This is a genomic window from Dactylosporangium aurantiacum, from assembly GCF_000716715.1.
In the GTDB taxonomy this organism is placed as follows: Bacteria; Actinomycetota; Actinomycetes; order Mycobacteriales; family Micromonosporaceae; genus Dactylosporangium; species Dactylosporangium aurantiacum.
In genome coordinates, this window is record NZ_JNYJ01000048.1 from 1 (window position 1) to 57,671 (window position 57,671).

Annotated in this window: 44 protein-coding genes and 1 pseudogene (1 of these 45 running past the window's edge); 28 read left to right on the top strand and 17 right to left on the bottom strand. The window is 73.2% G+C overall.

Features of this window, described 5'->3' with window-relative positions:
• Positions 1-2,266 (top strand): flagellin (locus OP18_RS40480; RefSeq protein WP_081971532.1); only part of this gene is annotated, 2,266 nt, incomplete at its 5' end.
• 53 nt (positions 2,267-2,319) lie between these two features.
• Here OP18_RS40480 and OP18_RS40485 read toward each other — a convergent pair.
• A complete protein-coding gene (locus tag OP18_RS40485; RefSeq protein WP_033364539.1) occupies positions 2,320-4,989 on the bottom strand; it encodes an AAA family ATPase in 2,670 nt (889 codons plus the stop codon).
• A 68-nt stretch (positions 4,990-5,057) separates the two neighbouring features.
• On the opposite strand from OP18_RS40485, the gene OP18_RS40490 reads away from it, so the two are divergent.
• The 7 genes from OP18_RS40490 (at position 5,058) to OP18_RS40520 (ending at position 18,723) form a co-directional block, all read left to right on the top strand.
• Positions 5,058-5,783: an ABC transporter ATP-binding protein gene (locus tag OP18_RS40490; protein WP_033364540.1), complete on the top strand. Its 726-nt coding sequence runs from the start codon at positions 5,058-5,060 to the stop codon at positions 5,781-5,783.
• Positions 5,780-8,107: an FtsX-like permease family protein gene (locus OP18_RS40495; RefSeq protein WP_156090134.1), complete on the top strand. Its 2,328-nt coding sequence runs from the start codon at positions 5,780-5,782 to the stop codon at positions 8,105-8,107. The genes OP18_RS40490 and OP18_RS40495 overlap by 4 nt, the downstream gene beginning before the upstream one ends.
• 340 nt (positions 8,108-8,447) lie before the next feature.
• A complete protein-coding gene (locus OP18_RS40500; RefSeq protein ID WP_033364508.1) occupies positions 8,448-10,391 on the top strand; it encodes a cell wall-binding repeat-containing protein in 1,944 nt (647 codons plus the stop codon).
• Positions 10,392-10,681: 290 nt separating this feature from the next.
• A complete protein-coding gene (locus OP18_RS40505; protein ID WP_162189893.1) occupies positions 10,682-12,619 on the top strand; it encodes a cell wall-binding repeat-containing protein in 1,938 nt (645 codons plus the stop codon).
• A gap of 71 nt (positions 12,620-12,690) precedes the next feature.
• Entirely contained in the window at positions 12,691-14,631 is a 1,941-nt protein-coding gene (locus OP18_RS40510; RefSeq protein WP_033364510.1) for a cell wall-binding repeat-containing protein, read from the top strand.
• A 268-nt stretch (positions 14,632-14,899) separates the two neighbouring features.
• Positions 14,900-16,753: a cell wall-binding repeat-containing protein gene (locus OP18_RS40515; RefSeq protein WP_033364511.1), complete on the top strand. Its 1,854-nt coding sequence runs from the start codon at positions 14,900-14,902 to the stop codon at positions 16,751-16,753.
• A 59-nt stretch (positions 16,754-16,812) separates the two neighbouring features.
• A complete protein-coding gene (locus OP18_RS40520; protein ID WP_033364512.1) occupies positions 16,813-18,723 on the top strand; it encodes a cell wall-binding repeat-containing protein in 1,911 nt (636 codons plus the stop codon).
• Here the strand turns inward: OP18_RS40520 and OP18_RS40525 are convergent.
• Together OP18_RS40525 and OP18_RS40530 are read right to left on the bottom strand one after the other, a co-directional pair.
• Positions 18,710-21,343: a TIM-barrel domain-containing protein gene (locus OP18_RS40525; RefSeq protein WP_156090135.1), complete on the bottom strand. Its 2,634-nt coding sequence runs from the start codon at positions 21,341-21,343 to the stop codon at positions 18,710-18,712. The two genes, OP18_RS40520 and OP18_RS40525, sit on opposite strands and share 14 nt — an antisense overlap.
• 65 nt (positions 21,344-21,408) lie before the next feature.
• On the bottom strand, positions 21,409-22,419 hold the full coding sequence (locus OP18_RS40530) for a glycosyltransferase family 2 protein (protein WP_081971536.1): 1,011 nt from the start codon (positions 22,417-22,419) through the stop codon (positions 21,409-21,411).
• 162 nt (positions 22,420-22,581) lie between these two features.
• On the opposite strand from OP18_RS40530, the gene OP18_RS40535 reads away from it, so the two are divergent.
• The 4 genes from OP18_RS40535 (at position 22,582) to OP18_RS58055 (ending at position 28,533) form a co-directional block, all read left to right on the top strand.
• A complete protein-coding gene (locus OP18_RS40535) occupies positions 22,582-24,840 on the top strand; it encodes a hypothetical protein (RefSeq protein WP_052388068.1) in 2,259 nt (752 codons plus the stop codon).
• A gap of 64 nt (positions 24,841-24,904) precedes the next feature.
• Entirely contained in the window at positions 24,905-25,366 is a 462-nt protein-coding gene (locus OP18_RS56050; RefSeq protein ID WP_052388069.1) for a GtrA family protein, read from the top strand.
• Positions 25,367-25,547: 181 nt separating this feature from the next.
• Entirely contained in the window at positions 25,548-27,077 is a 1,530-nt protein-coding gene (locus OP18_RS40545; RefSeq protein ID WP_211273831.1) for an NAD(P)/FAD-dependent oxidoreductase, read from the top strand.
• On the top strand, positions 27,064-28,533 hold the full coding sequence (locus tag OP18_RS58055; protein ID WP_052388070.1) for a hypothetical protein: 1,470 nt from the start codon (positions 27,064-27,066) through the stop codon (positions 28,531-28,533). Before OP18_RS40545 ends, OP18_RS58055 begins: the two co-directional genes overlap by 14 nt.
• An 8-nt stretch (positions 28,534-28,541) precedes the next feature.
• On the opposite strand, the pseudogene OP18_RS58060 reads toward OP18_RS58055, so the two are convergent.
• The 6 genes and pseudogenes from OP18_RS58060 to OP18_RS58065 form a co-directional block, all read right to left on the bottom strand.
• Positions 28,542-28,682: pseudogene (locus tag OP18_RS58060) on the bottom strand (IS481 family transposase); the annotation flags it as partial.
• Positions 28,683-28,809: 127 nt separating this feature from the next.
• A complete protein-coding gene (locus OP18_RS40555; protein WP_033364513.1) occupies positions 28,810-29,088 on the bottom strand; it encodes a GlsB/YeaQ/YmgE family stress response membrane protein in 279 nt (92 codons plus the stop codon).
• Between the two features lie 90 nt (positions 29,089-29,178).
• A complete protein-coding gene (locus OP18_RS40560; protein WP_033364514.1) occupies positions 29,179-30,408 on the bottom strand; it encodes an MFS transporter in 1,230 nt (409 codons plus the stop codon).
• 39 nt (positions 30,409-30,447) lie between these two features.
• Positions 30,448-31,086, bottom strand: a complete 639-nt coding sequence (locus tag OP18_RS40565) for a TetR/AcrR family transcriptional regulator (protein WP_245635696.1) — start codon at positions 31,084-31,086, stop codon at positions 30,448-30,450.
• A 55-nt stretch (positions 31,087-31,141) separates the two neighbouring features.
• Positions 31,142-31,714: a sugar O-acetyltransferase gene (locus OP18_RS40570; RefSeq protein WP_033364515.1), complete on the bottom strand. Its 573-nt coding sequence runs from the start codon at positions 31,712-31,714 to the stop codon at positions 31,142-31,144.
• A gap of 36 nt (positions 31,715-31,750) precedes the next feature.
• Positions 31,751-31,921, bottom strand: coding sequence for a hypothetical protein (locus OP18_RS58065; RefSeq protein WP_156090136.1), 171 nt, complete (start codon positions 31,919-31,921; stop codon positions 31,751-31,753).
• Between the two features lie 182 nt (positions 31,922-32,103).
• Between OP18_RS58065 and OP18_RS40575 the strand changes: the two genes are divergently transcribed.
• Positions 32,104-32,556, top strand: coding sequence for a MarR family winged helix-turn-helix transcriptional regulator (locus OP18_RS40575; RefSeq protein WP_033364516.1), 453 nt, complete (start codon positions 32,104-32,106; stop codon positions 32,554-32,556).
• 140 nt (positions 32,557-32,696) lie between these two features.
• Here OP18_RS40575 and OP18_RS40580 read toward each other — a convergent pair whose 3' ends face one another.
• From OP18_RS40580 to OP18_RS40600, 5 genes are read right to left on the bottom strand one after another with little or no spacing between them, the layout of a single operon-like run.
• Complete coding sequence (locus OP18_RS40580; protein ID WP_033364517.1) at positions 32,697-33,428, bottom strand: hypothetical protein; 732 nt, start codon at positions 33,426-33,428, stop codon at positions 32,697-32,699.
• A gap of 2 nt (positions 33,429-33,430) precedes the next feature.
• Complete coding sequence (locus tag OP18_RS40585) at positions 33,431-34,258, bottom strand: RNA polymerase sigma factor (protein ID WP_245635697.1); 828 nt, start codon at positions 34,256-34,258, stop codon at positions 33,431-33,433.
• On the bottom strand, positions 34,255-36,315 hold the full coding sequence (locus OP18_RS40590; protein WP_081971539.1) for a bifunctional polysaccharide deacetylase/glycosyltransferase family 2 protein: 2,061 nt from the start codon (positions 36,313-36,315) through the stop codon (positions 34,255-34,257). Before OP18_RS40590 ends, OP18_RS40585 begins: the two co-directional genes overlap by 4 nt.
• 59 nt (positions 36,316-36,374) lie before the next feature.
• On the bottom strand, positions 36,375-36,758 hold the full coding sequence (locus OP18_RS40595) for a hypothetical protein (RefSeq protein WP_156090137.1): 384 nt from the start codon (positions 36,756-36,758) through the stop codon (positions 36,375-36,377).
• A gap of 37 nt (positions 36,759-36,795) precedes the next feature.
• On the bottom strand, positions 36,796-38,166 hold the full coding sequence (locus OP18_RS40600) for an extracellular solute-binding protein (protein WP_033364520.1): 1,371 nt from the start codon (positions 38,164-38,166) through the stop codon (positions 36,796-36,798).
• Between the two features lie 120 nt (positions 38,167-38,286).
• On the opposite strand from OP18_RS40600, the gene OP18_RS53785 reads away from it, so the two are divergent.
• From OP18_RS53785 to OP18_RS40615, 3 genes are all read left to right on the top strand, one after another.
• Positions 38,287-39,459, top strand: coding sequence for a GGDEF domain-containing protein (locus OP18_RS53785; protein ID WP_052388071.1), 1,173 nt, complete (start codon positions 38,287-38,289; stop codon positions 39,457-39,459).
• A gap of 103 nt (positions 39,460-39,562) precedes the next feature.
• The gene (locus OP18_RS40610) at positions 39,563-40,582 is read left to right on the top strand and encodes a M4 family metallopeptidase (RefSeq protein ID WP_033364521.1); all 1,020 of its coding nucleotides are present in this window, start codon (positions 39,563-39,565) and stop codon (positions 40,580-40,582) included.
• A 58-nt stretch (positions 40,583-40,640) separates the two neighbouring features.
• Positions 40,641-41,501 (top strand): LLM class F420-dependent oxidoreductase, encoded by an 861-nt coding sequence (locus tag OP18_RS40615; RefSeq protein ID WP_033364522.1) that lies wholly within the window; start codon positions 40,641-40,643, stop codon positions 41,499-41,501.
• A gap of 11 nt (positions 41,502-41,512) precedes the next feature.
• Here OP18_RS40615 and OP18_RS40620 read toward each other — a convergent pair whose 3' ends face one another.
• Positions 41,513-42,247: an aminoglycoside phosphotransferase family protein gene (locus OP18_RS40620; protein WP_033364523.1), complete on the bottom strand. Its 735-nt coding sequence runs from the start codon at positions 42,245-42,247 to the stop codon at positions 41,513-41,515.
• A gap of 129 nt (positions 42,248-42,376) precedes the next feature.
• Here OP18_RS40620 and OP18_RS40625 point away from each other — a divergent pair, with 129 nt between their 5' ends.
• Entirely contained in the window at positions 42,377-43,321 is a 945-nt protein-coding gene (locus OP18_RS40625) for an NAD-dependent epimerase/dehydratase family protein (RefSeq protein ID WP_033364524.1), read from the top strand.
• Here OP18_RS40625 and OP18_RS40630 read toward each other — a convergent pair.
• Positions 43,281-45,122, bottom strand: a complete 1,842-nt coding sequence (locus OP18_RS40630) for a nucleoside-diphosphate sugar epimerase/dehydratase (RefSeq protein ID WP_052388072.1) — start codon at positions 45,120-45,122, stop codon at positions 43,281-43,283. The genes OP18_RS40625 and OP18_RS40630 overlap by 41 nt on opposite strands.
• A 158-nt stretch (positions 45,123-45,280) precedes the next feature.
• Here OP18_RS40630 and OP18_RS40635 point away from each other — a divergent pair, with 158 nt between their 5' ends.
• A complete protein-coding gene (locus tag OP18_RS40635) occupies positions 45,281-46,702 on the top strand; it encodes a tyrosine-protein kinase domain-containing protein (RefSeq protein WP_063745726.1) in 1,422 nt (473 codons plus the stop codon).
• Here OP18_RS40635 and OP18_RS40640 read toward each other — a convergent pair.
• On the bottom strand, positions 46,662-47,171 hold the full coding sequence (locus OP18_RS40640; RefSeq protein WP_033364525.1) for an arsenate reductase/protein-tyrosine-phosphatase family protein: 510 nt from the start codon (positions 47,169-47,171) through the stop codon (positions 46,662-46,664). The genes OP18_RS40635 and OP18_RS40640 overlap by 41 nt on opposite strands.
• Positions 47,172-47,183: 12 nt before the next feature.
• Between OP18_RS40640 and OP18_RS58070 the strand changes: the two genes are divergently transcribed.
• From OP18_RS58070 to OP18_RS40690, 10 genes are all read left to right on the top strand, one after another.
• On the top strand, positions 47,184-48,293 hold the full coding sequence (locus OP18_RS58070) for a DegT/DnrJ/EryC1/StrS family aminotransferase (protein ID WP_033364526.1): 1,110 nt from the start codon (positions 47,184-47,186) through the stop codon (positions 48,291-48,293).
• Positions 48,290-48,895 carry a sugar transferase gene (locus OP18_RS58075; RefSeq protein WP_033364527.1) on the top strand — a complete coding sequence of 202 codons (606 nt, stop codon included), beginning with the start codon at positions 48,290-48,292 and terminating at the stop codon, positions 48,893-48,895. The genes OP18_RS58070 and OP18_RS58075 overlap by 4 nt, the downstream gene beginning before the upstream one ends.
• The gene (locus OP18_RS40655; RefSeq protein ID WP_033364528.1) at positions 48,892-49,515 is read left to right on the top strand and encodes an acetyltransferase; all 624 of its coding nucleotides are present in this window, start codon (positions 48,892-48,894) and stop codon (positions 49,513-49,515) included. The genes OP18_RS58075 and OP18_RS40655 overlap by 4 nt, the downstream gene beginning before the upstream one ends.
• Entirely contained in the window at positions 49,512-50,672 is a 1,161-nt protein-coding gene (locus OP18_RS40660) for a glycosyltransferase (RefSeq protein ID WP_033364529.1), read from the top strand. Before OP18_RS40655 ends, OP18_RS40660 begins: the two co-directional genes overlap by 4 nt.
• Positions 50,669-52,012 carry a lipopolysaccharide biosynthesis protein gene (locus OP18_RS40665; RefSeq protein WP_033364530.1) on the top strand — a complete coding sequence of 448 codons (1,344 nt, stop codon included), beginning with the start codon at positions 50,669-50,671 and terminating at the stop codon, positions 52,010-52,012. The genes OP18_RS40660 and OP18_RS40665 overlap by 4 nt, the downstream gene beginning before the upstream one ends.
• A complete protein-coding gene (gene wzy / locus OP18_RS40670; protein ID WP_033364531.1) occupies positions 52,002-53,225 on the top strand; it encodes an O-antigen polysaccharide polymerase Wzy in 1,224 nt (407 codons plus the stop codon). Before OP18_RS40665 ends, wzy begins: the two co-directional genes overlap by 11 nt.
• Positions 53,210-54,430, top strand: a complete 1,221-nt coding sequence (locus tag OP18_RS40675; protein WP_033364532.1) for a glycosyltransferase — start codon at positions 53,210-53,212, stop codon at positions 54,428-54,430. The genes wzy and OP18_RS40675 overlap by 16 nt, the downstream gene beginning before the upstream one ends.
• Entirely contained in the window at positions 54,411-56,228 is a 1,818-nt protein-coding gene (locus tag OP18_RS40680) for a DUF4012 domain-containing protein (RefSeq protein ID WP_052388074.1), read from the top strand. The genes OP18_RS40675 and OP18_RS40680 overlap by 20 nt, the downstream gene beginning before the upstream one ends.
• A gap of 196 nt (positions 56,229-56,424) precedes the next feature.
• The gene (locus tag OP18_RS40685) at positions 56,425-57,030 is read left to right on the top strand and encodes a hypothetical protein (protein WP_033364533.1); all 606 of its coding nucleotides are present in this window, start codon (positions 56,425-56,427) and stop codon (positions 57,028-57,030) included.
• Positions 57,031-57,119: 89 nt separating this feature from the next.
• Positions 57,120-57,671 carry the beginning of a nucleotide sugar dehydrogenase gene (locus tag OP18_RS40690; RefSeq protein ID WP_313900944.1) on the top strand. The gene runs 711 nt beyond the window's last position, so the window shows 552 of its 1,263 coding nt (coding positions 1-552); its start codon is at positions 57,120-57,122; the stop codon falls past the right edge of the window.

The following is a 57,671-nucleotide window of genomic DNA, read 5'->3' on the forward strand; positions in this document are numbered from 1 at the left end:
CGCCGTGCGCAACGCGCAGGACGGCATCTCGGTCGTGCAGACCGCTGAAGGCGCGCTCACCGAGACGCACTCCATCCTGCAGCGCATGCGCGACCTGTCGGTCCAGGCCTCGTCGACCGGTTCGCAGGACACCGACGCGCGTACTGCCGCGCAGACCGAGTTCACCCAGCTGAACGCCGAGCTGGACCGGATCGCCACCACGACTGCGTTCGGCGGGCAGAAGCTGCTCGACCCGTCGGGCGCCTACACCGGCACCTTCCAGGTCGGCGCCAACACCGCGTCGGCGGACCAGATCGCGGTCAACCTCGGCACCGCCGCCTTCGGTGGCGTCACCGCCGTGACCGGCTTCGACGCGTCCGGCCTCGGCGTCGCCTCCCTCGACCTGGTGACCGGCGCCTCGGCGGCGATCACCGCGATCGACTCCGCGATCAAGGGCGTCAGCACCGCTCGGGCGACCCTCGGTGCGTACCAGAACCGCTTCGAGCACACGATCAACAACCTGAACACCGCGGTGGAGAACCTGTCCGCGTCCGAGTCGCGCATCCGGGACACGGACATGGCGCAGGAGATGGTCTCCTTCACCCGCTCGCAGATCCTGACCAGGAGTCTCTCGGTGCGTTTCAGGACGAAAGTGCTCGGTGCGCTCGCCGCGCTGGCGGTGGCGGTGCCGGTCGGCATCTCCGCCATGCCGTCGGCGTCGGCGCTCGGGCCCAACCTGCTGCCCTTCACGGTCAAGAACACCACGGGCCGCGCTGACGCGGTCTACCTCTACGTCCTCGGCGTCAACCTGACCACGGGCCGGCTCGGCTACGTCAACGCCGGCGGCACGTTCACCAACTGGGCCGCCGGGTCGAACCCGCCCTCCCCGGCACCCGACGTCGCGATCGCCGGACCCGCCAACGGCGCGAGCACCACCATCCAGCTGCCGAAGAACCTGTCCGGCCGGGTGTACATGTCGCTGGGGCAGAAGCTCAAGTTCTTCCTCACCCCCGACGGGCTCGTGCAGCCGGCGCCGTGGTCGGCCAGCGACCCCAACCACGACATCCTGTTCGACTGGAGCGAGTTCACGTACAACGACGCCGGGCTGTGGCTCAACAGCTCGCAGGTCGACATGTTCGCCGTCCCGCACGAGGTCAGCGTGACCGGCGGCAACGGCGTGACGACCCGCACCGGCGCGCCGGTGGCCAACGGCCGGCAGAACGTCATCAACCAGGTCAAGGCCCAGCCCGGCTGGGGCAACACCGTGGTCACCCGCGCCGACGGCACCGTGCTGCGCGTGCTGGCGCCGGGCAAGGCCGCCGACGCCGGGCTGTTCAGCGCGACGTACCTCGACCCGTACATCACCAACGCCTGGAACGCGTACACGTCCAAGACGCTGACCGTGGTCCCGTTCACCGACCAGCCGGGCGTCAAGTACTTCGGCCGCACCAACGGCACCGTCATGACCTTCACCAACGGCTCCGGCCAGCAGGTCGCGTCGTTCAACAAGCCCAGCACCAGCAACGTGTGGGGCTGCGACGGCGCCCTCGGCGCCCCCAACGACCAGGTCGTCGGCCCGATCGCCCGCACCCTCTGCGCGGCGCTGCACCGCGGCACGCTCGGCACCATCGACACCCAGCCCGGCGGCGGCGCGGCCGACTTCTACAAGAGCTCGCTGACCAACCACTACTCGCGGATCATCCACGCGAACATGGCCGACGGGAAGGCGTACGGGTTCGCCTTCGACGACGTGCAGAACCAGGAGTCGCTGGTGCACTCCGGCGACCCGCGCTCGGCCGGCATCACGCTCAGCCCGTTCGTCGGCGGCACGACCCCGCCGACCACCACGCCGACCACCACCGCACCGACCACGAAGCCGCCGACGACCCAGCCGCCGGCCGGCAACGTCAGCGCGATCGCCAGCGACTGGCACGGCAAGTGCATCGACGTGCCGAACTGGAACTTCAACGACGGCCAGCGCCTCATCGTGTGGAACTGCACCGGCGGCACCAACCAGCGCTGGACCTGGGTCGACGGCACCCTGCGCACCGAGAACAACAAGTGCATGGACGTGGCGTGGGGCTCCACCGCCAACGGCGCCGCCATCCAGATCGCCAACTGCAGCGGCAACCCCGCCCAGCAGTTCGTCCTGTCCGCCGCCGGCGACCTGGTCAACCCCCAGGCCAACAAGTGCGTCGACATCGCCGGCTGGAACCCGAACAACGACGCCGTCCTGCACCTGTGGGAGTGCACGGGCGGCGCCAACCAGAAGTGGCACCGCGTCTGACGCGCTGCCGCTGCGCAGGGCCGGACTCCCGCCAGGGTCCGGCCCTGCGCACTTCAGCCGGACAGGTCGAGGCGGGCCAGTTGGGTGCGGCTGGTCACGTTGAGTTTCGGGAACGCCCGGTACAGGTGGTAGCTCACCGTCTTCGGTGACAGGAACAGCTGGGCGCCGATCTCTCGGTTGGTCAGGCCCGCGGCGACCAGCCGGACGATCTGCAGCTCCTGCGGTGACAGCACCGACACCGAGCTCGGCGCGGGCTCGACGAAACCGCCGGCGGCGCGCAGCTCCGCGTTGGCCCGGTCGAGCCAGGGGCGGGCGCCGAGCCGGTCGAACAGCTCCGCGGCGGCGCGGAGCTGGGTGCGGGCCTCGCCCTTGCGGCGCTCCCGGCGCAGCCGCTCGCCGTAGGCCAGCCGGGTGCGGGCCGCCTCCCACGGGCTGCCGCCCGCGGCGTGCCCGGCGAGCGCCGCCTCGAAGTGCCGCCGCGCGATGGGCCACGACGGCTCCAGCAGGGCGTGGCAGCGGTGCGCGACCGCGTCGGCCCAGTCGAGGCGGGCCGCGCCGGCCCAGGCGGCGAAGCGGGCGCAGGCGTCCTCGGCCCGCTCGTAGGCGCCGATCCGGGTCGCCGCCTCCACCTGGTCGGGGGCGCTGTACACGGCCTGGATCTGGTGCCGGGCCGGGCCGGCGAGCGCCGCGTCCAGCCGGTCCGACGCCTCCGCCGGCCGGCCCAGGCCCAGGTCGAGCAGGGCCAGCGCCCATTGCGCCCAGGCGAGCCCGTTGGCGATGTGGTTGCGGGTGTACCGGTCGTGGCAGCGCCCGGCCAGCTCCGCACACCCGGCGGCGTCGCCCCGCGCGGCGAGGATCCAGCCGAGGATGCCCTCCAGGTAGCCGGCCCGGTTCGGCTGTCCGGTGTCCTCGGCCAGCCGCAGCCCTTCGGTGGCGGTGGCCGCCGCGTCGGCGAAGCGGCCCAGGTAGAGCTGCGCCGCGGCCAGGGTCACGTGGGCCAGCGGCAGCCAGCCGATCGAGCCCTCCGCGCGCGCCTCGTCGGCGACGTCCTGGGCGATCGCCCGCCCGGCCTCGAAGTCGCCGACGAGCCCCGCCACGAACGCGGCGTTCAGCCGCAGGTTCGGCGGGCCGGTCCGGGTGCGGGTCAGCGCGCGCATCGCGGGTACACCTGCCGCCGGACCGTCGACGAGCAGCCGGGCCGCCGCCGTGACCGCCTCGACGGCCGGGCCGAGACCGTCGGACGGGGTGAGCCCGAGCTCGTGCAGCCGCGCCGCCGCCTCCTGTACCCGCGCCGGGTCGCTGAGCTGCCACGCGTTGCGGGCCGCGTCGACCAGCAGCAGCCCGGCGGCCCGGCGGTCGACCGGCGCGAGTGCGAGCGCCCCGGCGACGAGCAGGTCGTGCGCGGCCGCCGCCGACCCCTCGTCGAACGCGAGCCGGGCGCGCAGCTCGCACACCCGCGCCGTCAGGACCGCGTCGCCGTCGACCGGGTCGCAGCCGGCCAGGAACTTCCGGGTCAGGTCCGGCTGGCCGGCGTCGTTCGCGGCGACCGCGGCCGCGACCAGCCGGCGGGTGCGCCGCACCGGGTCGGCGGTCAGCTGGGCGGCGCGCTGCAGGGCCGCCGCCGAGGCCGGGTAGCCCTTGCGGCCGCGGGCCCGCTCGGCGGCGCGTTCCAGGGCGAGCGCCGCCTCCTCGTCCGGCCCGGTCGCGGCGGCGGCCAGGTGCCAGGCGCGGCGGTCGTCGTCCGCCGGCAGGAGTCGCGCCAGCGTCCGGTGTACGACGAGCCGCCGGTCGAACGTGGTCTGCTGGTACGCCGCCGCCCGCAGCAGGGGATGGGTGAAGACGATCCGCCCCGCGGCGACCGTCACCAGCCCGGCCTCCTCGGCCGCGCCGAGCCCGTCCGGGGCCACCCCGAGCTGCCCGGCCGCTTCCAGCACCAGGCCGAGGCCCTCCTCGGCGGCGGCGATCAGCAGCATCGCCTTCCCGTCCGGCGGCAGCCGGTCGATCCTCGCCGCGAACGCGTCCTGGATCCGGCGCGGCAGCGTGGCCGGCACGAACGGCGGTGCCCCGCGGGGCAGCTCCCGCAGCGCGAGCGGGTTGCCGGCGCTGTCGCGCACCAGCCGCACCCGGATCCGCTGCGGCAGGTCCGGGCGCAGCTGCCGCAGCAGGGCGTCCGCGGTGTCCGGGTCCAGCCCCGCGAGGCGGTGCTCCGGCAGGCCCTCCGGGGCGAACTCGTCGCGGGCCCCGAACAGCATCGCGACCGGCTCGGCGTGCAGCCGGCGGGCGACGAACCGCAGCGCCTGCGCCGAGGAGCGGTCCAGCCAGTGCGCGTCGTCGATGACGCACAGCACCGGCTCGTCCTCGGCCAGCTCGGCCAGCAGCGTCAGCACCGCCACCCCGACGAGCAGCTGGTCGCCGCCGGCGGCCGGGCCCAGCCCGAGCGCGCCGCGCAGCGCCGCGGCCTGCACGTCCGGCAGCCGCCCGAGGTGTGCCAGCGCCGGGGTGAGCAGCTGGTGCAGCGACGCGAACGGCACCTCCGCCTCGGTCTCCACCCCGGCGCAGCGCAGCACCGTCATGCCGGTCGCGGCCGCGGCCACGTCGTCCAGCAGCGCGCTCTTGCCGATGCCCGGGTCGCCGCGCACGAGCAGCGCGCCGCTGCGCCCGGCGCGGGCCCGCTCGAGCACCGCGGCCGCCGCGGCCCGATCGGCTTCCCGCCCCCACAGCATGATCATTCGAGGGTACTGGTCACGTGTCCGGTACCGCGCCCCAGTCCGCGGTCCATACCGTGCGGGACATGGTTGAGCTCGACGCCGTCACCAGGCGGTTCCCGAACGGTGTCACCGCGCTGGACGCGGTCACGGTCGCGTTCCCGGCGGGGACGTTCACCGCCGTCATGGGCCCCTCGGGGTCCGGCAAGTCGACGCTGCTGCAGTGCGCCGCCGGGCTCGACCGGCCCACCGCCGGCCGGGTCACGCTCGCCGGGCAGGACCTCACCGGGCTCAGCGAACGCCGGCTCACCCTGCTGCGCCGCGACCGGATCGGCTTCGTGTTCCAGGCGTTCAACCTGCTGCCCGCCCTCACCGCCCGGCAGAACGTGGGCCTGCCGCTGCGCCTCGCCGGCCGCCGTCCCGGCCAGGGCACCGTCGACCGGGCCCTCACCGCGGTCGGCCTCCTGGATCGGGCCGGGCACCGGCCGCACGAGCTGTCCGGTGGCCAGCAGCAGCGGGTCGCGATCGCCCGCGCTCTGGTCACCGGCCCGGCGGTGCTCTTCGCCGACGAGCCGACCGGCGCCCTGGACCGCGCCACCGGCCGGGACGTGCTGCGGCTGCTGCGCACCCTCGTCGACGCGCACCACCAGACGATCGTCATGGTCACCCACGACCCGGTCGCCGCCGCGGCCGCGGACCGGGTGCTGTTCCTGACCGACGGCCGGATCGCCGGCAGCCTCGACACCCCCACCGCCGACGCCGTGGCGGCAAGCATGACCGGGCTTGGCGCAGCAGCGGAGGTGGCGGCATGACCGGAATGATCGGTATCGCGGTGGCGACGTTGCGGCTGCGGTGGTTGTCGTTCGCCGGGACGTTCGTCGCGCTCGCCCTCGGCAGCGCCCTCGTCGCGGCGATGGGCCAGGTCCTCGCCACCACGGTCACAGCGCCGGACCGGGCGCCGCAGCGGTACGCGGCGCACCCGGTCGTGGTCGCGCCGTACGACACGCTGACCGTGCCGACCTGGCGGGGCGGGGACAGCGCGCCCCTCGCGGTGTCGCCCGGCCTGCCCGCGGACGTGGTGGCCGCCCTGCCCGGCGCCAGGATCGACCGCATCATCCCGGCGTACCTCGCCGAAGGCGGACACGGTGACGGCGTCGGGCGGCCGTGGGCGGTGGCGCCGGCGCTGCTGTCCGGCCGGGCCCCGGCCGGCGACGACGAGATCGCCGCCGCGGGCCACCCGCTCGGGGCGCGGGTGCGGGTGGTGACCGGCGACGGGGTGCGCGCGTACACCCTGACCGGCGTCGTGCCGGAAGGGCTGTTCTTCGCCGACGCCACCGCGGCGAGGCTCCGGCCGCAGGTCGACGCGCTGCTGCCGGCCGGCGGCGCCGACGAGGTCCGCGCCGCCGTCGGTGGCCGGGCCAGGGTCCTGACCGGCGACGACCGGGCCCGCCTCGACCCGGGCCGGGCCGCCGACGGCCGGGCCCGCAACAACGCCAACACGATCGTCGGCATCGCCCTCGGTTTCGCCGCGTTCGTCGCCGTCTTCGTCGTGGCCTCGACGTTCGCGTTCGCCGTCGGGCAGCGGCGGCAGGAGTTCGCGCTGCTGCGGGCCGCCGGCGCGCTCCCCGGTCAGATCCGGCGGCTGGTGTACTGCGAGGCGCTGCTGGTCTCGCTGGCCGCCGCGGCGATCGGGGCGCTGGCCGGCCCGTCGCTGGCGCCGCCGGTGCTGGATCTGCTGCGCGGGCGCGGCATGGCGCCGGACTGGGTGCACACGGTGAGCGGGGCGCGCTGGCCGGCCTGGACCGCGTTCGGCACCGGCGTCGCCGTGGCCCTGCTCGGCGCGGTCACCGCCGCGTGGCGGGCCGGCCGGGTCCGCCCCGGCGAGGCGCTGCGCGAGAGCGCCGTCGAGTCGCGGACCATGCCCCCGGCCCGGTGGGTCATCGGCGGGCTCACCCTCGCCACGGCCCTGGTCACGATGGCCGTCACCGCGATCGGCGACCCCGGGTCGGCGACCAACCGCAAGAGCTACATGCCGGTTGTCATGCTCCTGGTCGCCGCGGCCGGCCTGCTCGCGCCGGCGCTCGTGGGGCTGGTCGCCCGCCGGGCCGGGGGCGCCGCGCCGCCCGGCACCGGGCTGCTGCTCGCGCTGCGCAACGTGACCGCCTCGGCCCGGCGTACCGCGGCGGTGGCCGCGCCGGTGCTGGTCACCGTCGGGCTGGCGGCCTCGCTGCTGATCGCGTCGGACCTGACCGACGCGGCGAAGCACGTGCTGCGCGCCCGGCCGGTGCGCGCCGACTTCCTGGTCCTGCCGGACGGCACCGCCGGCCTGGACCGCCAGCTCGTCGCCGGGCTGCGCGGCGTGCCCGGCGCCGACGTCATCGTCAGCGCCGCCACCAGCGTGTACACCCTCGAGGGCGACACCGCACTGATCCAGCGCCCGGCCGAGGCGGTGGACGGTGTGCCCGAGGACGGGATCAAGGTCGCCGCCGACTGGGGCCTGCGGGTCGGCGACCCGGCCCGGGTGTGGCTCGCCGACGGCAGCCGCGCCGAGCTGCGGGTGATCGAGGTGCTGCCGTCCGGCGACCCGGCGGACGCGTACGTCGGGGCGTCGAAGGCGTTCGGCGGGCTGCCGCAGGTCGCTTACGTGCGGCTGCGTCCCGGCGCCGACCGGGCGGCGGTGGCCGCGGCGCTGCGCGGCGCCGCCGACGGGCACCGGGCGAGTGTGGTGTCCCGCGCCGCGTGGCTGGCCGCGCAGGACGCCGGGCAGGGCTCGGCCAGCCGGCTCGGCCTGCTGGTCGTGCTCGGCATCGTGCTGGCCTACACCACTCTGGCGCTGGTCAACACGCTGCTGATGGCGGCGCCGGACCGGGCGGGGGAGCGCCGCAGCCTGGGGCTGCTCGGCGCCAGCCGGGTCCAGGTCCTCGCCTGGACGGCGGTGGAGGTGCTGGTCACCGTGGCGCTGGGGGTGGTGCTCGCGGCGGCGGTCACCGTGGTCGCGGTCGGCGGGCTGTGGGCGACGCTGCTCAGGATCGCCGGGCCGGTGACGGTGAGTGTGCCGTGGGGCACGATCGGTGCGCTGGCCGGCGGGACGGCGCTGGTGGCGGTGGCCACGGCCCTGGTCGGCGCCCGGCGGTGAGCACCCGGCCGGAGAAATAGTGAGACCGGCACCCACGGGGGAAGGCGCCGGTCTACTGCTTCCAAGAATAGGCCGCCCCCGGCGCTTCCGCCAGTGCCAACCGGCTGACGTCCAACGTGGACGATCGGTGGCGGCCGGGGCGCGATGTCGCCGCACGTTCATCGGGCGTTCAGCCGGGGTGCCCCGGACACGGGGCCACCGGCCGTGAACAGGGACAACGGCGACAGGGATGAATGACTAAGCTCCCGGGCGGACCCCCGCCTCGATGCCCGGTCCGGTCATCCGTGCGGTGGTCCGTTCAGTCCTTGTACGGGGGAGGATCAATTTGTCTCGTGTCTACGTGCGCCGGCTCGCTGTCGGCGGCGTCGTCCTCGCGTCGGTCGCCGCGACCGCCACCGGGGCCGACGCAGCGCACCAGGGTGAGGTAGGGAAGCTCACCTACAACGTCGGATCCACGGTCTATGTGGCCAACCAGGACGGCTCCGGGGCGACGGTGCTGGCCACCGGCGTCAACGGCAACGGCGCGTGGTCGCCGGACGGCAGCCGCTTCGTGTACGCCGCGACCGACGGCGGCATCAAGACCGTCCGCCAGTACGGCGGCACGCCGCTCAACCTCACGGATCCGCAGGCCGGCGTCGCCACCGACCCGACCTGGTCGGCCCGGGGCCGGTGGATCTATTTCAGCCGCAACGGCCAGCTGTGGTCCACGTCCAGTGACGGCACCTTCTGGGAGGCCCCGCTGAACGAGAACCCCGGCGGGTTCGTCGACGTCAACCCGTCCGCGTCCGACGACGGCGACATCATCTTCGAGCGGTCCGGCGCGGTCTACAAGTACAACGCCGGAAGCCCCGGCAGCCCGACCAAGCTGGTCGACGCGGCCACCGACCCGGACTTCGCGCCGGGCGGCGGGAGGTTCGTCTACGTGTCGGCGGGCAATCTGTGGGTCGCCGACAGCGACGGCGGCAACAAGACCCAGCTGACCACCGAGGGCGGCGCCAGCAGCCCCGCCTTCTCCGCCGACGGCGCCAGCGTCGTCTACGCCTCCGGCAACGCGGTGAAGAAGGTCGACGTCGCCTCGAAGCAGTCCGCGACGGTCAAGGACAACGGCAGCGCCCCGACCTCGCAGGGCGTCCGGCGCAACGTGGTGCAGCGCATCTGGGGTGCCGACGGCACCGGCACCGCGATCGCCACCTCGCAGTGGAACTACCTCGACCTCGGCAACCCCAACGGCAGTGACGAACAGGGCCGGGTCCACGCCCACGCGGTGGTGCTGTCGCGCAGCGACACCTACCTCGACGCCCTGGTCGGCTCGGCGCTCGCCATCAGCAAGCAGGCGCCGCTGCTGATCACCGCACCGGGCAGCACGGTCGAGCCCCGGGTCCTCGACGAGATCAAGCGGATCCTGGGCTCGAACAGCGACATCTACCTGCTGGGCGGCACGCTCGCCCTGCCGGCGGGGATCGAGACCCAGCTCCGGAACCTCGGCTACCAGGTGCACCGGCTCTGGGGCAACACGCATTACGACACGGCGATCGAGATCAACAAGCAGATCACGCCCGATCCGCGCACCGCGATCGTCACCACCGGCGCGAACTACTACGACGCCCTGGCCGCCGGTGCGGCGACGGGCCCGAACCCCGGCACGGTCATCGTCCTCACCGATGGTGTCAACATGCCGGCCGCGTCGGCGAACTACCTCAACGGCCTCAACCCGGACTACGAGCACGGTGGCACGGCCATCGTCACCGCGGGCGGCCCGGGCAACACCGCACTGCAGTACGCCTACCTGCGCGGGCAGCTGCCCGCGTGGGGCGACGCCTGGGGCTACTGGCCGCTGGTCGGCGACAACGAGAAGGACACCGCGGTCCAGTTGGCCCAGTTCTTCTTCGCGTCGCCGCTCTCCGTGGCGCTGGCCACCAACCGCGGCTGGCAGGACGCCCTCACCGGCGGCGCGATGATCGGCGCGGCGGACGGACCGCTGCTGCTCGTCGACAACACCGGTGGCCTGTACGGCCCGGTCGCCACCTACCTCTCCGAGGGCGCGGGCAGCATCTCCCACGCCGTGATGCTCGGCGGCTACCTGGCACTGCCGGACAACCTCGCCCCGACCGTCGGCGACGCGATCGCGGTGGCCGGCCAGTTCGACTTCATCGACGGCCAGATCGCCGTGGCCGGCAACGGGCTGCGCGGGCAGACCGCCACGCCGACGACCGGCGCCGACACCGTCGTGACGAACGCGAAGGTGCCCGGCCTCACCACGGTCGCGCCCACGACCGTCAAGTAGGCACCACAGCACGACCAGCGCGGGCCCCGGCGGATCTCGCCGGGGCCCGTCGCGCTTCCCGTCCGGTGTGGACGGTCCGGATCTTTGACCGAGACCTCCTCGATGTCCCGGTTTGATCATCAGACGTTCAGCCAGGACCTCGAAAACGGGGGCAACGGGAAAGAAGATTCATGATTAAACTCCCGGTCGGACCCCGCCTCGACGCCTCGGTGGAAGCGAGTGCGGTTCGGTCATCCGTGCGGTGGTCCGTTCAATCCTTTTCGGGGAGGATCAATTTGTCTCGTGCTTACGTGCGCCGAATCGCCATCGGCGGCGTAACCCTCGCGTCGGTCGCCGCGACCGCCACGGCGGCCAACGCAGCACACCAGGGCGACGTAGGAATGCTCACCTACAACGTCGGATCCACCGCCTACGTCGCCAACCAGGACGGCTCCGGACCCACGGTGCTGGCCTCCGGCGTCAACGGCAACGGCGCATGGTCGCCGGACGGCAGCCGCTTCGCCTACGCCGCCACCGACGGCAGCATCAAGACCGTCCGCCACAACGGCGGCACGCCACTCACCCTCACGGACCCGCAGGACGGCGTCGCCATCGACCCGTCATGGAGCGCCTACGGCCAGCGCGTCTACTTCAGCCGCTACGGCCAGCTCTGGTACACCTCCAGCGACGGCACCTTCTGGGAGCGGTCGCTGGGCGAGAACCCGGGCGGGTACAACGACATCAACCCCTCCGTGTCCGACGCCAACGACGTCATCTTCGAGCGGTCGGGCTCGGTCTACCGGTACAACCCCGCTACCCCGGCCAGCCCGACCCTGCTGGTCAGCGGCGCCACCAACCCGGACTTCGCGCCGGGCGGCGACACGTTCGTCTACGTGTCGGCGGGCAACGTGTGGACCGCCGACAGCGCGGGCGGCAACAAGACCCAGCTGACCACCGACGGTGGCGCGAGCGACCCGGCGTTCTCCGCCGACGGCGCGAGCGTCGTCTACTCCTCCGGCGGCTCGGTGAAGAAGGTCGACGTCGTGTCGAAGCAGTCCGCGACGGTCAAGGCGGGCACCGCCCCGACCTCGCAGGGCGTGCGGACCAACGTGGTGCAGCGCGTGTGGGGTGCCGACGGCACCGACACCGCGATCGCCACCTCGCAGTGGAACTACCTCGACGCGGGCGCCACCGAGGACGACCGGGGCCGCGTCCCGGCCGGCGCGGTCGTGCTGTCGCGCAGCGACACCTACCTCGACGCCCTGGTCGGCTCGGCGCTCGCCATCAACAAGCACGCGCCGCTGCTGATCACCGCTCGCGGCAACACCGTCGAGCCGCGGGTCCTCGCCGAGGTCAAGCGGGTCCTCGGCACGTCCGGCGACGTCTACCTGCTGGGCGGCACGCTCGCCCTGCCGGCCGGCATCGAGTCCCAGCTGACGAGCCTCGGGTACTCCGTGCACCGGCTCTGGGGCGCCACGCACTACGACACGGCGATCGAGATCAACAAGCAGATCACCACCGATCCGCAGACCGCGATCGTCACCACCGGCGCGAACTACTACGACGCCCTCGCCGCCGGTGCGGCCGCGGGCGCCAACCCCGACACCGTCATCGTCCTCACCGACGGGGTCAACATGCCGGCCGCGTCGGCGAACTACCTCAACAGCCTGAGCCCGTACTACCAGAACGGTGGCACGGCCATCGTGACGGCCGGCGGCCCGGGCAACAGCGCGCTCGAGAACGCCTACTTCCGCGGGCAGCTGTACACGTGGGGCGACGACTGGTTCTACTTCCCGCTGGTCGGCAACAACGAGATGGACACCGCGGTCGCGCTGGCCCAGTTCTTCTTCGCCGCACCGGTCGCGGCCGCGATCTCCACCAACCGCGGCTGGCAGGACGCCCTCACCGGCGGTGCGATGATCGGCGCGGCCTACGGTCCGCTGCTGCTCACCAACCCCAACGCCCTGTACGGCCCGGTCGCCACCTACCTCTCCGAGGGTGCGGGCAGCATCGTCGGCGGCGTGATGCTCGGTGGCTACCTTGCCCTGCCGGACTCCCTCATCGGGACGATCGGCAACAACATCGCCGTCACCGGTCAGTGGGAGTTCGAGGACCTCACGGCGCAGCTCTCCGCCGCGGGTGGCAAGACGGCGCTGCGCGCGCAGACCGTCACGCCGAAGGCCGACGCCGACGGCGGCGCCACCAAGGTGCCCGGTCTGACGGCGGTCACACCCAAGGCAGCCAAGTAAGCAGCACGGCTCAACAGGACGGCCCCGGCGTATCACCGCCGGGGCCGTTCCCGTCACGGGGAGGAACCATCGTGTCCCACACCTACGCCCGCCGGATCATCGTCGGCGGTGTCACCCTCGCGACGGTCGCCGCGACCGCCACGGCGGCCAACGCAACCCAGCCCGGCGAGGTCGGGCAGGTCGCCTACCGGGTCGGTGGCGCCCTGTACCGCGCCAACCCGGACGGCAGCGGCGCCACCCTCATGTCGAGCAGCTCCGCCACGCCCGGCACCACCGGCAGTTGGTCGGACGACGGCAGCCGCTACGCGTACTCGTCCCTCGGCGGCCTCGTCAGCGTCCGTAACACCGGAGGCTGGACCGTCCAGATCACCGGCGACGCCGCCGACATCGACCCGGAGTGGAGCCCCGGCGGCCGGTATCTCTACTTCAGCCGCAACGGTCACCTGTTCGGCGCCGTCAGCGACGGCTCCGCGGAAGCGGAACCGCTCGGCGCGGATCACGGCAACGCCTACCAGGACACCGACCCGGCGGTGTCGTCCCAGTATCAGATCATCTTCGAGCGGACGGCGCCCGGCCAGCCGGTGTCGATCTGGCAGTACCCCCAGGGAAACCCGAGCGTCGAGGTCAAGCTGGTCGACGGCGCCAGCCCGGACTTCGCGCCGGACGGGGACCGCTTCGCCTACATCTTCGCCGGCAACCTGTGGACCGCCGCCGCCGACGGCAGCGACAAGCAGCAGCTGACCACCGACGGCACGGCCAGCGACCCGGCGTACTCGCCCGACGGCACCGAGATCGCCTTCTCCACCGCGGGCGCGCTGAAGAAGATCAAGATCGACGGCACCGGGCTGAGCACCATCAAGGCCGCCGGGACCGCGCCGGCCTGGCAGACCCTCAACACCAACGGGGTCGAGCGGGTCTGGGGCAGTGACGGCGTCGCCACTGCCATCGCCACCTCCCAGTGGAACTACGTCGACGACGGCCAGGGCGGGGACGACGCCGGCCGGATCGAGGCGGGCGCCGTCGTGCTGACCCGCAGCGACACCTACCTCGACGCCCTGGTCGGCTCGGCGCTCGCCATCAAGAACGACGCGCCGCTGCTGATCACCAAACCGGGCAACACCGTCGAGCCGCGCGTCGTCAGCGAGATCGGCCGGGTCCTGGGCGGCCACGGCGACGTGTACCTGCTCGGCGGCACCCTGGCCCTGCCGGAGGGCATCGAGACCCAGCTCAAGAACCTCGGGTACACGGTGCACCGCATCTGGGGCCAGAACCACTACGAGACCGCGGTCGCGATCAACCAGCAGATCACCACCGACCCGCAGGTCGCGATCGTCACGACCGGCGCGAACTACTACGACGCCCTAGCTGCCGGGGCGGCCGCGGGCGCCGTCGGCGACACCGCGATCATCCTCACCGACGGCGGCACGATGCCGCCGTCGTCGGCGGCGTACCTCAACAGCCTCGACCCCAGCAAGGTCGCGGTCGTCACGGCGGGCGGTCCCGGCGACACGGCGCTGGCCAACGCGCTGTCGAGGGGACAGCTCGGCAACTGGGCCGGCTTCACCATGAACGACGCCTACCGCCTGGTCGGCAACGACGAGATCAGCACGGCGCTGCAGCTGGCCAAATTCTTCTTCTCGACGCCGACCTTCGTGGCGATCTCCACCAACCGCGGCTGGCAGGACGCCCTCACCGGCGGCGCGATGATCGGCGCGAGCCACGGCCCGCTACTGCTCACCGCGCCGGACCGACTCGACGGCGGGGTCACGGAGTACCTCGCGGAGAACTCGGCGAGCATCTGGTACGGCGTCATGCTGGGCGGCTACCTGGCCCTGCCGGACGCGCTCATCGAGCCGTACGGCAACGCGTTCAGCGCGCAGTTCACGTACTTCCCGGGCGGGCTGGCGGCCGGAAAGACCCAGCTGCGGGCGCAGCCGGCCCAGCCGAGGTCCCTGGTCCCGCACGCGGACCTCGACCCGAAGAGCGTGCCCGGCCTGCGGGCCGGGCGCTGACGATCGCATCAGGAACGGGTCCCGGTGGAGCCTGGCGGGCCCGTTCCGCGTTCTGCCCATGATGTCCAGGTTTGCCCATCGGCCGTTCGGCCGGAGCCGATTCCGGTACGGCACACGACAAACATTCATGCTTACACTCCCGATCGGACTTCGACCGGAGCCGCCGCTCGCCGCGGCAGGTGCCTCACGGCAGGTGATGTCCGTTCACATCCTTCGGGGAGGATCGATCTTGCTTCATCGCAACGTTCGCCAGGTCATCATCGGCGGCGTGACCCTCGTGACGGTCGCCGCGACCGTCACGAGTGCCGGCGCGTCCACCTACGGCGATGTCGGAAACCTCTCCTACAACGTCGGCAGCACCGTCTACGTCGCGGCCCAGGACGGCTCCGGCGCCAAGGTGCTGGCGACCGACGTGGTCGGCAAGGGCGCCTGGTCGCCGGACGGCAGCCGCTTCGCCTACCTGTCTACCGACGGCAGCATCAAGACCGTCCGTTACGACGGCGGTCCGGCGCTCACGCTCACGGACCCCTACTACGGCACCGTCACCGACCCGACGTGGAACGCCACCGGTGACCTCATCTACTACGAGAGCAACCGCCAGTTGAAGAGCACGTCCAGCGACGGCACGTTCTACGTCGACTACCTGGGCGGCAACCCGGAGAGCCAGCACGTCGACGTCAACCCCTCCGTATCCCTCTACGGGGATGTCATCTTCGAGCGGGAAGGTGCCATCTACAAGTGGGAGGAGGGCGGGTTCTACCACGTCAAGCTGATCGACGACGGCACCAACCCGGACTTCGCGCCCGACGGGGAGCGCTTCGTCTACCTCGCCGCCGGTGACCTGTGGATCGCCGACATCGACGGTGGCAACCGGGTACAGCTGACCACCGGCGGCGACGCGACCGACCCCGCGTACGCACCCGACGGCGAGAGTGTCGTCTACGCCACCACCGGCGCCGTGATCAAGCGGGTCGACGTGGCGTCGAAGCAGGTCAGCACCGTGAAGAGCGGCGGCACCACGCCCGTGCTCCAGGGCCTTCAGCGCGACGCGGTCAACCGCGTCTGGGGCAACGACGGGACCGAGACCGCGATCGCGACGTCCCAGCGCAACTTCGGCGACGGCGACGCCAACGCGGTCGTACTGTCCCGCAGCGACACGTATCTCGACGCGCTGGTCGGCTCGGCGCTCGCCGTCAACGAGCACGCGCCGCTGCTGATCACCAAGCCCGGCAACACCGTCGAGGCCCGCGTCCTGGCCGAGATCAAGCGGGTCCTGGGCAGCACCGGCACTATCTACCTGCTCGGCGGCACACTGGCCCTGCCGCAGGGGATCCAGACCCAGCTGAAGAACCTCGGCTACCAGGTCACCCGGCTGTGGGGCGCCACGCACTTCGAGACGGCGATCGCGATCGACCAGCAGATCACCGGCGGGGAGACGCCCGCCGCGGCGATCGTGACGACCGGCGCGAACTACTACGACGCGCTCGCCGCCGGCGCGGCCGCGGGCGCCAACCCGGGCACCGTCATCGTCCTCACTGACGGCGAGGAGATGCCGGACGTCTCCGCGGACTACCTCAACCACCTCAACCCGGACTACGAGAACGGCGGCACTCTCATCGTGACCGCCGGCGGCCCGGGCGACACCGCCCTGCTGCAGGCGGACCTCGACTGGCCCAACGGCTCGCCGTACTACCCGCTCGTCGGCGACAACGAGATGGACACCGCGATCGCCCTCGCCTCGTTCTTCTTCGCCGCCCCGTTCAACGTCGCCCTCTCGACCAACCGCGGCTGGCAGGACGCCCTCACCGGCGGCGCGATGATCGGCGGCACCTACGGCCCGCTGCTGCTCACCGACCCCGACCAGCTCTACGGGCCGGTCGCGCAGTACCTGTCGGAAGGCTCCGGCAGCATCCACGAGGCCGTCATGCTCGGCGGCTATCTCGCCCTGCCCGACGCGCTCATCGCGCCGATCGGCGACTCGATCTGCGTGGCGGGCCACTACGACTACAACCCGCACGACGCGGCGGCGGCCGGCAGGTCGGCGAAGCGGAGCCTCGCGGCGAAACGGACCACCACCAGTGTGCCGGGCGTCAACAAGGCCACCCCGAAGCTCTACAAGTAGGCGAGCGGGGAGCGGGCCACGGCCCGCTCCCACGACTGTTCCCCCATGTGAGGACTGGCATGAAGCGTCCGAGACACATCCGGCGGTACGCCATCGGTGCCGTCACCGCCGGGATCGTCGCGGCCACGGCCGTCGGCGCCGAGGCCACCCACGGCGGGGCGGTCGGCAAGATTACGTACAACGTCGGCACCAGCATCATGATCGCGAATCCCGACGGCACCGGTGGCAAGACGATCGCCGAGGGCACGAGCGGGAAGTGGTCGCCGGACGGCTCCCGCCTCGCCTTCGTCGCGCCCGGCGGCGGCATCAAGTCCGTCCGGCAGGACGGCGGCCGGCAGGTCACGATCACCACCAACCCGGTGGACCGGGACCCGGTGTGGAACCCGACCGGCGACGCCGTCTACTTCAGCCGCGACGGCAAGCTCTTCATCGCCTCCAGCGACGGCTCGCGCTACGAGAAGCCGATCAATGAGAACCCGGACCCGGCGACCATCCAGGACACGATGCCGTCGGTCTCGATGACCCGCGACGGCGGCGGCGACGACTACGACATCCTGTTCTTCGTGCGCCGGCAGAACGGCGGCGCGCCCGCGATCTACCGCTTCACCCCGGTGCAGCAGACCCCGTCGCTGCTCATCGCCAACGCGACGCTGCCCGACGTCGACCCGAACTTCACCAAGTTCGCCTACGTGGTGCCGTCCAGCACCCCGGGCGCCGGCGACGCCGAGCTGTGGACCGCCAACCTCGACGGCTCCGGCAAGCAGAAGATCGTCACGCTCCCGGCGCCGGAGGTCGGCTCGATCGCCTGGTCGCCGGACGGCCTGAACATCCTCGTCGCGCCCGCCATGCAGAGCGTCACGCCGGTCATGGTCAGGACCGTCAACGTCGCCGCGAAGACGATCGCCCCTCTCGTGGAGGGCCACGGCGTCGTCGCCGCGCAGGCCGTGCAGACCAACATCGTCCAGCGGGTCTGGGGTGACGACGGCATCCTGACCGCGATCGCCACCGCGAAGCGCAACTTCGGCGACGGCCAGGCCGGCGCGGTCGTCCTGTCGCGCAGCGACACCTACCTCGACGCCCTCGTCGGCTCCGCGCTCGCGATCAACAAGGGTGGCCCGCTGCTGATCACCGCGCCCGGCAGCACCGTGGAGCCGCGCGTCGTCGGCGAGATCCAGCGAGTGCTCGGCGCCAGCGGTGACATCTACCTGCTCGGCGGCGTCCTGGCCCTGCCGCAGGGCATCGAGGACCAGCTCAAGGGCCTCGGCTACACCGTGCACCGGATCTGGGGCGCCAACCACTACGCCACCGCGGTCGCGATCAACAAGGAGATCACCACCGACCCGACGGCGGTCATCGTCACCACCGGCGCCAACTACTACGACGCCCTCGCCGCAGGCGCGGCCGCGGGCGCCAACCCCGGCACCGTCGTCGTGCTCTCCGACGGCGGCACCATGCCGGCCGTGTCCGCCGAGTACATGAACAGCATCGGGCCCGGCCCGACGGTCGTGACCGCCGGAGGGCCCGGCGACGCGGCACTGCGCAAGGCCGCGGCCACCGGGCAGCTGCCGGCGTGGGGCAACTTCACCTACACCAGCCTCGTCGGCGCCAATGAGAAGGACACCGCGGTCGCCCTGGCCCGGCAGTTCTTCGTCGCGCCGAGGAACGTGGCGATCTCCACCAACCGCGGCTGGCAGGACGCCCTCACCGGCGGCGCGATGATCGGCGGCACCGACGGCCCGCTGCTGCTGACCGACCCCGACGCCCTGTACGGCCCGGTCGCCAACTACCTGTCCGACGCCTCCGGCAGCATCTACTACGGCGTCGTCCTCGGCGGCAAGCTGGCCCTGCCGGCGACGATCGAGGCGCCGATCGGCAACGCGATCGGCGTCACCGGCAGCTACGCCGTCACTGGCAGCGCGTCACCGATGGCGAACCTGGTGCCGGACGGCGAGCCGCTCAAGCAACGCTGACCCGCTGCGGGGTCCCGGTCGGCAACGGCGGGGTCTGGATCGTCACGGTGCGGGTGTCCGCGTCGAACGACCAGGCCCCGCCGTCCATCTCGGCGCCGTTGAGCAGCACCCGCGCGGGCGCGGCGTCCACCGCGTGCAGGCGGACCGTCCACGCGCGGGTCGCCACCGCGCCGGGGAACGTGCCGTCCCGGGCGCCGATGGTCACGCCGCCGGCCGTGCTGTAGCGCACCGTCGTCCAGGCGAGCTCGCCGGCCCGGTCGCCGTGGCCCTCGCCGGCGTCCTCGTACAGCCGGAACTCGCCGTCCGCGCCGGTCGCCACGTCGAGCGTGACCTTGTCCAGGGGCGAGGCGTCCACCGCCGGCACGTCGTCGGTGCGGGTCGGCAGGATCCCGCCGGCCCGCTGGAACACCGGCATCGTGCCGAGGTCCGTGGTGATCGTCTCGACCTTCGGGCCGGTGTACGAGCGGCCGGTGAACCAGTCCGTCCACGTCCCCGGCGGGAACCACACCTGGGTCCGCACGCCGTCCGTGCCCGGCCCGGTCACCGGGGCGACCAGCAGGTCGTCGCCGAACAGGTACTGCGACGTGAAGTCGTACGCCTCCTGGAAGCCCGGGTAGTTCAGGAACATGCCGCGCGCCATCGGCAGCCCCGTGTCGCGCGCCTGGCGCGCCAGCGTGTACGTGTAAGGCACCAGCGCCTCGCGCAGCCGCAGGAACTTCACCGCCGCGTCGCGGGCCGGCTGCGGGTAGTCCCACGGCAGCCGGTAGCCGTGGTTGGAGTGCAGCCGCAGCACCGGCTGGAACGCGCCGAACTGCACCCACCGCGCGTACAGGTCCGGCGGCAGCCGGTTGCCGTTCTTCGGGTAGTTGTGCCCGCCGATGTCGTGCGACTCGTAGGGCATGCCGATCGCGCCCCGCAGCACGGTGTAGCGCGCCGCGAACGCCAGCAGCTCCCACGTCGACGTGGTGTCCATGCTGGTGTCGACCGTGTACCGGTGATCCGCCCACGGCCCGGCCGGATAGACCGCGCTCTCGCCGTACACGGTGAAGCCGCTGCCGCTGCGGTTCCAGGAGAACCCGCGCCGTCCCTGCCCGTCGATGTACGCCGCGTACTGGGCGTTGATCCAGCTGTCGGGGGAGATGCCGGGCGTGGTCGCCACGCTGGAGTCGCAGCACGTGTCCGGCCACCACACGATCGGGGCGAGCGCGTCGAACGGCCGGTGCAGGTCGAAGTACGCCCGCAGCTGCACCGGGTCGCTGAAGTCGAACACCCGGCACGGGTTGCCCGCCTCGCAGGCACCCTCCGGCAGCTCGTGGCCGACGGTCGCGGTCACCTCGGCGTAGCGCGGGTCGTCGGCGCGGATGCTCGGATGGATGTTCAGCGCGACCCGCAGCCCCTCACCGGTCGCCCAGCCCAGGAACCCCTCCGGGTCGGGGAACAGCTGCGGGTTCCAGCCCCAGCCGTTCCAGAAGTGGGGCGACTTGAAGTCGGTGTCCACGACCAGCACGTCCAGCGGCACGCCGTACTTCCGGAACGCGGGCAGGATGTCGTCGCGGTAGTCGGCGTCCTTGTACGGGTAGTAGCGCGAGAACCAGGTGCCGAACGCCCAGCGCGGCAGCGTCACCGCCGGTCCGGTCAGGTCCCGCAGGTCCTTGAGCGCCTGCCGGTAGTCCTGGCCGTACCCGAAGAGGTAGCCGTCCTGGTAGCCGTTCTGGGAGCTGTTGCGGGCCGGCCGCGGCTTCCCGTCGGCCAGGGCCGTCGCGGAGTCGTTGAGCAGGAACCAGCCGTCCCGGCTGAGCAGGCCGTCGAACAGCGGCCGCGGGCCGTCGGCGTAGTCGAGGCTGCGCCGCCAGCCGCCCAGGTTCGCCGCGCTGTGCGCCGCGTCGGGCATCGGCGGGTACGGCACCCCGGTCGCGGTGACCGCCACGCTGTCGACGTTGAACGCGCACAGGCCCTGCTCCGCGCACCCGACCGACAGGTTGCCGCCGCCGGCGGGCAGCGTCAGGACCGCGCCCGCCTCCGCCCAGTCGTCCCAGGAGCCGGTCGGCGGCAGGTCCACCCGCACCCTGGTGTCGCCGGCGGTCACCAGCGCCGCCTGCGTCTCGGTGGTGCCGTTGGCGTAGCGGAACGCGACCCGCCGCGGGCCGGCGGCCGGCACGCCGCGCTGCGTCCAGGCGACCGTGCCGTCCATCCCGTCCACGAACCCGGGCCCGGTCGAACCCCGCTGGTCGTCGGCGAGGGCCGCGCCGCCGGACAGCCGCAGCAGCTCGGCCTCGCACGGCACCCCGAAGCCGCACTCGCCGGCCAGCCGCCACACCGGGTGCGCGGCCTCGCCGTCGCGGGGTTCGACGGTCACGTTCCGCTCGCTGAAGGGTCCGGAGTTCAGCCGGTACCGCAGCGTCAGCCGGCCGGTGCGGATGACCCGCTCGCCGCCCTCGACGTCGGTGGTGTACGCGGGCGCCGGCAGGTCACGGTTGACCGCGTTGAACGTAGGGCGGTCCTCGAACCGGCCGTCCGGGGCGTACTCCATCCGGATCAGCGTCGGGGACAGCACCTGGAAGCGGGCCCGCCCGTCGCGCACCGTCGCGGGCGGGGACGGGTCGTCGTCATCGGCGGCCACGATCGCGCCGCCGAGCACCAGGGCCGCGGCGACGGCGAGCGTGGCTCCGCCGCGCGCGGCCGGGCTCAGGCGGTGGGGTCGACGACCTCGGAGGACTGGCGCTGACTTGGAAGCGGGTTGAGCACCGGCCACGCCTCTCGCTCCTCGGTCATGGCGGCCCGCGGCAGGTGCGCCTCCTTCAACAGGAAGTGCGGGCGGCGTTTCACCTCGTAGTAGATGCGGCCGACGTACTCGCCGATCACGCCGACGACGATCATCTGCAGACCGCCGAGGCCGACGATCGCGGTCAGCAACGTGGTGTAGCCGGGGGAGTCCACGCCGCTGACGACGCTCACTCCGATGATCCACAGCATGTACGCGACGGCGATCGAGGACATGAACAGGCCCAGGTAGATCGCCAGGCGCAGCGGCCGGTTGTTGAACGACAGCAGGCCGTCCATCGCGTAGTTGACCAGCTTCGGGAACGTCCACGAGGTGGCGCCGCCCTGGCGGGACACGTTCTGGTACTCGATGTAGGCGACGTCGAAGCCCACCCAGGCGAACATCGCCTTGGAGAAGCGGTTGTACTCCGGCATGGCCAGGATCGCGTCGACCACCGGCCGCGAGATGAGCCGGAAGTCGCCGGCGCCGTCGACCAGGCGGACCTCGATCCAGCGGTTCACCAGCCGGTAGAACGCCTTGCTCAGGAACGTCCTGGTGGCCGGGTCGCCGGCCCGGTTGCGGCGGGCGACGACCTGGTCGATGCCGGTGTGCCACATCGCCACCAGCTGCGAGATCAGCTCCGGCGGGTGCTGCAGGTCGGCGTCCATGATGACCACGGCGTCGCCGACGGCGTGGCGCAGCCCCGCGTACATCGCCGCTTCCTTGCCGAAGTTCCGGCTGAAGGCGACATACCGGACGCGGTCGTCGTTGGCGGCCAGCTTGCGCAGGATGGCCAGGGTGTCGTCGGAGCTGCCGTCATCGACGTAGATCAGCTCACAGGTCTCGCCTGCCGCGGCGACCTCGGCGGTGATCCGGTCGTGCAGTCGGACAAGTGTCTCGGCTTCGTTGAAGCACGGTACGACCACGGACAACACGTGAGGACCTCTCGTCTGGCAATGCGAGCACACAGTAACGCGGGGTCGCGGAGGACGCGACCCCCGCACCGGCCGGGCGGAACCGCCGTCCGGGCGGAGGGCGATGGGCCGGCCGGGTTCTGACTAGACTCCGGGGCGCCCCGACTTAGGAGTGCCCGCACCGTGCAGGAACTGCTCGTGGACCAGCCCGTGGCCGAGTCCCGCCCCGCGCCCGAACGCGCCGCCCGCCGCCGCGCCGACCTCCTCGGACTCGGCGTCGTCGCGGTCGTCGTCGCGTTCGCCGCGCAGCTGCCGGTGCTCAAGACGCACCTTTTCTACTACTACGACGACACGTCCTCGGTGATCATCCCGGGCTGGCGCCTGATCGGCGAGCAGCTGCTGCAGGGCCGGCTGCCCCTGCTGGACGTCGACACCTGGCTCGGCGGCAACTTCGCCGGCGAGGCGCAGTTCGGCCTGTTCAACCCGCTGACCATGGCCAACGCCGTGCTCGTCGCGCTGCTGCCGGACCTCGCCGTCGCCGCGATCCTGATCAAGACCGAGTTCCTGGTCCTGCTCGCCGCCGGGGTCTACCTGCTGGCCCGGGAGTACGGTGCCGGGCGCAACGCCGCCGCGGTCGCCGCGATCGCGCTGCCGTTCAGCGGTTACACGCTGTTCTGGGACGCGCAGGCCTGGATCACCAACCTCATCGCCTTCACGCTCACCACGCACACCTGGTGGACGCTGCGCCGGTACGCCCGCGGCCGCCTGCACCCGGTCGTGCCGCTGGTCGTCGCCGGCCTGACCACCACCTCGGGCAGCCCGTACAGCGTGCTCGGCGTCGTGGTCGTGGTCGCCGCCGTCATCATCGAGCGGCTGGTCAACCGGCAGCTGCGGGCGGCGGTCGGGGTCGCCGTCATCGGCCTCGCCGCCGGGCTGATGGCCGCGGTCGTCTTCCTGCCGCTGCTGGGCATGCAGCCGGTCGGCACCCGCCAGGCCGGCGGAGTGTTCAACACCGGCCAGCTCGTGCCGTCCCTCGGGCACCTGCTCAACCTCAGCGCCCCGACCTACGTGCCGCGGCTGTACACGTTCGGCCCCGCCACCACGCCGATCACCTACCTGGCCTGGTTCGTCGTGCCGCTGCTGCCCTGGTTCGCCTGGTCGGCGCTGCGCGACGGGCGCGCCCGGGCCGGCATCTTCGCCGTCGGCCTGGCCTACCTGGCGCTGACCCTCGCGCCGTCGAACCTGTGGATGTTCCGCTGGCCGGCCCGGCTCATCGAGTACCTCTTCCTCGCCGTCATCCTGGCGGTCGCGCTGCTGCTCAGCGCCGGCCTGCGCACCGACCACGCGGTGCGGCGCGGGCTCGGCTCGGCCGGGCTGATCCTGCTGTCCACCTACCTGGTCTGGGCCGACCGCCCCGACCAGGCCCGGCGGGCGGCGGAGGCCGCGCTGGTCGTCGGGGTGCTCGTCCTGGCCGTCGTGCTGGCCGCCCGGCACCGGGCCCGCCTGGTCACCCCCGCCCTGGTCGCGGGGACGTTGATGATGCTGGTGCTGCAGCTCAACTGGTTCCCCCGCAACCGGGACATCACGCCCTGGCAGTTCCCGCACGACGTCGCGCAGCTGCGGGCCGACTTCGCCGACCGGTCCGACGGCAACACGCTCATCGTCGCCAACTCGTTCTCCAAGATCCCGAACGCGGACAAGCAGCCGGACAGGGCCTGGCGCGAGGTGCTCTTCGGCAACGTCAGCCACGTCGCCGGCATGGACGCCCTCAACGCCTACACCGGGATGGGCAACCGGCAGTTCGGCGCGGCCCTGTGCATGGAGTACGAGGGCAGCGTCTGCGACGAGGCGTACCAGCGGGTCTTCGCCACCGACCCGGCCACCGGCGTGCCGCTGGCGGACCTGCTGCGGCTGCGCACCGTGACGCTGCTCAACGCCCAGGTCCCCGGCACCCTCAAGCCGACCCCCGAGCTGCTGCGCGACCAGCCGTACGCGTTCGACCTGCGGCAGGCGCCACCCGGCTGGCAGACCGCGGACCGCGGCACGTACGCCACCGTCATCCGCCGCACCGCCGAGCTGCCGCACCCGGACGGCCGCGTCTCGTGGACCGCGCCCGGCCTGACGGTCACCGCCGACCAGGCCGGGCCCTCGACCGAGGAGATCCGGTACCGCGGCGGCGGGCGCGTCATCGTGGCGGCCCTGGCCTGGCCCGGCTGGCACGCCTCGGTCGACGGGCACTACCTGCCCGTCGACCGCGGCCCGGCCGGCCTGATCCAGGTCGACCTGCCGGAGCGGGCCGAGGGCACGCTGAAGCTCTGGTTCGTCCCGGCCGGCCTGCGCACCGGCGTCGAGCTGCTCGCCGTGGGCGTGCTCATCGGCGCCGGGTACTGCACCTACCACACCGTGCGCGTCCGGCGACGCCGCGTGCATGAGCCGGCCTGAGCCGGACGGGTCGCCCGTTCGGCCGGACGGCGGCGTCGACCGGGCAGCCCGTACGCTGGCGGCCATGAGCGTGGAGATGGACTCCGTCGATGTCCGGCGGGGGCGCGTCGCCGCCGTCGTCGAGCACAGCGCGTTCCGCTACGTCGTGATCGGCGTGCTCAGTGCCGGGATCGACTTCGGCCTGCTGTACGCGCTGCACGGCGGGCTCGGCGTGCCGGTGGGGATCGCCGCGTTCATCGCGGTCACCCTGGCGTTCTTCTGCAACTTCGCGCTCAACCGCATCTGGTCGTTCCGCAGCCAGGCGCCGGTGGTGGGCCAGTTCGGCAAGTACCTGTTCCTCGGCTGCGTCAACTGGGTGCTGACCGCCATCCTCGTCACCGCGTTCACGGCCCTCGGCCTGAACTATCTGGTCGCGAAGGCGATCGCACTCGTGCTGACTACAGGGAGTAACTACCTGTTGTACAGGGTATGGGTCTTCAAGGATCGACGACCGGCGACATCGCCCGGTCCGCTGAACGGGTTGTAAAGTACGCACAGTCGTCCGACGGGCGTGTGTGGAGCGCTCGGGGCGACACTGTAACCGGCAAGTGAACTTGTGTCCGGCAGGTTGCCGTTCACCGACATGTCCTTTAGTGTCGCCGTTCGTGCTGGCCGCCAGGCCGTCGCGCGCTTCACGGGGTGTAATCGAGCTGGCAGGGAGTGCCATTGTGTCTGGCGAGAAGCCGACCACTGTAGTCATCGGGGCCGGTCCGGCCGGTCTCACCGCCGCTTACGCCCTGGCGAAGCAGAACCTGCCGGTGCAGGTGTTCGAGGCCGACAAGGTCGTCGGGGGCATCAGCCAGACCGTCGAGCGCGACGGTTGGCGGTTCGACATCGGCGGGCACCGGTTCTTCACCAAGGTGCCCGAGGTCGAGGCCCTGTGGCACGAGATCCTGCCCGACGAGGACTTCCTGCTGCGCCCGCGCATGAGCCGCATCTACTACCGCGGGAAGCTCTTCGACTACCCGTTGAAGGCCATGAACGCGCTGCGCAACCTCGGCGTCTGGGAGGCCGTGCGCTGCGTGGCGTCCTACACCGCGGCCCGGATCCGCCCGCCGAAGGACCAGTCGCACTTCGAGGGCTGGGTCTCCGCCCGTTTCGGCTGGCGCCTCTACTCGATCTTCTTCAAGACCTACACCGAGAAGGTGTGGGGCATGCCCGCCACGGCCCTGCAGGCCGACTGGGCCGCCCAGCGCATCAAGAACCTCTCGCTGTCCAGCGCCGTGATCAACGCGATCATGCCGAAGCGCAACCAGAAGGACATCGCGAGCCTCATCGAGGAGTTCCAGTACCCGAAGTACGGCCCCGGCATGATGTGGGAGCGGTGCACCGAGCACGTCGAGAAGCTCGGCGGCTCCGTCGCCATGCAGACCTGGGTCAAGACGGTCCACCGTGACCCGGAGACCAAGAAGGCCACCGCCGTCGACGTCGCCGACGCCACGGGCGAGCGGCGGGTGCCGCTGGACCACCTGATCTCCTCGATGCCGCTGTCGGAGCTGGTCCTGGCCATGGAGCCGGCCGCCGACCACGACGCGATCCTCGCCGCCAAGGACCTGCACTACCGCGACTTCCTCACCGTCGCGCTGGTCGTGCCGCAGGAGTTCTCCTTCCCGGACAACTGGATCTACATCCACGACCCGCACGTGAAGGTCGGCCGGATCCAGAACTTCGGCTCCTGGTCGCCGTACATGGTCAAGGACGGGCGCACCTGCCTCGGCATGGAGTACTTCGTCTTCGAGAACGACGAGATGTGGGTCAAGTCCGACGACGATCTGGTCGCCTTCGCCACCGCCGAGCTGGAGCGGCTCGGCCTGGTCAAGGAGGGCGCGGTCGAGGTCGGCTACGTCGTGCGGATGCCGAAGGCCTACCCGACCTACGACGAGACCTACCAGCGCAACGTCGAGGTGCTGCGCGCCTGGCTCGACGCCAACACCACCAACGTGCACCCGGTCGGCCGCAACGGCATGCACCGCTACAACAACGCCGACCACTCGATGATGACGGCGCTGCTCACCGCGGAGAACATCGCCTCCGGGACCAACCACGACGTGTGGGAGGTCAACGTGGAGGAGGAGTACCACGAGGAGAAGTCAACCTCCGACGGCGGCGCCGCCAAGGGCACCGGCCGCAGCGCGCCGGTGATCCCCCGGCAGAAGACCCCGGTGGACGCCGCCAGCACGGCCGATGTCGACCGATGAAGCCACGCTGCCGGCGGTGACGGACCCCGTCGCCGCCGGCACCACCGCCACCCCGCGCCGCCGGTTCAGTGCCGGCGGCGCCGTCCGGTGGCTGTGGCACGCGATTCGCACCAACAAGGTCTTCACCGCGCTGCTCGCCGCCGGCGCCCTGGTGCGGGTGGGCATGATGGTCGCCTACTACCCGGCCTTCGGCTACTTCATCGACACCCGCGCCTACATGCTGGCGGCGAAGAACTGGGACACGGACCCCATCTGGCCCTTCGGCTACCCGTTCTTCCTGTTCCTGCTCGCGCCGTTCGAGCGGACCTCGGTGGTCGCGCTCACCCAGCACCTGCTCGGTCTCGGCATGGGCGTCGTCGTCTACGCCCTGCTGCGCCGCCGCGGCATCGCCCGCCACTGGTCGGCGCTCGCCGCCGCGCCGATCCTGCTCGACGCCCGCGAGCTGGTCGTCGAGCACCACGTGCTGTCCGACACGCTCTTCTCGGTGCTCCTGCTGGCGGCGGTGGTCCTGCTGCTGTGGAGCAGCGACCGGCTGCCGGTCTGGATCGCGGCGCTGTCCGGCGGCTTCTTCGCCGCGGCCAGCCTCACCCGCACCATCGGCCAGGTCCTCATCGTCGTGGTCCTCGCCTACCTGGTGCTGCGCCGGGTCGGCTGGAAGCAGGTGCTCGCCTTCGCCGTCGCCGTCGCGATCCCGCTGGCCGGCTACATGGTCTGGTTCCACCACGAGCACGGCGTCTACGCGATCAACGACTACACCGGCCGGTACATGTGGGCCCGGACCACGACCTTCGTCGACTGCGACAAGGTCGACTTCACCCCGCAGGAGCGGGCCCTGTGCCCGCTGGAGCCGCTCGGCCAGCGCCTCGGCCCCGACTCCTACCTGTGGTACGACGACCCGACCGACCTGGTCCGGCTGTACAAGGACGACAAGGTCTACAAGTCCTTCGCCACGAAGGCGATCCTGGCCCAGCCGCTCGACTACGTCGAGGTCGTCCTCGCCGACACGCTGCACATGTTCCAGCCCGGCTGGCACGGGCCGCAGCGCACCGAGTGCGTCCACGACCTGTGGAACATGCCTTCGGCCGGCTCCGGCGACGCCTGCTCGACGACGCTCATGGTGAAGCCCTTCCTGCCGGGCGCCGCGGCGGCCGGCGGTCACCCGGCGAACTGGAAGAACAAGACCATGCGCGGGTATGGCACGGTCTTCACGATCCCGGGCTTCCTCTTCGTGTTCGTGCTGCTGTTCGTCTTCGCCGCGGCACTGCGCCGGCCCCGCAGCCAGCACGGCCGGGAGAACCTGGACGTGGTGTTCCTCGGCACGGTCTCCGTGGCGCTGGTGATGATGTCGCTGGCCCTGTCGGCGATCGACATCCGGTACATCATGCCGCTGATGACACTCGCGCCGATCGCGCTGGCCCTGTCGATCCACCGGTTCCGCAAGCCCGCCGCCGCCTGACTGCAGTGCAGTTCGCCGGGCCGGTCACGTTCGTAGCGGCGGATCGGCTGGCCGGTCCAGCCAGGCGCCAGGCGGTGCAGTGCGTGGCGGGTCAGCACGGTGTGGACGGTTGAGGCGGGCATGCCCAGCGGGGCGAGGCGGCGCGGGCCGCGGTCGAGTCGGGCATCGTACACATGTGCTATCCACAGCCTGTGGATAGCACATGTGTACGACGCCTGTGGACAACGAAAACCCCCGGCCGGACGGCCGGGGGTTTTCGGGAGCTTCGGGTGCGGGTCAGAGGGCCCGGCGGCCACGGCCGGCGAAGCCGGCGACCAGCGCGACGCCGATGGCGGCCACGATGACCTGGACGACCAGCTCGCCCCAGTCCACGCCGGGGGTGTCGGTCGCGATGCCCACGGCGTTGGCGATGAACGTGCCGATCAGGGCGGCAACCACGCCGATGACCATCGTGAGCCAGACCGGGATGTTCTGGCGGCCGGGGACCACCAGCCTGCCGAGCGCGCCCACGATCAGACCGACGATCAGCGCGGTGATGATTCCGGTGACGGTCACTGTTTCCTCCTCGTGTTCCAGGTAACGGCGTCGATGTGCCGCTGCTTCAGGAGTGCCCGATCGCTTCCGCCGCCAAACACCAGCCGCTCGTCAGTCCTTCGCTTCCTCCGGTACGGGCAGCGGGCGGATCGCGCCGGCCAGCATGAACGCGACCGTGAGCAGGACCGCGATGGCGATGAGCGCCTTCAGGACCGACACGTGGTCGCCGAGCAGACCGATCAGCGGCGGGCCGCCCAGGAAGGCGCAGTAGCCGATCGAGGCGACCACGCTGACCCGGCCCGCCGCCTTGGCCGGGTCGTCGGAGGCGGCGCTCATGCCGACCGGGAAGCCCAGCGAGGCGCCCGTGCCCCAGAGCAGGGCGCCGACGAAGGCGGTCGGGGTGTTCGGGCCGAAGATGAACAGCAGCAGGCCGGCGAGCGCGATGACGGCGAGGGCGCGCAGCACCGGGACGCGGCCGAACCGGTCGAGCAGCCCGGGGCCGAACCAGCGCCCGAGGGTCATCGCGGTCAGGAACACCGTGAAGGCGAGCGTGCCGACGGCGGCCGGGGTGCGGTACCCGTCGATGACCGCCACGGCGATCCAGTCGATGCCGGCGCCCTCGGTGAAGGCGAACGCCAGGACGAAGACGCCGATCAGCAGCGTGCGGGGCTCGGTCCAGAACTCGAGGAACCTCCGCGTGCCGCCGGACTTCCCGGCGTCCGCGGCGTCCGCGGCGGGCGTGTCGGGGGTGTCTGGCAGGAACGCGCGGACCATGACGAACGTGCTGGCGCCGACGATGATCGCAACCGTGATCAGGTGGATGGTCACCGGCACCTTCAGGGCCACCATCGCCGTGCCGAGCAGCGCCCCGGCGACGGTGCCGACGCTGTACCCGGCGTGGAAGCGCGGCATGATCGCCCGGCCGAGGCGGCGCTCGACCAGGGCGCCCTGGACGTTCATCGCGACGTCCCACGCGCCGTTGGCGAAGCCGAACCCGAACAGGCCGAGCACGACCGGCGGCACGCCGAGGTGGTAGCCGCCGGCGACGATGATCAGGCTGACGGTGAGCAGGACCGCCATCGCGGCGACCGTGGCCCGTGAGCCGAACCGGGCGACGATGTGGCCGGAGAGCACCAGCGAGATGATCGAGCCGGCGGCGATCGCGACGAGGACCAGGCCGAGCTGGGAGGGGTCGAGGCGCAGCTCGTCGCGGACCTGCGGGATACGGGTGGCCCAGCTCGCCATGGCGACGCCGGCCCAGATGAAGGCGGCGTAGACGGCGCGGGTCGCGGCGCGCAACGGCCGGTCGGTGGCGGATGCCGCCCCGGTGGTCAGGGTCATGGTGCTTCTCCGAGGGGTTGTGCGGGATGTGCGGGCGGTTCAGCTCGTGCCGGCGAGGCACCGGGCGACGATCACCCGGATCTGCTCGCGGGGGAACGGGGTGGTCGACAGGGTCTTGTGGATGACCAGGCCCTCGATCAGGGCGTCGACGCCCCGGGCGGTGGTCGGGTCGACGAAGCGCTCCAGGACGGCGCGGCTCGCGCGCATCCAGGTCTCGGTGATGGTGCGCAGCGCCGGGTCGCGCAAGGCGGCCAGGTACAGCTCGTAGGCGATGGCCCAGTCGGCGGCGTCCGCGCCGGCGTCGCCATGAATGAGGTCGGTGACCGCCTCGACCAGGGCCTCATGGGAGTCGACACGTAGGAAGTGCGACTCGTAGACGACCGACATCCGCTCGGCCTGCCGCCGGAAGGCCTGGGCGCGCAGGTCGTCGAGGCTGCTGAAGTGGTACGTCAGCGACCCCAGCGGCACGTCCGCCGCTGCCGCGATGAGCCGGTGGGTCGTGCCGGCCACGCCGTGCTCGGCGATGACCGTGATCGCGGCGTCGATGATGCGGTCCTTGCGGTTGGGGTCGTGGCGGCGGGTGGCCGCCCGGCTGTCGCCGCCGCCCTGCGGCCCGCTCACGGCGCCGCCGCGTTGCTGGCGGCTCACGGCGCCGCCGCCGCGCTGCGGGCCGCTCACGGCGTCACCGCCGCGCCATGGCCGCTCACGGCGCCGCCGCCGTGCTCCCGGCCGCTCACGCCCGCTCGTCGAGCCGCCGGACGATCCGGGCGGGGTTGCCGACCGCGAGCACGCCCGCGGGCAGGTCGCGGACCACGACCGAGCCGGCCCCGACGACGGTGTCGGCGCCGATCGTGACGCCCGGGCAGACGATGACCCCGCCGCCGAGCCAGACGTTGTCGCCGATGACGATCGGCTTCGCCGCCTCCCACTTCTCCCGGCGCGGGCCCGGCTCCAGGGGGTGGGTGGAGGTCAGCAGCTGCACGCCGGGTCCCATCTGCACGTCGTCGCCGATGCTGATCGTCGCCACGTCGTTGCAGACCAGGCCCCAGTTGGCGAACGAGCGGGCGCCGAACGTGGTCTGGTAGCCGTAGTCGCACCGCAGCGGCGGCCGGACGTAGGCCCCCTCGCCGAAGCCGCCGAGCAGCTCGGTCATCAGCGCCCGCAGCGTCTCGCCGTCGGTCGGGTCCGTCGCGTTGATCTGGAACGTGAGCCGCTGCGCCCGTGCGTCGTCGGCGGCCAGCTGCGGGTCGTCGGCGATGTAGAGCTCTCCCGCGAGCATCCGCTCACGCATGGTCTTGCCCGTCATGTGTACGACCGTACACTGCATGTGTACATCTGTACACTAGCGGCGGCGACGGCTGCCGAGTGCGGCGATGAGAGCGACTGGGATCCACAGGTGCACGGCGATGAACCCGGCGAACTTGAGTGCCGCGGCGGTCGAGTAGCGCATCGCCAGGACCGGGCTGATCGAGGCCGGGTCGGGCAGCATGGCGAAGGAGAGGAGGTTCTCCATCGCGTCGCACAGCGAGGCGGCGGGGCCCAGTCTGCCAGTAGACGCCGAGGGTGCCCGCGCGCCGCATCTCGGTGTACCAGCCCGACAGCTTGTCCGCGCTGAAGGAGAGCTGCCCGACGTAGTACGGCACCGGGAAGCCGGAGCCTCGTGACGCCAAGTGTTCCGTGGAATGTATTTGGCCGATGGATGTCGAGGCGCGGGCCGAGCTGCAAGGGCGGGCGATGCGGGAGCTGTCGATCGCGCACCAGCTCGCCGAGACCAGGCTCAACCGGGCGCTGCGGCCGCTCGGCCTCACGATGACCCACACGGCGGTGCTGCTGCACCTGGCCAACGCCGGCCCGGGGTCCGTCGGCGACATCGCCGCCGCGATGGAGGTCAACCAGCCCGCGGTGTCCAAGACCCTCAAGACGCTCGTCGACCGGGGCGCGGTGACCGTGCAGGCCGCCGCCGATGACGCGCGCCGCCGCGACGTCTCCCTCACCCCGCTCGGTGGCGAGCTGATCGGCCAGGCCATGCGCGCGATGCACCCGGACGCGACGGTCGCGTTCGCCGGCCTCGACGACACCCGCCTGCGCGACCTGGTTGAGCTGCTCGGGGAGGTCAGGGTCGCCCTGGACGACGCCCGTCGGCGGTGAGCGCCCGCGTCCGGAACCGCCCGGCGGCGGTGCGCGGGCCGGATGAGGAGCAGGCGAGAGCCGGTGGCCGGGCGTTGAGCGGCGTTGAGCGGGCGGTGGTGCCCGGCCGGTCAGAACCCGGCCGGCGGTGCGCGGCCGGATCAGGAGCGGGCGGGCCTGGCGGGGTGGGTGCGGCTCGCGCCGGCGCCCGGCTGGCCGTTGCCGGATTTCGTGGTGACGGGCTTGCCCGGGGGTGTCGTGTGCGGGGTGGCCCCGGGCGTCGCCGGCTGCGCCGCGGAGCCGGTCTGCCCCGGCGCCGTCGTCGAGGCGGATCCGCCGAGCAGGGCGCGGCAGTAGTCGTCGATGCCGGACGTGCCCTTCGCGGCCTGGGTCAGCTCGCGGCGCTCCTCGCCGCTCACCTGCGGGGCGCGCGGGTCGGTGCGGGAGGCCTCCCACGCGCGGCACAGCTGCTCGACGCGGCCGGCCGGGACCGCGGCCGGCGGCGGGGACGACAGCGGCGGCGGGGACGAGGTGCCCGGGCTGCCGGACGCGCCGGGCACCGCCGACGGTGCGGGGTTCTTGGCCCCGAACAGCGCCTCCATGGTGCGCTGCACCGGCTCCGGCAGGTAGTCGCCGCCGGCCGCGTACGCCGTGCCGCCCACCGACAGGACCATCACGGCCACCCCGGTGAGCAGCCCGGCGCGTCGCTTGCGGCGGGCCCGGTAGGCCAGCCGGTACGCCCGCAGCGCGGAGTCCTCGCCGGACAGCTCGGCGGGCCGGGCCGGGCCGGCGGCGGCGACCAGCAGCGCGGTGAGGGCGGTGTACTGGCCGTCGTCGGGCTCGCGAAGGTCGAGCAACTGCTCGGCGACGTCAGGAGCGAGGGAGTCGGGCATGATCAGCTGCCTTCCCACGGCTCGGTGCCGCGGTGTGCCTGGACTTCGGGGTGTTCGGCCAGCCGGCGCAGTCCCCGCATCGTGGCGATGCGGACGGCGCCGGGGCGTTTGCGCAGCACCCTGGCGGTGCCGGCGACGTCGAGACCGGCCACGACCCGTAGCATGACCGCCTCGGCCTGCTCGGTCGGCAGGGTGCCGATCATCCGCAGCGCCCACTCGGTGCCGGCCCGGTCGCCGGCGTCGAGCGCCGCGTCCGGGACCGTCTCACCGGCGGCCTCGCCGAGTTCGTGCACCGTCTCGTGGGGCTTCTCGCGGCGGCGCCAGGCCCGCCGATTCTCGTCGATGCCGCGGTTGCGGGCGATCCGGAAGAGCCACACCCGGAACGCGGTCGTGCCGCCGGTGAACCGGGCCAGGTCCCGCGACACCTGCAACCACGTCTCCGACGCCACGTCCTCGGCCGCGTCGCCGCAGACGACCCGCAGGTAGCGCAGCACCAACGGGTGCAGGGCCCGCCACAGCTCGGCGAAGGCCGCCGGGTCGCCGGCGGCCGCGCCGGTCAGGGCCGCCTCGAGCCGGTCGTCGAGCACGTCCGCCTCCTGCGCGGCGCCGGTGACGGCGTCATCGGCGCCGCCGGCGTCCCGCCCGTCGGCATCACGGGAAAGGTCCCGGGCGGCGTCACGGGGTACGTCCCCGGCGGCGTCACGGGGAACATCACGGGCGGCGTCACGGGGAACATCACGGGCGGCACCGGCGGCGGGACTTTGGGAGGAGCCGGAGGAACGGCCGCCGCGGGAGAACGGCGTCGGGTGGGTGCCGGCCAACGTCGTCACGGCCGACCTGGCCGGTCAGGCACCGACGTCCTGCCTGAGTCACCGCCCGGTGCGACGGCCGCGGCGGCCAGGCCGGTGCGGGCCATGACCTGCCAGCGCTGCCGCCCGCCGAGCAGTGCGGCGACCGTGGACTGCACCACGACCAGGTACAGCAGCTGCCGGTACACCACCTGCTGGAGCGGAATCGTCCACAGCGGGCCGAACTGTTCCCGGTCGAGGCGCAGGGCGTAGGCGGCGACCAGCACCTGCAGGACGGTGAAGCCGCACCAGACCGCCGCCACCTGCCCCAACGGCAGGAAGAAGAGGCTGTAGACGGCGTACACGTCGACCAGCGGCGCGGTCAGCGGCAGCAGCATCTGGAACACCGCCAGGTAGACCAGGCCCCGCCGGCCGAGGTGTCCCCGTTCGCGCAGCGCCCGGCGGTGCTTCCAGGCGGCCTGCATGGTGCCGTAGCACCACCGGTACCGCTGCCGCCACAGCTGCCGCAGCGACGCCGGGGCCTCCGTCCAGGCGATCGCCCGCTCCGCGTAGACCGCCCGCCATCCGGCCCGCAGCACCCCCATGGTCAGGTCGGTGTCCTCGGCCAGGGTGTCGGACGGGACGCCGTCGACGTCCAGCAGCGCGGCCCGGCGGAAGGCGCCGATCGCGCCCGGGATGGTGGGCATGCAGTCGCCGAGCTCGAACATGCGCCGGTCGAGGTTGAAGCCGACGACGTACTCCAGGTGCTGCCAGCGGCCGAGCAGCCCGCCGCGGTTGGCGACCTTGGTGTTGCCGCTGACCGCACCGACCGCCGGGTCGGCGAACGGCTGGACGAGCCGGCCGACGGCGTCGGGCTCGAACACGGTGTCGCCGTCGACCAGCACCAGCAGCTGCCCGCGCGCGGCGGCGATGCCGGTGTTGAGCGCGGCCGGCTTGCCCGCGTTGGCCTGGCGGATCACCCGCACGCCGGGCAGGCCGAGGCGGCGCACCACGTCGGCGGTACCGTCGGTCGAGCCGTCGTCGACGACGATGACCTCGAGCTGGGGGTAGTCGTTGCCGATCAGCGAGCGGACCGTGGCGGCGATGTTCGCCGACTCGTTGTAGGCCGGGACGACGACCGACACCAGGCCGAAGGAGCGCAGCGGCCGGCGCGCCGCCGCCCGGGCCCGGCGGGCGTGCCGGCGCGCGGTGACCACCTGGACGACGAGCCTGAGCAGGGCCAGGACGGTGCCGGCGACGATCAGCCACCACATCACCGCGCTGATCCAGTCGCCGGCCACCTGCGCCCATCGCAGGGCGTGCCCGCGCACGACGGTCCCGGTGCCGGCCGCCTCCTCGGGCGGCAGGCCGATGCCCTCGGAGACGGTGACGAACCGGACGCCGGTCTTCTGGGACACGATGCGTTCGACGGCCGCGACGGTCTGCGAGCGGTCGCCGCCGCCGTCGTGCAGCATCACCACCGCGCCGGGCCCGGCGGCGGGCAGTGCCGCCGCGACGATCGCGTCCACGCCCGGGCGGCGCCAGTCCTCGGTGTCGCGGTCGGTCAGCACGGTCAGATAGTTGGTCGTGGCGCGCAGCACGGCCGGGTCGGGCGGCGACGACGGCGTCGAGGAGTACGGCGGGCGCAGCAGCCGCACGGTCCGGCCGGTCGCCGCGGCGATCGCGTTGCGGGTGAGCTCGAGCTCCAGCCGCTGCCGCCACGCCGGGACGGCGGCCAGGTCGGCGTGGGTGAAGGTGTGCACGCCCAGCTCGTGGCCCTCGGCGACGATGCGGCGCACCAGGTCCGGGTACTGGTTGACCCGCGCGCCGACGACGAAGAAGGTGGCATGGGCGTGGTGGCGGCGCAGCGTGTCGAGGATCAGCGGCGTCCACCTCGGGTCGGGGCCGTCGTCGAAGGTGAGCGCGACCGCCCCGGCCGGCATCGCGGCCGAGCGCACCGCGCCGTCCGCGGCGACCTGCAGCACCGGGCCGGTGCCGTCCGGCAGGGCCGGGGCGGCGGCCGCGGGCGCCGGGCCCCGCTCGCCGGAGACCCCCTCCACCCAGCCGTCCAGGCCCAGCTCCGCGAGCAGGACCCCCATCGTGAGCAGCAGCAGGAGCCAATGCGCCCGAGGCGCCCGGCGGGATACGTGTCTGGCCACTACTTCGTCCGGCTCGGCTTCGCGTTGGCCGGGTGGGACGTCCTGCGGCTGTCGTGCGGCTCGCTCGCCGGCGGCGACCCGGCGGCCGGACCGCCCGTGGTGCTGCCGGCCGGCACTGCCGGCGGCGCCCCGGTCGGTGTCGGGCGGGGGACGGCACTGGTGCGGCTCGGGGCGGGCGCGATGCCGCCGGACCCGGCACCGTCGCGGTGCTGGGCGCCCTGACCGCTCTGCGGCAGGCCGGGCAGCGGCACCGGCGAGCTGCCGAGCAATCCGGCGATCAGCAACGACGCGCCGAGTACGAGCAATACGCCCATGCCGGCGCCGAGGCCGGTGAAGAGCCTCCGTCGCCGGCCGCTGCGGTCCACGAAGACCGGGTCGACCACGTTCACAGAGAAAGAAGCGGGATTGCCCCCTCAGCCGTTACGGGGTGAGGCCGGTGTTCGTCGGATCCCGCAACGCCTCATCGATGTCATTGGTCGTCTTTGTCATGATCGCCTGGACCTGCTGGCGGGTCAGGGCGCCGGGCGCGCTCCACAGCTCCCGGAGGTCCTTGGCGATGATCGACTCGACGATGATCCAGGCGGAGACGGAGGGGTACATCTTGCCGTGCGGGATCATCTCCCGGAACGCGGCGTACTCCGGCTCGGTTGCCAGCTTCGTGCCCTCGATCGCCTCGGTGCGGGCCGGCCAGAGCCCGGAGTTGACGCTGTACCGCTGCTGGCTCGCCTTGCCCGTCAGGTACCGCACGAACTCGAACGCCGCGTCGGGGTGCCTGGCGTCCTTGAGGATGCCCAGGTTGGAGCCGCCGAGGAAGCCGAACCTGCCCGCCTTGCCGGCCGGCATCGGGGCCGTCGACCAGCCGGCCTTGAGCCCGGCCCGGCCGGTGTCGGACGCGAACTCCGCCACCGACTGCGAGTTGTCGATCGTGATCGCGCCGGTACCCTCCGCGAAGGCCCGCGGCACGTCGCTGGACGACAGCGCCATCGCCTTCGGGTCGTCGTACAGGCCGATGAGCCGCTGGTAGTAGGTGACCCCGTCGATCGCGGCCGGCTCGGCGAGCATCGACTTCGTGCCGTCGTCCTTGATCAGGTCACCGCCGGACGCCCAGATGAACGGGGCCACGTTGTGGATGATGCCGAAGTTGTTCTGCAGGCCGATGGCCAGCGGCGCGACGCCGGCGCCCGATGCCTTGATCTTCTGCAGCGTCGACTCGAACGAGTCCCAGGTCGCGAACGCCTCCTTCGGATCCAGCCCGACCGCGCGCAGCACGTCGGTGCGGTAGAACAGCGCCCGGATGTCGATCAGCCACGGCAGCGCGGTGATCTCCTCGGACGTGATCAGGTGGCTGGAGCTCCAGCTCGCCTTGGCGAACACGTCCTCGCCGCCGACCGCCGCGATCTCCTCGGCGCGGTACGGCCGCAGCGCGCCGATCGCGCTGAACCCCGCCACCCACGTGGTGCCCAGGACCGTCACGTCCGGCCCTTCGCCGCTGGTCGAGGCGGTGCTGAGCCGCGTCAGCGCCTCGTCCCACGGCACCCGCACCGGGTGCACCGTGATGTTCGGGTGCGCCTTGTGGAACTCCTCGGTCTCGGTGACGACCGCCTGGTCCTGCACCGGCCCGCCGTACGGCATGTACCAGAACTCGATCGTGACCGGCGGCCGGTCGGCGGCGTACCCCGGCCCACCGGCGGACTCACCGTCCTCCTTGGCGCACCCCGCGGCCGGCAGCAGCGACGCCGCGGCGGCGGCCGCGGTCATGAGAAGCCGGCGGCGGCTGAGGCTGCTCGCCACGGATACCCCCTGTGATGCTCGTCTCGTCCCACCAGCCAATCGACCCCGGCCCCGCGGGGCTGAGCGCAAATCCCGGCCCAAAACTTCGAAACTCCGCCCGCGTGTGCCGATAGCCAAGCCATGCGGAAGGTGGGGAAGCTCAAGTGGCGCTGGCCGCGGGTGCTGGCGCTCGCCGTCGTGCTGCTCGGCGGCGTGACCTTCGCCAACATGCACCTGCACGGCAAGAGCCAGGTCCACGAGGCGACCCGGTCGCGCCTGAGCGAGCTCAACATGCTGCTGCACGAGGAGAGCTCGCTGCAGTGGAAGACCCTCGCCGACCGCAACTCGCCCGTGAAGGTCGCCCGTGAGCTCGGCGAGACCCGCCGCCGCGAGCGCGAGCTGCTCGCCTCGCTGCGCGGCGACCTCGGCGCCGGCACCCTGGAGGGCCTCCGCGGCAGCGTCGAGGCGTACCACGCCGTGCTCGACGTCGAGCTGGGCCTGCTCGGCGTCGGCAAGGTCAGTGAGGCACGGGTGCTGGAGCAGCGGCAGACCGAGCCGCAGTTCGGCCGGCTCAACGCCCGGCTGCGCAGCCTCGAGGACCGCGCGGCCGACGCCGCCGAGCTGGCCAACAACGTGGCCGACCTGGCGCTCGGCGTCGCCATGACCATCGCCGTCGTCTCGATCGGCCGGCTGCTGTACCGCTTCGAACGCGAGCACCACGCCACCAACCGGGCCAACGAGGAGATGCTGCACCAGCAGCAGATCGCGCTGGACACGCTCGCCGAGCACGAGGCGCTGATCCGCCACCAGGCCTCCCACGACGCGCTGACCGGGCTGCCGAACCGGCGGATGCTCACCGAGCTGCTGGAGGGCACCGAGGAACGCGACCAGGCGCTGCTGCTGGTCGACCTGGACAACTTCAAGCCCGTCAACGACCAGCTCGGCCACGCCGCCGGCGACGACCTGCTCGTCGAGGTCTCCAGCCGCCTGCTGGCCGCCGTCCGCGCCGACGACACCGTCGTGCGGCTCGGCGGCGACGAGTTCGCGATCGTCGTCGACGGCGGCGACGCCGCCGTCGCGGTCCGGATCGCGGAGCGGGTCGTCGCCGCGGTCGCCGAGCCGTTCGAGATCGCCGGCACCGAGGTCCGCGTCGGGGCCAGCGTCGGCGTCGCGATCAGCGCCGGCGGCCGTGACGGCACCCAGCTCCTCCGCGACGCCGACATGGCCATGTACCAGGTGAAACAGGGCACCAAGGGCGGCTTCGCGGTGTACCGGGAGCCCGACGTCCGGCTGATCCACCAGGCCGTCAGGTAACACGCCGGCGGCCTGCCTCGCTTCTTCCGCACGAAGTTGCCTCCCATCCGGAGGTGACCGGAAGGTGCCTCCAACCGGGAGGCAACCGCAGGAAGGGGCGCGAATGCGGCGAATGCTCGCACTGACGATGGTGGTGACGGCGGCGGTGGCCGTCGGGGCGACCGGACCGGCGAACGCCGCACCGGCCGGCTCGGCGACGGCGACCGTGTTCTTCCCCAACCCGGTCCAGTCGCTCGGGCTGCAGCAGCTGGTCGACGGTAAGGACGCCGACAGCCCGGCGTTCGCGCCGGCCTACCGCCGGGTCACGCTCACCGACCTGGACGGCTCCGGCGGGCTGTCCGGCCGGTACGCGGTCGTGAAGAGCTCCACCGGCAAGGCCGCGCTCGCGGTCGACGGCGCGTTCCCCGCCTGGCATCGCGACGCCGACCAGTTCGAGCAGGTCATGGGGTACTACTGGGTGACAACCGCACAGTCGTACCTGCAGCATCTGGGCTTCGGCTCGGCGCTGCGGCCCGTCAACCAGCGCCGGATCGAGGTTCGGATCGACCAGTACGGCGGGGACAACTCGTTCTTCCGCGAGGACAAGGCCAACATCACCCTCGGCAAGGGTGGGGTCGACGACGCGGAGGACGCCGAGGTCGTCGTGCACGAGTACGGCCACTCGGTGCAGGACGGTCAGGTGCCGGGCTTCGGCACGACGCTAGAGTCGGGCGCGATCGGTGAGGCGTTCGGCGACTACCTCGCCGTGGCGGTCACCAGTTGGGCCACCGGCGTGCCGACCCTCACTCCCGAGGCGTGCGTCGCGGACTGGGACTCTGTCTCCTACACCAGCACCGTGCCGCACTGCCTTCGCCGGCTCGACGGCGTCAAGCACTACCCGGAGGACGTCGTCGGCGAGGTCCACGCCGACGGCGAGATCTGGTCCCGCGCCCTGTGGGACATCCGGGCGGCGCTCGGCGACACCCGAGCCAGCACCCTGATCGTGGAGGCGCAGTTCGCCTTCGCGGTCGACACCACGTTCGCGGCGGCGGCCCAGGCCACCGTGGACGCGGCGCAACGCCTCTACGGCGCCTCGGCCGCCCAGGCCACCCGCAACGCGTTCGCCGCGCGGGGGCTGCTGTAGGGGATCGCGTGCCCCGGATCGCCGTGTCACTACGGCGGTCCGGGGCAATGATGGGCTCATGAAGCTTGGTCTGCACTACTGGAACTTCTCGACGCCCGCCGATCCCGCGGCGATCGCGCCGACGCTCAAGGAGACCGCGCTCATCGCCGAGCAGGCGGGCGTGGCGTCCTTCACGGTCATGGACCACTACTTCCAGATGGAGGCCATGGCCCCGGCCGACGAGCCGATGCTGGAGGGCTACACCACGCTGGGCTACCTCGCCGCGGCCACCGAGCGCATGACGCTGGGCCTGCTGGTGACCGGGGTGATGTACCGCCACCCGGGCCTGCTCGCCAAGATCGTCACCACCCTGGACGTGCTGTCGGGCGGGCGCGCCCGGCTCGGCATCGGCGCCTCCTGGTACGAGCGGGAGCAGCGGGGCCTCGGCGTCCCCGTGGTGCCGGTGGCGGAGCGCTTCGAGCGGCTCGAGGAGACCCTGCAGATCTGCCTGCAGATGTGGAGCGACGACAACGGCCCTTACCAGGGCACCCACTACCAGCTGGCGGAGACGCTCAACTCGCCGCCGCCGCTCGGCCGCCCCCGCCCGATGATCATGATCGGTGGTGGCGGCGAGAAGAAGACGCTGCGCCTGGTCGCGAAGTACGCCGACGCCTGCAACATCTTCGGCACCGGCCCCGACGAGGTCGCCGCCAAGCTCGACGTGCTGCGCGGCCACTGCGCCGCCGAGGGCCGCGACTACGCCACGATCGTCAAGACGGCCCTGGTCACCCGCCCCCCGCTGGAGGACCCCGACGCCTGGCTGCGCGAGGTCGAGGCGTACGGCCGGCTCGGCGTCACCGAGGTCATGACGATGCCCGACCGCCACCCGGTCGAGTTCGCCACGGCCCTCGCCGAGCGGATCGTGCCCCGGATGCCCTGAGGCGTGGCGCGTCAGCCGCTGAGCAGCGCCATGTCCTTCAGGTAGTGGTCGAGGTCGCCGCGGGCGATGTGGGCGGCGAACGCCTCGTCGCCGGCGGCGGCCGCGGCGCGCATGTGGTCGGTCAGGTCGCGCAGCCGCGGCACCACCGCGGCGCGGGCGGCCCGGCGCAGCGGCTCGTCGGCGCCGTACGCGTCGAAGAACATGGCGAGCCGCTCGCCGGCGCGCGGCCCGGCGGCCGAGCCCAGTGGCACGAACCGGTAGATCGCGTACGCGAGGTCCCAGGCGCGCGGGCCGGGCGCGGCCACGTCGAAGTCGATCAGGCCGACGACCCGCTCGCCGTCGTAGACGCAGTTGTAGGGCGCGACGTCGTTGTGGCAGATCACCTCGACCGGCTCCACCGCGGGCTTCTGCCAGCCGTCGCGCCAGCTGGCAGCGACGTCGGTGGTCGCGTCGTGGTACGCCCGCAGCAGTCGCCCGGCGCTGACCAGCGCGGCGTCCCCGGCCACCGCCGGGGTCCACGGGTCGTGGCCGACCTCGCCGGGCAGGAACTCGAAGACGTCGCGCCCCAGCGCGTCGGTGCCGAACGAGCGCGGCGCGCCGGTGAACCCGCGCGTCTGCAGGTGCTCGAACAGCTGATGGATGCGCGGGCTCCAGGCGCCCGCCGGGCGCCGGACCGTCGCGCCGACCCGCACGACGCGGTTGACGCCGCCGCCGGCCAGCTCCTCCTCGACGTCCTGATCCGTCATAGGACCAACCTCTCACGGATCTTCCCGATTCGCAGGACTCGATGTTGTCCGAAAGGACCGGTTGATCCGGAAAAGCGGCGACCTCGTGCGTGGCGTCACCTGCGCCGCCCGGTGCCGTTGCACCGGTCGATGAGAGTTCTGGTCACCGGCGGCGCGGGGTTCATCGGGGGAAACCTGTGCCGGGAGCTGGTCAGCCACCCTGCCGTGACCGAGGTCGTCGCGTTCGACGACCTCAGCACCGGCAGCGAGAGCAACCTCGACGGCGTCGGCGCGACGCTGGTCTGCGGCAGCATCCTGGACCGGCCCGCGATCGACGACGCGGTCGGCGGCGCCGACGTCGTGATCCACCTGGCCGCCCGGCCGTCGGTGCCGCGGTCCGTGGCCGACCCGATGCGCAGCCACCTGGTCAACGCCACCGGCACGATGCACGTGCTGGAGGCGTGCCGGCGCGACGGCACGCCGGTCATCGTGGCGTCCTCGTCGTCGGTGTACGGGCCGACGAAGGTCCTGCCCAAGCACGAGGAGCTGCCGACGCTGCCGCAGAGCCCGTACGCCGCCAGCAAGCTCGCCGCCGAGTCCGCGGTCCTGGCCTACGGCGCCACCTACGGGCTGCCGGTGCTCGCGTTGCGGTTCTTCAACGTGTACGGGCCGCTGCAATCCACCGGGCACGCGTACGCCGCGGTGATCCCCAGGTTCGCCGACGCGGCGCTGCGCGGGCAGCCGCTGCACGTGCAGGGCGACGGGCGGCAGACCAGGGACTTCACCTTCGTCGGCTCGGTCGCCCGGCTGCTCACCGACGCCGCCGTGCGCCGGGTCGTCAGCCCGGCGCCGGTCAACCTGGCGTTCGGCACGCGCACCTCGCTGCTGGAGCTGATCGACATGATCCGCGGGCTGGTGGGGCGGCCGATCGAGGTGGTCTTCGACCCGGCCCGCCCCGGCGACGTGCGTGACTCCCAGGCCGAGCCGGCCCGGCTGCGCGAGCTGTTCCCCGGCCACGCCCCAATCCCGCTGGCCGACGGGCTCGCCGAGACGGTCAGCTGGTACGAGCGGCGGATAGCGTCGGCAGCGCGGTAGCCGCGTCCGGCACCTGGTCCGGCACCTGCGGCAGGTGCGGCACCACGCACAGGTCGGCGAGCTGCCCGACCAGCGCGCCCGGCGCCGAGCGCACGTCCAGCGCGAGGGCGAGCGCCGGGTCCAGCGGCGGCACCGACACGTGCGAGATCAGCGGGTGCAGCGGCCGCAGGTCGGTCTCGCCGTCGCCGAAGAGCTCCTCGTGCAGCTTCTCGCCCGGGCGCAGCCCGGTGTAGACGAAGTCGACCGGCCGCTCGGCCTGCGCGGCGAGCTGGTGCGCCAGCTCGTCGATGCGCACCGGGCTGCCCATGTCCAGCACCAGCGCCTCGCCGCCGGCGCCGAGCGCCGCGGCCTGGATGACCAGCTGCACCGCCTCCTGGACGGTCATCATGAAGCGGGTCACCTCCGGGTCGGTGACGGTGACCGGCCCGCCGGCCGCGATCTGCGCCTGGAAGGCCGTCACCACCGAGCCGCGGCTGCCCAGCACGTTGCCGAAGCGCACGTTGAGGTACGTGCCGGCGGCGACGGTGGACCGGTGCGCGGTGAGCCGCTCGGTGATCCGCTTGGAGTAGCCGAGCACGCTGACCGGGTTCGCGGCCTTGTCGGTGGAGATGTTCACGAACCGCTCGACGCCCACCGCCGCGGCCGCCGACAGCACGTTGAGCGTGCCCAGCACGTTGGTCTGCACCGCCTCGGCCGGGTGCCGCTCCAGCAGCGTCAGGTGCTTGAGCGCGGCGGCGTGGAACACCACCTCCGGCCGGCGCTCGGCGAAGATCGCCGCGATCGACGCGGCGTCGCGCAGGTCGGCGAGGATCAGCTCCGGGCTGTCCAGCAGCGCCCGGCCGTGGATCGACAGCTGCACCGCGTGCAGCGCCGACTCGTCGCGGTCGAGCATCATCAGCTCGGCCGGGGCGAAGCGGTGCAGCTGGCGGCACAGCTCGGAGCCGATCGAGCCGCCGGCGCCGGTGACCAGCACCCGGCGGCCGGTCAGGTAGTCGCCGATCGCTTCGAGGTCGGTGTCGATCTGGCGGCGGCCGAGCAGGTCGGACAGGCGCACGTCGCGCACCTGCGCCACCCCGACGGGTCCGCCGCCGTCGAGGGTCTCGTTGATCGACGGCAGGACCTTGAGCTCCCGGCCGGTGGCGGTGACCATCGCGCGGACGTCGCGCAGCAGCGCGCCGTCGCCGGCCCGGATCGCGAAGATGACGACCTGGGCGCCGGTGCGCTCGATCGCGGCGATCAGGCAGGCTCGCCCGCCGAGCACGGCGACGCCCTCGACGCGCAGGTTGCGCTTGGCCGGGTCGTCGTCGATCAGGCCGACCGGCCGGTACCGGCAGTGCGGGTCGTGCGCCATCGAGCGCAGCAGCCGGTGCCCGGCGGCGCCGGCGCCGAAGACCAGCGCCGGCACGGCCGGCCCGGTCGCCGGGGCGACCCGGCGCCGGCGCTCGCGCCGCAGCCGGCCGGTGGCCCGGCCGGTGACCATCGCGAGCAGGGCGGTCATCGCGCCGGGCACCGCGACCGCGGCCTGCGCCCCGCCGAGCGCCCACAGCAGCCCGCCCGTCACGGCGACGGTGAGCGCGAGCGCCCGCAGCTCCGGCAGCGTGCCGCGGCCGTAGCGGCGCCGGTACAGGTGCACCGGCCAGGCCGTCACCGTGTGCAGCGCGGCGGCCAGCACGACCGCGACGCCGGTGGCGAACAGCGACGGCGGCGCGGGTGCGACGGTGACCGCGAGCGCGAGCCCACCGGCCCAGGCGCAGAGGTCGGCGGGCCAGTCTGCGGGCCCTGAAGGCCTGTGCTCATCCATCGGTTCCCCCGGAGCTCCTTCGGATAGCGACCATTCTTCACGATTTGGGGAGTGACATCCGGATAAAAAGTGGATCGGGGAAATTAGACGGTTTCACCTCTTTCGTCGCGGCAACCTGTCACTCTTCGTAAAGAAGCGAGCACGGGAGGTCATGGCGTATGGAGCTGCGCGACTATGTCAGCGCGGTCCGGAAACGCTGGTGGCTGGTGGCCACGACCGCCTGCCTGGCCCTGGTCGCCGCGGTCGTCGTCACCGCGCGCACGGCACCGACGTACGCCGCCTCGGTGACGTTCTTCGTCAGCACGCCCAGCAGCGGCGTGACCGACGCGTACCAGGGCGGCCTGTTCTCCCAGCAGCGCGCCCGGTCCTACGTCAACCTGGTGCGCAGCGACCGTCTGGCGCGGGCCGTGGCGTCCGACCCGGCGGTCGGCCTCGACGCCGACGGCGTCCAGCAGCGCATCAGCGCCCGGACCGTGCCCGATACCGTGCTGCTGGACATCACCGTGCTGGACACCAGCAGCGACCGGGCCCTGCGCATCGCCCAGGCCGTCGCGCTGCGGTTCGCCGCGCTCGTCGCGGTGCTGGAGACCCCGCCGGGCGCGGACAACCCGACCGTCCGCGTCGACGTCGTCACCGGGCCCCGCGTCGGGACCGAGCCGGTCTCCCCACAGCCCGCCCGCAACTTCGCGGTCGCCCTGCTCATGGGGTTGCTCGTCGGCGCGGCCGGCGCGGTCCTGCGGGAGATCCTGGACAGCAGCGTGCGCACCGCGGCCGCCCTGCGCCAGGCCGCCGGCAAGGCCGTCCTGGCCACCGTGCCGATGGATCCCCGGGCCCGGCAGGAGCCGCTGCTGGTCGAGGACGCCGCCTGGTCACCGCGCGGCGAGGCGATGCGCCACCTGCGCACCAACCTGCAGTTCGTCGACCCGGACCGGCGGGCCCGCTGCATCGTCGTCACCAGCGCGCTGCCCGACGAGGGCAAGTCGACGATCGCCTGCAACCTCGCGATCGTCCTCGCCGAGAACGGGCACCGGGTCCTGCTCGTCGACGCCGACGTGCGCCGCCCGAAGCTCGCCGAGTACCTCGACCTCGAGGGCGCCGTCGGCCTCACCAACGTGCTCGTCGGCCAGGTCGACCTGGACACCGCCGCGCAGCCGTGGGGCGACCGCGACCTGTGGGTCCTCGCCAGCGGCTCGATCCCACCCAACCCCAGCGAGCTGCTCGGCTCCCAGCAGATGGCCAGCCTGCTGGCCGCCGCCGGCGAGGACTTCGACTACGTCGTGGTGGACACCTCGCCGCTGCTCGTCGTCACCGACGCGGCGGTCGTGGCCAGCCGTGCCGACGGCGCCGTGCTGGTCACCCGCGCCGGCAGGACCACCGTCGCCCAGGTGCGCTCCGCCGTCCTGGCGATCGAGGCGGTCTCCGCCCGGCTCTTCGGCGCGGTGCTCAACGGCGCCAAGGCCGGCGGCGACGACGCCTACACGTACGCCTACTACGGCACCCGGCCCGGCGCGCCCCTGCTCACCGCGCGGCCCGCACCGCTCAGCCGGGATCTCGACGCGGCCGGTCGGCCAGGAGGGTGAGGATGCGCGCAATGGTCGCGGCGCAGTCCCGGTACCCGTCGATCGGGCCGCCGTACGGGTCGGGCAGGTCGTCGTCGAGCGGCGACCCCGGCTGCAGCCGCCCCCGCGCCCGGGCCACGTCCCGCAGCGCGGTCGGACCCGGCGGCGACGCCTCCAGGTACCGGCCGAACTGCCGCAGCGTGAACGTCCGCGCCGCCACCGCCGGGGCGAGGGTCACGCAGTGCGCCCGCTCCGCCCGCGTCGCGGTCAGCACCAGGTCGGCGCCGGCGAGCAGGCCGCCGTCGACGCGCCGGCTGGCGAAGCCCTCCGGGTCCGCGCCGAGCTCGCGCAGCACCGCCTTCGCCTCCGGCGGCATGTCCAGCCCCGGCACCGCGTGGGTGCCCGCGCTCGTGGCGGCCAGGCCGCCGGCGCGGGCCAGCCGCTCCGCCATGGCCGACCGGCACAGGTTGGCCCGACAGACGAACAGCATGGAAAGCCCCCGATGAACGCACGCATCCACCTGTCGGCGCCCGACATGTCGGGCACCGAGGAGCGCTACCTGGTCAACGCCTTACGGTCCGGATGGGTCGCGCCCGTCGGGCCGGATCTCGACGCGTTCGAGGTCGAGATCGCCCGGCGGTGCGGCACCGCCTACGCCGTCGGGGTCAGCTCCGGCACCGCCGCCCTGCACCTGGCCCTGCTCGCCCTCGGCGTCGGGCCCGGGCAGGTGGTCGTCGTGCCGACGCTGACGTTCGCGGCCACCGCCAACGCCGTCGTCTACACCGGCGCCGAGCCGGTCTTCGTCGACTGCGAGCCCGACACCGGCAACGTCGACGCCGGCCTCGTCGAGCGGGCGGTCGCCGAGCTGCGCCGCGACGGGCGGCACGTCGGCGCCGTCGTCCCGGTGGACCTGTTCGGCGCCTGCGCCGACAACCGGCGGCTCGAGGCGCTGGACGTGCCACTGCTGGAGGACGCCGCCGAGGCGCTCGGGGCGAGCCGGGACGGGCGCCCCGCCGGGTCGTTCGGCCGGGCCGCCGCCCTGTCGTTCAACGGCAACAAGATCATCACCACGTCCGGCGGCGGGATGCTGGTCACCGGCGACGCCGCGCTCGCCGACCGCTGCCGCTACCTGGCCACGCAGGCCCGCCAGCCGGTGCCGCACTACGAGCACGTCGACGTCGGGTACAACTACCGGCTCAGCAACCTGCTCGCCGCGGTCGGCCGGGCCCAGCTGTCGCGCCTGGACGGGATGCTCGCCCGGCGCCGGCAGCTGCGGGAACGCTACGCCAAGACCTTCGCCGGCGTGCCCGGCGTGCGGATCGTCGGCGAGTCCGACCACGGCTCCAACTGCTGGCTGACCGTCATCGCCGTCGAGGACCGCGATGCCGGCTGGCGCGCCGCCGACCTCGGCGCGCACCTCGCCCGGCACGACATCGAGACCCGGCCGGTCTGGAAGCCGATGCACCGGCAGCCGGTGTACCGCGGGGCCCGCGCCTGGCTCACCGGCGCCGCCGACCGGCTCTTCGCGACCGGCCTGGCGCTGCCCAGCGGCTCGCAGCTGACCGACGCCGCGCGGCAGCGCGTCTTCGACGCGATCGACGAGTTCCTGTGAACCGCGCCCTGGACCTCGCCGGCGCCGGGATCGCCGCGGTCGTCCTCGCCCCGGTCATCGCGGCCACCGCCGTCTTCGTGCGCTGCACCATGGGCGCGCCGGTGCTGTTCCGGCAGGAGCGCACCGGGCTGCACGGGCGGCCGTTCACGTTCGTCAAGTTCCGCACCATGCGCCCGCCGGCGGCGCCCGGCTTCGACCCGGGCAGCGACGCCGGGCGGCTCACCCCCGCCGGCCGGTTCCTGCGCGCCACCAGCCTCGACGAGCTGCCCGCGCTGTGGAACGTGCTGCGCGGCGACATGAGCCTCGTCGGCCCGCGGCCGCTGCCGAGCGCGTACCTCGGCCGGTACACCGAGCGGGAGGCGCATCGCCACGACGTGCGGCCCGGCATCACCGGCCTGGCCCAGGTCCTCGGCCGCAACAACCTCACGTGGGAGCAGAAGTTCGCGCACGACCTGCACTACGTGCGGCACCGCACGCTGCGGATGGACCTGCGGATCCTCGCCACCACCGTGCGCACCGTGCTGCGCCGCGACGGCGTCACCGCGATCGGCTCGGCAACCAACCACGAGCTCCGCGCTCCAACGGCAGGACGGCAGACGTGAAGAACGGTCTCGTCATCGTCGGTATCGGCGGCCACGGCCGGGAGATCCTGACCATCGCGCGGGCCGCCGGCATGCCGGTGCGCGGCTTCGTCGACGACGGCCCCACCCAGCGCAACCTCGACCGGGTGTCGGCGCTCGGCGTGCCGTTCCTCGGCCCGAGCGCCCGCCTCGGCGACGAGCGGCCCTCGATCGGCTACGTCATCGGCATCGGCGACCCGCGGATCCGGGCCCGGCTCGACGAGCAGCTGCGCCTGCACGGCCTCGCCGCGGCGACCCTGGTCCACCCGGCCGCGACGATCGGACCCGACGCCTGCGTCGGCGAGGGGTTCGTCGCGTTCGCCGGCGCCCGCGTCACCACGAACGTGCGCATCGGCCGGCACGTCCACCTCAGCCAGAACAGCACCGTCGGGCACGACACCGAACTGTCCGACTTCGTGCAGGTCAACCCCCTCGCCGCGATCTCCGGCGACTGCCGCGTCGGCCCCGAGGTGCTCATCGGCACGACCGCCTGCGTGCTGCAGGGTCTGCGCGTCGGCGAGGGCGCCACCGTCGGCGCGGGGGCGTGCGTGACCCGCGACGTCGAGCCGAAGACCACCGTGAAAGGGGTGCCGGCCCGATGAAGGTCGCCATGCTCGTCAAGACCGACGACGGCGGCCGGTGGACCCTGCCGCACCTCGACGAGCTGCGCGGGCGCGGCCACGACGTGGTCGCGGTCCTGCCGCCCGGCAGCGAGGGCCGGCTGCGCAAGGCCCTGCACGACCGCGGGATCGACGTCGTGCAGTCCGCGTTCGACTTCCGGTTCCGCCCCTCGCCGGCCACCGCGGCCGGGCTGCTCGGCCTGCGCCGCCAGTTGCGCGCGCTCGCCCCGGACGTGTTGCACTACCACCTGTACGCCTCCGCGCTCGCCACCCGGATCGCGAGCCTGCGCCTGCCCGCCCGGCGGGTGCACATGGTGGCCGGGCCGCTGTACCTCGAGTCGCCGCTGATCCGGCTGGTGGAGCGGCTGCTGTGCCGCCTCGACACGGTCGTCGTCGGCGGCAGCGAGCACACCGCCGCGCGCTACCGCCGCATCGGCATGCCCGCCGCCCGGGTCACCGCGATCCCGTACGGCGTGGACACCGCGCATTTCACGCCCCCGTCGCCGGCCTACCGGGCCGCCTGCCGGGACGCGTTCGGCGTCGCCCCCGGCACGTTCACCGCCTGCATGGTCGCCTACGTGTACCCGCCGAAGCGGCTCACCCACCGCGGCCGCGGCATCAAGGGCCACGACGTGCTGCTCGAGGCGTGGCGGCGCTTCCGCCGGGAGACGCCCGGCGGTGCCCGGCTCATCCTGCTCGGCGGCGGCTTCACCCCGGCCGGCGAGACCCACAAGCGGGCGCTGATGCGCCGCTTCGGCGTCGCGGACGACCCGGGCGTCGACTGGCAGGACTCGGTCCTGGACGTGCGGGACTGCTACGCCGCCGCCGACGTCAGCATCAGCCCGTCACTGTCGGAGAACCACGGCGCCGCGCTGGAGGCGGGCGCGATGGGCGTGCCGAGCATCGTCTCCGACGCCGGGGCGCTGCCGGAGACCGTGGACCCGTCGACCGGCTGGACCGTGCCCCGCGATGACGTCGACGCGCTCGTCGCCGCCCTGCACGAGGCGCACGCCGAGTTCCGCAGCGGCGTGCTGCGCCGGCGCGGGCAGCTCGCCCGGGCCCGCACCGAGGCGCGCTTCGCGCAGGACCGGGCCGCCGCCGCGGTCGCCGACGTGCTGGAACGGGTCGCCCGAAGATGACCCAGCTGCGACCCGTCAATCCCTCCGGCGGTCCGGCCGCCCGCCCGGCCGGCCGGCAGTCGCCGCGCCAGACGCTGCGCCCGTCCGTGCGCCCCCGGGTCCGGCACGCGCGGCGGCCGTCCTTCGCCCGCAACGTCGGCTGGGGCGTCGCCGGCAACGCCGGATACGCCCTGTGCCAGTGGCTCGTCCTCGTCGTCGTGGCCCGGCTCGGCACCCCGGCGATGGTCGGCGACTATGCGCTCGGCCTGGCCGTCGGCGCCCCGCTGGTGCTGCTGGCGAACCTGTCGTTGCGTACCGTCCTGGTCACCGACACCGTCCACGAGCACCCGTTCCGGCGGTACCTGCGGGTCCGCGCCGGCGGGATGGCCGTCGCCGTCACCGCGGTCTGCGCCGCCGCGTGGATCTTCGACCTGCCCGCCGCGGTGGTCATCCCCGTCGGCGTGGCCAAGGCGTTCGACGGCATCGGCGACATCTACCTCGGCCTGCTGCAGCGCCACCACGACCAGCGCGCCGTCGCCGCCGCCCAGGTCGTCAACGGCGCGCTCACCGTCGGGCTGACCGCGGTGCTGCTCGCCGCGACCGGCAGCGTCGCCTGGGCCGCCGCCGGGTCCGCGATGGGCTCGCTCATCGCGTGGCTCGGCTGCTGCGTCCCGCTCGCCTCGCGGGTCCTGGACGCCGACGCCCGCACCAGCGTGCCCAGGCGGCACCGGCACCGCTCCAGCCCGCCCGGCCCCGGTGCCCTGGTCTGGACGGCGCTGCCGCTCGGCCTCGCCTCCGGACTCACCTCGCTGACCGCGAACGTGCCCCGCTACGCGCTGCAGGACCAGCTCGGCGCCGCCGCCCTCGGCGCGTTCGCCGCCGCCGGGTACCTGGTCCTCACCGGCAACCTGCTCGTCTCCGCCGTCGCGCAGACGCTCCTGCCGCGCCTGGTCGAGCTGCGCACCACCGGCGCCCGGGACCGCTTCGCCGCGCTGGTGCGCCAGGCGCTGACCGGTGTCGCCGTCGCCGGCGTGCTGGCCGTGTGGGCCGCCGAGCTGTTCGGCGCGGGCGTGCTGCGGGCCGTCTACGGCGACGGGTACGCCGAGGACGCCGGCACCCTCACCGTCCTCACCGTCGCCACCGCCGTCGCCGCCACCTGCTTCGTGCTGGACGCCGCGCTGTCGGCGGTGCGCCGCTTCACCGGCCAGCTCGCCGTCAACGCCGCGGTCCTGGCCGCCGCGGTCCTTGCCGCACTGGTGCTGGTGCCGCGGTACGGCATCACCGGCGCGGCCTGGGCCACCGCCGTGGCCGCCGCGGTCCACGCCGGCCTGAAATGGGAGCTGCTGCGGCGTGAGCTTTGACCCGTGGTACGCGGTGCTGCTGGCCGGGCTGGTGATCCCGGTGCTGCTGCTGGTGGGCGGGGGCCGCGACGTGCTCGCCTACGTCGCCGCGTACTTCTTCCTCTTCGGCTTCGGCCCCGTCGTCAGCCACCTGCTCGGCGGCTCGATCTACTTCGGCATCAACACCGCGCTCATCGACCGCGCGGCGCTGGGGCTGCTGCTCGCCTTCGCCGGCGTGCTCACCGGCGGCCTGCTCGTGCGGCAGCGCCGCGACCTGGCCGGCACCGGCGGTGCCGCCGGTGCCGGGGGTGCCGCCGGCGCGGGGGGTGCCGGCGGCACCACCCACCGCTTCCCGTTGCTGCCGGTCGTGCTGGTCGCGCTGACCCTCTACGCGACGACGGTCCTGGTCCTCGGCGGCACCGGCTTCCTGGCCGGCACCAAGATCGACCGCATCGGCGTCGCCGGCCCCGGCCACTACGACTACCTGCTGTTCGAGATGTTCGCCTGCGCGCTGTACTTCATGGCCGACGGCAGCGGCGCCGGGCGCTTCACGTACCGGCTGAACCTCGTCGTCTACGTCGTCTACTGCCTGTCGACCGGCGAGCGGGACTTCGTCTTCGTCCTGTTCAGCATCATCCTGCACCGGGAGCTGGCCCGTGGCGGCTCCTTCGCCAGGCCCGCCGGCTACGGCGCCGTGCTGCTGCTCGGCGCCACCGCGATCTTCAGCCTCCGCGGCGGCGGGCCGGCCGGCACCACGCAGGTGCTCAACCAGGGGTCCGTGCTGTTCGTCGACACGTGGGTCATGACGCACGTGCCGGCCGTCGACCCGTTCACGCACGGCGCCACCTACTGGCACGCCGTGCTGAATCTCGTGCCCGGGCACGCCCAGCCGCCGCTGGCGCAGTGGCTCGTCGACCGGTATGCCCCGGGCAGCGCGTCCGGCTACGGCTTCTCCCTGACCGGCGAGGCGTACCTGAACTACGGGCTGTGGGGCATCCCGGTGCTGTTCGCCGGCCTCACCGTCGTGCACCGGCTGCTGATCAACCGCATCGACCGGGCGCCGGTCTACGCGTACGCGAGCGTGCTGTTCACGGTCGCCTGGATGTACGGCTTCCGCGGCGAGAGCGCCGGCCTGCTCAAGACCTGCGTCTACGGGCTCGTCTTCTACGGCGTGCTGCGCCTGGTCTCGGTGCGCGGCGAGGAGGAGGTGACGGCGCGGTGCGTCTCGTCGTGAGCTGTGAGCAGCGGTACGTCCGCACCCCGGACGGCCGGGTCTGGTCCACCACCGGCGGCGCGTACGACTTCTGGCAGCGGTACCTGACCGTCTTCGACGAGGTACGGGTCGTGGCCAGGGTCGCCGAGCGGCCGGGCCGCCCGCCGGACGCGCGGCGCGTCGACGGGGAGCACGTCACCGTGCGCGCCGTGCCGCACTACGTGGGCCCGCTGCAGTACCTGCTGCGGCTGCGCGGAGTGCGCGCCGCCGTGCGTACCGCGGTCGAGCCCGGCGACGCCGCCCTGCTGCGGGTGCCGTCGCCGATCGGCACGCTGCTGCACCGCCGCCTGCGCCGCCGGGGATGGCCGTTCGGGCTGGAGGTGGTCGGCGACCCCTACGACGTGTTCGCCCCCGAAGTCATGCGCCACCCGCTGCGCCCGCTGCTGCGCGCCTGGTTCACCGCCAGGCTGCGCTTCCAGTGCCGCACCGCCGTCGCCGTCGCCTACGTCACCGAGCGGGCGCTGCAGTCGCGGTACCCGGCCGCGCCCGGGGCGGTGACGGCCGCGTACTCCAGCATCCAGCTCGACGAGCCGGCGTTCGTCGACCGGCCCCGCGCCCCCGCCGCACCCAAGGTCGCGGTCCGGCTGGTGTCCGTCGGCTCGCTCGAGATGCCGTACAAGGGGATCGACACCCTCATCGAGGCGCTGCCGATCCTGGTGCGGGCCGGCCTGGAGGCGCACCTCGTGCACCTGGGCGACGGCCGCTGCCGCCCCGACCTGGAGCGCCTCGTCCGGCAGCGGCGCCTCGGCGGGCGGGTCGCGTTCGCCGGTGCCGTGCCGCCCGGCGCGGCCGTGCGGCTGTTCCTCGACGACGCCGACCTGTTCGTGCTCCCGTCGCGGACCGAAGGGCTGCCCAGAGCGCTGATCGAGGCGATGGCCCGGGCCCTGCCCGCGGTCGGTACCCGCGTTGGCGGCACCCCGGAGCTGCTGGACCCGGCGCACCTGGTGCCGCCCGACGACCCGGTCGCCCTCGCCTACGCGATCACCGCCCTGGTCGCGGACCCGGCGGCGGCCGCGGCCGCGTCGCGACGCAACCTCGCCCGCGCCCGCGGCTACGCCGCCGACACCCTGGCCCGGCGGCGCACCGACTTCTACCGCGCCCTGCGCGTCATCACCCAGCCAGCACAGGTCAAGGAGGTCGTCGGCGGTGCCCGACAGCTCGACTGAGATCACCGGGGTCCGATCGCACCTGCGGGCGCTGCTGCGCACCCGGCGGCGCAGGGCGGTGCTCGCCGCCGCCGTCGTGCTGGTGCTCGCCGCCGGGCTTGGCCTGCGGCTGCTCGTCGTCGCCGGCTCGGCCGCCGGGCACCTGCGGCGCGCCGCCACGCTGGTCGGCACCCTGGAGCGGTCACTGCGCGCGGGCGACCTGACCGCCGCCCGGCGCGCGACCGCGGACCTGCGCCGGCAGACGGACGCCGCCCGCGCCGACACGCAGGGCCTCACCTGGGGGCTGGGGACCGCCGCCCCGGTCGCCGGCGACGACCTCACCGCGGTCGGCGCGGTCGCCCGGATCGTCGACGACCTCGCCGACCGGGTCCTGCCGCCGCTGCTGGACGCGGCCGGTGGCCTGCAGACGACGCTCGCCGGCGACCACGACCCGCGAGGGCTGGCGGCGGTCACCGCGGCCGCGCCGAAGATCGCCGCCGCGGGCGCGCTGGCCCGCTCGGCGCAGCGGCGCCTGGCCGCCCTCGACCGCGACGGTCTCGACCCGCGGGTCCGCGCCGCGGTCGACCGGCTCGACGACGGGCTGCGGCGGGTCGTGCCGCTGCTGGAGCCGGTCGCCCGGGCGGCCAGGCTGCTGCCCGCGATGCTCGGCGCCGCCGGGCCCCGCACGTATCTCGTGCTCTTCCAGAACCTCGCCGAGGTGCGGGCCACCGGCGGCATGATGGGCGCGTACGTGGTGCTGCGGGCCGACCGGGGCGCGATCGGCATCGTCGAGCAGGGCGCCGCGGCGACCGGCATCGGCACGTTCCCGGAGCCGGTGCTGCCGCTCGACCCCGACCAGGAGGAGCTGCACACCGACCGGCTCGGCACGTTCCCCGCCGACGTGAACCTCACCCCCGACTTCCCGACCGCGGCGGCGCTGTACCGCGAGATGTACCGGCTGCGCTCGGGCCGTGCCGTCGACGGTGTCCTGGCCACCGACCCCGTGGCGCTGGCCTACCTGCTGCAGGCGACCGGGCCCGTCGACGTCGCCGGTGGCCCGCCGCTGACCGGGGCGACCGCGGTGCGCCGGCTGCTGTCGGACGTGTACCTGACGATCCCCGACCAGGCGTCGCAGGACGCGTTCTTCGCCGGCGCGGCCAAGGCCGTGTTCGACAAGCTGACCACCGCCGCGTTCTCCACCGCGGCGCTCGTGCCGGCGCTGCGGCGGGCGGCCCAGGAGCGGCGGCTGCTCGCCTGGAGCGCGCACCCGCAGGAGCAGGCGGAGATCGCCGCGACCGCCTTCGCCGGCACCCTGCCCGCCGAGGACGGCGCCCGGCCGACCGTCGGGGTGTTCCTCAACGACGGCACGGGCGCCAAGCTCGGCTACTACCTGACCCGCGAGGCGGGGCTGAGCGCCGGCGAGTGCCTGGAGGACGGCTCCCGGCACCTGAAGCTCACCGTGCGGCTCGCCTCGACCGCGCCGAGCGCCGGGCTGCCGCGCAGCGTCCTCGGCCTCGGCCTGGCCGGCGAGTACGTGATCCGCACCAACGTCATGGTGTACCTGCCCAGCGGCGGCGCGCCGGTGGACGCCACCCAGGACGGCGCGCCGGTCGACTACGGCAGCGGCTTCGAGCTGGGCCGCACCGTCGCGGTCTTCACCGTCGACCTGGCCCCCGGGCGCAGCAGCACGCTGGAGCTGAACCTCATCACGGGTCCGCTGCCGGTGCCGGGGGCCGCGTTCACGCCGCGCCTGCTCACCACCCCGGGCATCGCACCCTGGACGCTCCGGTTGCAATCCGCCGAGGCATGCGGCAAATGATGAAAAATGCCCATATCGGGGTGATGTGAAGTCTACGGTGAAATTTATGCGACCCCGAACAAGATCCGCATTGACCGCCCTCGCGGGGGCACTCGTCGCGGCGGCAGTGCTGGGAGCACCGACCGCAGCGCACGCCGAACCCGGTGGCGCCGCTGCGGCAGCAGCCAACTATCCGGCGCCGGAGCCCGTCGTCAGGGTGAGCTCCGCCTCCGTCAGCACCGGTGGCGCGGTCCGCATCGCGGGGAAGCGGTTCCTTCCCGGCGAGCCGATCTCGATCCGTGTCAAGTACCGCATCACCCGGCACTCGGGCGGCTTCGACAGCCCGTTCCCGGCCAGGGTGAGCGGGGACCGCCGCGCCGACGAGGACGGCAGGTTCTCCGCCAAGGTCCGGCTCACGTCGCCGGGCTACGCCACCATCAAGGTCACCGGCAAGAAGTCGGGACAGTCGGCCTCCGTCACCGTGCGGGTGCTCGCCTGGCGCGGCTCGTACAGCTTCGGTGGCGACGACTTCTTCGCCGGCACGCCGCTCGGCGACGGCGTGCGCGACAACGGCGGCCACCACCGCTGGGACGGCGGCGACCGGCCGGCCGGCTTCTACGGCCCGTTCTTCGGCGGCTGGAGCCCGTTCCGGCTGTCCGGCAACGAGACCAGCCTCAACGACACCGCCGGTGCCGGCAGCGACAACCTCGCCGCGCAGGGCCAGCCGGACCCCGTCCACGGCGCCGACCTGGTCGCCGGCCTGCTCGGCCTCACCGCACTCGTCGGCAGCGGCCTCATGCTGCGCCGCCGCCGCGTCTCCTAGCCGCAGCCATCACCCAACACGTCAATGCGTTCGACCCGTCGGCCCTCGTCACGGCCGGCGGGTCGAGTGTTCCCACCCTTAGGATGATCATGGGCAGAACAGTCATCATCGGGCAGGGCTACGTCGGCCTGCCGCTCGCCATGCGGGCGGTCGAAGCGGGCGACGACGTCGTCGGGCTCGACGTCGACACCGACCGGGTCAAGTCTCTCGGCGCCGGCATCTCCTTCGTCGAGGACGTGCCGGACGACCGGCTCGCCTGGGCGCTGGAAACCGGGCGGTACCGCCCGAGCGACGACTACGCCGACGCCGCCGGCTTCGACACCTGCGCGATCACCGTGCCGACGCCGCTCACCGACGGCGTGCCCGACATCAGCCACATCGAACAGGCCGCGTTGCGGCTCGCCCCGCACCTGCGGACCGGCTGCACCGTCATCCTCGAGTCCACCACCTACCCCGGCACCACCGAGACCGTCCTGCGGCCGCTGCTCGAGCACGCGTCCGGGCTCAGCACACCGGACGACTTCTTCCTCGGCTACAGCCCTGAGCGCATCGACCCCGGCAACCCGACCTGGCACCTGGACAACACGCCGAAGCTCGTCTCCGGCATCGACGAGGCGTCCCTGGCCGCGACGATGCGGTTC

Bases quoted from the DNA above. Each gene is read 5' to 3' on its own strand.
- OP18_RS40485 (WP_033364539.1), bottom strand. From the start codon at position 4,989: ATGCTGTGGGGGCGGGAAGCCGATCGGGCCGCGGCGGCCGCGGTGCTC.
- OP18_RS40490 (WP_033364540.1), top strand. From the start codon at position 5,058: ATGGTTGAGCTCGACGCCGTCACCAGGCGGTTCCCGAACGGTGTCACC.
- OP18_RS40495 (WP_156090134.1), top strand. From the start codon at position 5,780: ATGACCGGAATGATCGGTATCGCGGTGGCGACGTTGCGGCTGCGGTGG.
- OP18_RS40520 (WP_033364512.1), top strand. From the start codon at position 16,813: ATGAAGCGTCCGAGACACATCCGGCGGTACGCCATCGGTGCCGTCACC.
- OP18_RS56050 (WP_052388069.1), top strand. From the start codon at position 24,905: ATGAGCGTGGAGATGGACTCCGTCGATGTCCGGCGGGGGCGCGTCGCC.
- OP18_RS58055 (WP_052388070.1), top strand. From the start codon at position 27,064: ATGTCGACCGATGAAGCCACGCTGCCGGCGGTGACGGACCCCGTCGCC.
- OP18_RS40560 (WP_033364514.1), bottom strand. From the start codon at position 30,408: ATGACCCTGACCACCGGGGCGGCATCCGCCACCGACCGGCCGTTGCGC.
- OP18_RS40570 (WP_033364515.1), bottom strand. From the start codon at position 31,714: ATGACGGGCAAGACCATGCGTGAGCGGATGCTCGCGGGAGAGCTCTAC.
- OP18_RS58065 (WP_156090136.1), bottom strand. From the start codon at position 31,921: ATGGAGAACCTCCTCTCCTTCGCCATGCTGCCCGACCCGGCCTCGATC.
- OP18_RS40575 (WP_033364516.1), top strand. From the start codon at position 32,104: ATGGATGTCGAGGCGCGGGCCGAGCTGCAAGGGCGGGCGATGCGGGAG.
- OP18_RS40580 (WP_033364517.1), bottom strand. From the start codon at position 33,428: ATGCCCGACTCCCTCGCTCCTGACGTCGCCGAGCAGTTGCTCGACCTT.
- OP18_RS40590 (WP_081971539.1), bottom strand. From the start codon at position 36,315: ATGGGGGTCCTGCTCGCGGAGCTGGGCCTGGACGGCTGGGTGGAGGGG.
- OP18_RS53785 (WP_052388071.1), top strand. From the start codon at position 38,287: ATGCGGAAGGTGGGGAAGCTCAAGTGGCGCTGGCCGCGGGTGCTGGCG.
- OP18_RS40610 (WP_033364521.1), top strand. From the start codon at position 39,563: ATGCGGCGAATGCTCGCACTGACGATGGTGGTGACGGCGGCGGTGGCC.
- OP18_RS40615 (WP_033364522.1), top strand. From the start codon at position 40,641: ATGAAGCTTGGTCTGCACTACTGGAACTTCTCGACGCCCGCCGATCCC.
- OP18_RS40620 (WP_033364523.1), bottom strand. From the start codon at position 42,247: ATGACGGATCAGGACGTCGAGGAGGAGCTGGCCGGCGGCGGCGTCAAC.
- OP18_RS40625 (WP_033364524.1), top strand. From the start codon at position 42,377: ATGAGAGTTCTGGTCACCGGCGGCGCGGGGTTCATCGGGGGAAACCTG.
- OP18_RS40630 (WP_052388072.1), bottom strand. From the start codon at position 45,122: ATGGATGAGCACAGGCCTTCAGGGCCCGCAGACTGGCCCGCCGACCTC.
- OP18_RS40635 (WP_063745726.1), top strand. From the start codon at position 45,281: ATGGAGCTGCGCGACTATGTCAGCGCGGTCCGGAAACGCTGGTGGCTG.
- OP18_RS40640 (WP_033364525.1), bottom strand. From the start codon at position 47,171: ATGCTGTTCGTCTGTCGGGCCAACCTGTGCCGGTCGGCCATGGCGGAG.
- OP18_RS58070 (WP_033364526.1), top strand. From the start codon at position 47,184: ATGAACGCACGCATCCACCTGTCGGCGCCCGACATGTCGGGCACCGAG.
- OP18_RS40660 (WP_033364529.1), top strand. From the start codon at position 49,512: ATGAAGGTCGCCATGCTCGTCAAGACCGACGACGGCGGCCGGTGGACC.
- OP18_RS40665 (WP_033364530.1), top strand. From the start codon at position 50,669: ATGACCCAGCTGCGACCCGTCAATCCCTCCGGCGGTCCGGCCGCCCGC.